43 protein-coding genes, 1 other RNA gene and 2 other annotated features are annotated in these 47,325 nt (G+C 39.3%); of the genes, 9 read left to right on the forward strand and 35 right to left on the reverse strand.

Going from position 1 to position 47,325, the window contains the following annotated elements; all coding sequences use genetic code 11:
* Positions 1-120: 120 nt before the first annotated feature.
* Both COD92_RS23980 and COD92_RS23985 read right to left on the reverse strand, forming a co-directional pair.
* Entirely contained in the window at positions 121-1,206 is a 1,086-nt protein-coding gene (locus COD92_RS23980) for a M42 family metallopeptidase (protein WP_098532733.1), read from the reverse strand.
* Positions 1,207-1,277: 71 nt separating this feature from the next.
* Positions 1,278-1,769 carry a dUTP diphosphatase gene (locus COD92_RS23985; protein ID WP_098532735.1) on the reverse strand — a complete coding sequence of 164 codons (492 nt, stop codon included), beginning with the start codon at positions 1,767-1,769 and terminating at the stop codon, positions 1,278-1,280.
* A 110-nt stretch (positions 1,770-1,879) separates the two neighbouring features.
* Here COD92_RS23985 and COD92_RS23990 point away from each other — a divergent pair, with 110 nt between their 5' ends.
* Complete coding sequence (locus tag COD92_RS23990; protein ID WP_098532737.1) at positions 1,880-2,266, forward strand: sigma-w pathway protein ysdB; 387 nt, start codon at positions 1,880-1,882, stop codon at positions 2,264-2,266.
* Positions 2,267-2,274: 8 nt separating this feature from the next.
* Here the strand turns inward: COD92_RS23990 and COD92_RS23995 are convergent, their stop codons facing one another.
* The 4 genes from COD92_RS23995 to infC are packed head-to-tail and all read right to left on the reverse strand — an operon-like array spanning position 2,275 to position 3,727.
* Positions 2,275-2,535 carry a DUF1294 domain-containing protein gene (locus COD92_RS23995; protein ID WP_098532738.1) on the reverse strand — a complete coding sequence of 87 codons (261 nt, stop codon included), beginning with the start codon at positions 2,533-2,535 and terminating at the stop codon, positions 2,275-2,277.
* Positions 2,536-2,592: 57 nt separating this feature from the next.
* Positions 2,593-2,952 (reverse strand): 50S ribosomal protein L20, encoded by a 360-nt coding sequence (rplT, locus tag COD92_RS24000; protein ID WP_098532740.1) that lies wholly within the window; start codon positions 2,950-2,952, stop codon positions 2,593-2,595.
* 36 nt (positions 2,953-2,988) lie between these two features.
* Positions 2,989-3,189, reverse strand: a complete 201-nt coding sequence (gene rpmI / locus COD92_RS24005) for a 50S ribosomal protein L35 (protein WP_098532742.1) — start codon at positions 3,187-3,189, stop codon at positions 2,989-2,991.
* A 19-nt stretch (positions 3,190-3,208) separates the two neighbouring features.
* Positions 3,209-3,727, reverse strand: coding sequence for a translation initiation factor IF-3 (gene infC / locus COD92_RS24010; RefSeq protein WP_176541431.1), 519 nt, complete (start codon positions 3,725-3,727; stop codon positions 3,209-3,211).
* 126 nt (positions 3,728-3,853) lie between these two features.
* Positions 3,854-3,986, reverse strand: a sequence feature (ribosomal protein L20 leader region).
* 353 nt (positions 3,987-4,339) lie between these two features.
* Here infC and COD92_RS24015 point away from each other — a divergent pair.
* Complete coding sequence (locus tag COD92_RS24015; protein WP_098532746.1) at positions 4,340-6,556, forward strand: glycerophosphodiester phosphodiesterase family protein; 2,217 nt, start codon at positions 4,340-4,342, stop codon at positions 6,554-6,556.
* Positions 6,557-6,633: 77 nt separating this feature from the next.
* On the opposite strand, the gene thrS is transcribed toward COD92_RS24015, so the two are convergent.
* The 13 genes from thrS to COD92_RS24080 all read right to left on the reverse strand — a co-directional run bounded on the left by thrS (position 6,634) and on the right by COD92_RS24080 (position 21,914).
* Positions 6,634-8,568 carry a threonine--tRNA ligase gene (gene thrS, locus COD92_RS24020; RefSeq protein ID WP_098532747.1) on the reverse strand — a complete coding sequence of 645 codons (1,935 nt, stop codon included), beginning with the start codon at positions 8,566-8,568 and terminating at the stop codon, positions 6,634-6,636.
* 83 nt (positions 8,569-8,651) lie between these two features.
* Positions 8,652-8,898: a binding site (T-box leader), on the reverse strand.
* A gap of 88 nt (positions 8,899-8,986) precedes the next feature.
* Positions 8,987-9,868: a putative sporulation protein YtxC gene (gene ytxC / locus COD92_RS24025; RefSeq protein ID WP_098532749.1), complete on the reverse strand. Its 882-nt coding sequence runs from the start codon at positions 9,866-9,868 to the stop codon at positions 8,987-8,989.
* A gap of 142 nt (positions 9,869-10,010) precedes the next feature.
* The gene (gene dnaI / locus COD92_RS24030; RefSeq protein ID WP_098532751.1) at positions 10,011-10,937 is read right to left on the reverse strand and encodes a primosomal protein DnaI; all 927 of its coding nucleotides are present in this window, start codon (positions 10,935-10,937) and stop codon (positions 10,011-10,013) included.
* Positions 10,938-10,947: 10 nt separating this feature from the next.
* Positions 10,948-12,345 (reverse strand): replication initiation and membrane attachment family protein, encoded by a 1,398-nt coding sequence (locus COD92_RS24035; RefSeq protein WP_098532753.1) that lies wholly within the window; start codon positions 12,343-12,345, stop codon positions 10,948-10,950.
* 179 nt (positions 12,346-12,524) lie between these two features.
* Positions 12,525-12,986, reverse strand: coding sequence for a transcriptional regulator NrdR (gene nrdR, locus COD92_RS24040; protein ID WP_026563356.1), 462 nt, complete (start codon positions 12,984-12,986; stop codon positions 12,525-12,527).
* A 167-nt stretch (positions 12,987-13,153) separates the two neighbouring features.
* Positions 13,154-13,543: a hypothetical protein gene (locus tag COD92_RS24045; protein WP_098532754.1), complete on the reverse strand. Its 390-nt coding sequence runs from the start codon at positions 13,541-13,543 to the stop codon at positions 13,154-13,156.
* A gap of 169 nt (positions 13,544-13,712) precedes the next feature.
* Positions 13,713-14,744, reverse strand: coding sequence for a glyceraldehyde-3-phosphate dehydrogenase (locus tag COD92_RS24050; RefSeq protein WP_098532756.1), 1,032 nt, complete (start codon positions 14,742-14,744; stop codon positions 13,713-13,715).
* 177 nt (positions 14,745-14,921) lie between these two features.
* Positions 14,922-15,527, reverse strand: a complete 606-nt coding sequence (gene coaE / locus COD92_RS24055; RefSeq protein WP_098532757.1) for a dephospho-CoA kinase — start codon at positions 15,525-15,527, stop codon at positions 14,922-14,924.
* A 19-nt stretch (positions 15,528-15,546) separates the two neighbouring features.
* Complete coding sequence (ytaF, locus tag COD92_RS24060; protein WP_098532759.1) at positions 15,547-16,182, reverse strand: sporulation membrane protein YtaF; 636 nt, start codon at positions 16,180-16,182, stop codon at positions 15,547-15,549.
* Between the two features lie 100 nt (positions 16,183-16,282).
* Positions 16,283-17,110 carry a DNA-formamidopyrimidine glycosylase gene (gene mutM, locus COD92_RS24065; protein WP_098532760.1) on the reverse strand — a complete coding sequence of 276 codons (828 nt, stop codon included), beginning with the start codon at positions 17,108-17,110 and terminating at the stop codon, positions 16,283-16,285.
* 14 nt (positions 17,111-17,124) lie between these two features.
* On the reverse strand, positions 17,125-19,761 hold the full coding sequence (gene polA, locus COD92_RS24070; protein WP_098532762.1) for a DNA polymerase I: 2,637 nt from the start codon (positions 19,759-19,761) through the stop codon (positions 17,125-17,127).
* Complete coding sequence (gene pnpS / locus COD92_RS24075; protein WP_098532764.1) at positions 19,762-21,198, reverse strand: two-component system histidine kinase PnpS; 1,437 nt, start codon at positions 21,196-21,198, stop codon at positions 19,762-19,764.
* A complete protein-coding gene (locus tag COD92_RS24080; RefSeq protein ID WP_098532766.1) occupies positions 21,195-21,914 on the reverse strand; it encodes a response regulator transcription factor in 720 nt (239 codons plus the stop codon). Before COD92_RS24080 ends, pnpS begins: the two co-directional genes overlap by 4 nt.
* 196 nt (positions 21,915-22,110) lie before the next feature.
* Between COD92_RS24080 and COD92_RS24085 the strand changes: the two genes are divergently transcribed.
* Positions 22,111-23,022, forward strand: coding sequence for a nuclease-related domain-containing protein (locus tag COD92_RS24085; RefSeq protein ID WP_098532768.1), 912 nt, complete (start codon positions 22,111-22,113; stop codon positions 23,020-23,022).
* 564 nt (positions 23,023-23,586) lie between these two features.
* Here COD92_RS24085 and COD92_RS24095 read toward each other — a convergent pair.
* The 5 genes from COD92_RS24095 to COD92_RS24115 all read right to left on the reverse strand — a co-directional run bounded on the left by COD92_RS24095 (position 23,587) and on the right by COD92_RS24115 (position 28,663).
* Positions 23,587-24,063 (reverse strand): MaoC/PaaZ C-terminal domain-containing protein, encoded by a 477-nt coding sequence (locus COD92_RS24095; protein WP_098532772.1) that lies wholly within the window; start codon positions 24,061-24,063, stop codon positions 23,587-23,589.
* Positions 24,064-24,148: 85 nt separating this feature from the next.
* Positions 24,149-25,087 (reverse strand): malate dehydrogenase, encoded by a 939-nt coding sequence (gene mdh / locus COD92_RS24100; protein ID WP_098532774.1) that lies wholly within the window; start codon positions 25,085-25,087, stop codon positions 24,149-24,151.
* Positions 25,088-25,232: 145 nt separating this feature from the next.
* On the reverse strand, positions 25,233-26,501 hold the full coding sequence (gene icd, locus COD92_RS24105; RefSeq protein ID WP_098532776.1) for an NADP-dependent isocitrate dehydrogenase: 1,269 nt from the start codon (positions 26,499-26,501) through the stop codon (positions 25,233-25,235).
* A gap of 144 nt (positions 26,502-26,645) precedes the next feature.
* The gene (gene citZ, locus COD92_RS24110; protein ID WP_098532778.1) at positions 26,646-27,764 is read right to left on the reverse strand and encodes a citrate synthase; all 1,119 of its coding nucleotides are present in this window, start codon (positions 27,762-27,764) and stop codon (positions 26,646-26,648) included.
* A 437-nt stretch (positions 27,765-28,201) separates the two neighbouring features.
* A complete protein-coding gene (locus COD92_RS24115) occupies positions 28,202-28,663 on the reverse strand; it encodes a DUF441 domain-containing protein (RefSeq protein ID WP_098532780.1) in 462 nt (153 codons plus the stop codon).
* 207 nt (positions 28,664-28,870) lie between these two features.
* Here COD92_RS24115 and ytvI point away from each other — a divergent pair, with 207 nt between their 5' ends.
* A complete protein-coding gene (ytvI, locus tag COD92_RS24120) occupies positions 28,871-29,986 on the forward strand; it encodes a sporulation integral membrane protein YtvI (RefSeq protein ID WP_098532782.1) in 1,116 nt (371 codons plus the stop codon).
* A 100-nt stretch (positions 29,987-30,086) separates the two neighbouring features.
* Here the strand turns inward: ytvI and pyk are convergent, their stop codons facing one another.
* The 7 genes from pyk to dnaE all read right to left on the reverse strand — a co-directional run bounded on the left by pyk (position 30,087) and on the right by dnaE (position 40,557).
* Positions 30,087-31,850: a pyruvate kinase gene (pyk, locus tag COD92_RS24125; RefSeq protein ID WP_098532784.1), complete on the reverse strand. Its 1,764-nt coding sequence runs from the start codon at positions 31,848-31,850 to the stop codon at positions 30,087-30,089.
* A gap of 40 nt (positions 31,851-31,890) precedes the next feature.
* The gene (pfkA, locus tag COD92_RS24130) at positions 31,891-32,850 is read right to left on the reverse strand and encodes a 6-phosphofructokinase (RefSeq protein ID WP_098532786.1); all 960 of its coding nucleotides are present in this window, start codon (positions 32,848-32,850) and stop codon (positions 31,891-31,893) included.
* A 304-nt stretch (positions 32,851-33,154) separates the two neighbouring features.
* Positions 33,155-34,132 carry an acetyl-CoA carboxylase carboxyl transferase subunit alpha gene (gene accA / locus COD92_RS24135; RefSeq protein ID WP_098532788.1) on the reverse strand — a complete coding sequence of 326 codons (978 nt, stop codon included), beginning with the start codon at positions 34,130-34,132 and terminating at the stop codon, positions 33,155-33,157.
* The gene (gene accD / locus COD92_RS24140; protein ID WP_098532790.1) at positions 34,126-35,034 is read right to left on the reverse strand and encodes an acetyl-CoA carboxylase, carboxyltransferase subunit beta; all 909 of its coding nucleotides are present in this window, start codon (positions 35,032-35,034) and stop codon (positions 34,126-34,128) included. The genes accA and accD overlap by 7 nt, the downstream gene beginning before the upstream one ends.
* A gap of 164 nt (positions 35,035-35,198) precedes the next feature.
* A complete protein-coding gene (locus COD92_RS24145; RefSeq protein WP_255286835.1) occupies positions 35,199-35,825 on the reverse strand; it encodes a FadR/GntR family transcriptional regulator in 627 nt (208 codons plus the stop codon).
* A gap of 8 nt (positions 35,826-35,833) precedes the next feature.
* Positions 35,834-37,072, reverse strand: a complete 1,239-nt coding sequence (ystJ, locus tag COD92_RS24150) for an NADP-dependent malic enzyme (protein WP_098532792.1) — start codon at positions 37,070-37,072, stop codon at positions 35,834-35,836.
* A gap of 122 nt (positions 37,073-37,194) precedes the next feature.
* The gene (dnaE, locus tag COD92_RS24155) at positions 37,195-40,557 is read right to left on the reverse strand and encodes a DNA polymerase III subunit alpha (protein WP_098532794.1); all 3,363 of its coding nucleotides are present in this window, start codon (positions 40,555-40,557) and stop codon (positions 37,195-37,197) included.
* 188 nt (positions 40,558-40,745) lie between these two features.
* On the opposite strand from dnaE, the gene ytrH reads away from it, so the two are divergent.
* Entirely contained in the window at positions 40,746-41,084 is a 339-nt protein-coding gene (gene ytrH / locus COD92_RS24160) for a sporulation membrane protein YtrH (protein ID WP_098532796.1), read from the forward strand.
* A complete protein-coding gene (gene ytrI / locus COD92_RS24165) occupies positions 41,081-41,581 on the forward strand; it encodes a sporulation membrane protein YtrI (RefSeq protein WP_098532798.1) in 501 nt (166 codons plus the stop codon). The genes ytrH and ytrI overlap by 4 nt, the downstream gene beginning before the upstream one ends.
* A 158-nt stretch (positions 41,582-41,739) precedes the next feature.
* On the opposite strand, the gene COD92_RS24170 is transcribed toward ytrI, so the two are convergent.
* Entirely contained in the window at positions 41,740-42,684 is a 945-nt protein-coding gene (locus COD92_RS24170; RefSeq protein ID WP_098532800.1) for a DHH family phosphoesterase, read from the reverse strand.
* Positions 42,685-42,774: 90 nt separating this feature from the next.
* On the opposite strand from COD92_RS24170, the gene COD92_RS24175 reads away from it, so the two are divergent.
* Entirely contained in the window at positions 42,775-43,086 is a 312-nt protein-coding gene (locus COD92_RS24175) for a YtpI family protein (protein WP_098532802.1), read from the forward strand.
* Between the two features lie 47 nt (positions 43,087-43,133).
* On the opposite strand, the gene COD92_RS24180 is transcribed toward COD92_RS24175, so the two are convergent.
* The 3 genes from COD92_RS24180 to COD92_RS24190 all read right to left on the reverse strand — a co-directional run bounded on the left by COD92_RS24180 (position 43,134) and on the right by COD92_RS24190 (position 45,625).
* Entirely contained in the window at positions 43,134-44,453 is a 1,320-nt protein-coding gene (locus tag COD92_RS24180; RefSeq protein WP_098532804.1) for a CBS domain-containing protein, read from the reverse strand.
* Between the two features lie 175 nt (positions 44,454-44,628).
* Positions 44,629-44,865 carry a hypothetical protein gene (locus COD92_RS24185; protein WP_098532806.1) on the reverse strand — a complete coding sequence of 79 codons (237 nt, stop codon included), beginning with the start codon at positions 44,863-44,865 and terminating at the stop codon, positions 44,629-44,631.
* 79 nt (positions 44,866-44,944) lie between these two features.
* Positions 44,945-45,625 (reverse strand): metal-dependent hydrolase, encoded by a 681-nt coding sequence (locus COD92_RS24190; RefSeq protein ID WP_098532808.1) that lies wholly within the window; start codon positions 45,623-45,625, stop codon positions 44,945-44,947.
* A gap of 181 nt (positions 45,626-45,806) precedes the next feature.
* Between COD92_RS24190 and COD92_RS24195 the strand changes: the two genes are divergently transcribed.
* Both COD92_RS24195 and ssrS read left to right on the forward strand, forming a co-directional pair.
* Positions 45,807-46,904, forward strand: a complete 1,098-nt coding sequence (locus tag COD92_RS24195) for a M24 family metallopeptidase (protein WP_098532810.1) — start codon at positions 45,807-45,809, stop codon at positions 46,902-46,904.
* A 52-nt stretch (positions 46,905-46,956) separates the two neighbouring features.
* A non-coding RNA gene (gene ssrS / locus COD92_RS24200) (6S RNA) lies at positions 46,957-47,152 on the forward strand.
* Positions 47,153-47,325 lie beyond the last annotated feature (173 nt).

Here is a 47,325-nt window from a genome sequence, read left to right on the forward strand (position 1 = left end):
GACACGCTGTTTCATTGACCTTCTGAACGAAAAATTCTCTAGTTTGGGCAATGAAGCAAGGATAAAATGGTGATTTCAAAAAATAAACCCCCGGCTAACCATAAACCGAGGGTCAGTATTTTATTCAAAGGTAATCTTATCAACCGTCTCTCGATCTAGACGCTTAATGACTTCAACAATCAATTTAACCGCATTTTCGTAATCATCACGATGAAGCATGGCTGCATGTGAGTGGATATAACGAGTCGCAATCGTGATGGCAAGTGCTGGTACACCATTATGCGTCAAGTGAATCGAACCGGCATCTGTACCACCGCCAGGGATCGATTCGAATTGATATGGAATATTCAACTCATCCGCAGTATCAGTGACAAAGTCACGCAGGCCTTTATGTGCCACCATAGAAGCATCATAAACCACGACTTGCGGTCCTTTCCCCATTTTGCTCATGGCTTCTCTTTCAGTGATTCCAGGAGTATCACCAGCAATACCAACGTCAACAGCAAAACCGATATCCGGTTGAATTTTATAAGTCGCTGTCTTCGCACCACGCAAACCGACCTCTTCTTGAACAGCGCCGACACCATAGACAACGTTTGGATGATCCACCCCTTGTAATTGCCTTAATACATCAATAGCAATCGCACAGCCAATTCGGTTATCCCATGCTTTTGCCAATAACATTTTTTCGTTATTCATGACGGTAAATTCAAAATATGGGACAACCATGTCGCCAGGACGAACACCCCACTCCTGCGCCTCCTCACGGCTTGAGGCACCAATATCAATAAACATGTCTTTGATCTCAATTGGCTTCTTGCGGGCTTCTGCTGATAAAACATGCGGCGGTTTAGAACCAATAATACCTGTTACCTCACCATTTCTTGTCACAATCGTCACGCGCTGAGCCAGCATAACCTGTCCCCACCAGCCGCCTACTGTTTGAAAACGAAGGAAGCCTTTGTCGTCGATTTGTGTAATCATAAAGCCTACTTCATCCAAATGACCGGCTACCATAATTTTGGGGCCGCCCTCTTTCCCAACTTTTTTGGCGATTAAACTGCCCAGTCCATCAGAAGTGATTTCATCGGCATATGGAGATATGTATTTTTTCATTATTTCGCGCACTTCACGCTCATTGCCGGGAATACCTTTGGCATCTGTTAAGTCCTTTAACATTGTTAATGTTTCGTCTAGTTTCGCCATGTTTAAACCCCCTAATAGGTATGTACAACCTTAATTATACAAAACGAATTCGACCCGCTACAAATTTTCTGCTAGTAATTATTTTGTTGTCTTTGATAATTTACTTCATTTTTTGCAAAATATGCCTTTTCTATATCCTCAATCGTAAATCCTAATAATGATGACAACTTTAGATATGACTCCACTAATTCTACATAATCATCAAAAGCCTTACTTTTTTGAAAATGACTAATGGATTCATAGACATGGAGAAACTGCTCAGTCACAGTTCTTACTGATTCTTGATCCTTTATAGCGATAGACTTTTGATCAAAACCGCACTCAATCCCTAGTGACAAGATAAAGTGAACCCCATCAACAAACTCTTCTAATACCACGTCTTTGGGTGACGAGGGTTTCACACTCCAAAACTTAAAGCATCGGGTCTCATTCGCTAATTCACCAATTTCGACCAATAAAGCAAGCACCTTCCTGTCAAACAAATCCTCATTTTCAAGCTCGTGTTTTTCTTCAATATGGGAATCCAATGCTCTTTGCATTTGAAAAAGTTTCTTTAATTCCATGACCAGCACTCCTTCTTTAGAAAATTATATTAAAACGATAAATAGGTGAAACTTCTTTCTACTCAAATCGTATTACAAGTAAAAATAGGTTAGTTACAGGGGGCAAATCCATGATCTGGTTGCTGCGTTTCATATTGTTGTTCTTACTTTTTTCCATCTTTTACTTGGGTATCAAATCATTATTCAATTCGTCCCGAAAACTTGATTCGGCACGTAGACATAAACGTTTTTTATTTCTTGATGATGAAGATATTAGAAAAAACTTTTTTGTAACCTATAAAGGCGTAGTGTTTGTTGGCGAAAAATATATGGGTGTAAAGGATGATAGCTTTGATGTTATATCAATCTTGATTTGGCCCGATCATACCGCAGCACTAAAAGGGCTTATCAAAGATGACTTCGTTTATCTAACTGAAAAAATACTTGAAAAATATCCGAATGCGGAAATCCATTGGAAAAGCCCTGTGAACGAATTTTTACAGACTAGCCGTGTATGATGCCATTTCTAGATGAGTATTTTTAAGAAGATAATAAACTCTAGGATTGCAAGAATTGGAAAGCCAAGTTTAAAGGTTGTATGTTTTGTTTTATGACGGAAAGCTTGCATTCCTGCTGTTGTCCCAATCGCCCCGCCAAAGATCGCCACAAGCCAGAGTGTCCTCTCGCTAATTCTATACTGATGGTTTTTGGCTCGCTTTTTATCCTCTCCCATAATCAAAAGCCCAACTAAGTTCATGACAATCACCGCAATAAAGAATAGTTTCATTCCATTTTCCCCTTTTATAGAAAAAGCCATCCTCATGATGAGAATGGCTTTTTTATATTACTTGTTATATTGTTGCTTAGCAACGTTTGCTAATTCAGCAAATGCATTTGCATCGCTAATTGCAAGTTCAGAAAGCATTTTGCGGTTTACTTCGATACCAGCAAGCTTTAAGCCATGCATTAAACGGCTGTAAGAAAGACCGTTGATACGAGCTGCTGCATTGATACGAGTAATCCAAAGTTTGCGGAAATCACGCTTAACCTGACGACGGTCACGGAAAGCATATTGTAATGATTTCATAACCTGTTGGTTAGCAACTTTATATAATGTATGTTTTGAACCGTAATAACCTTTAGCTAATTTAAGAACTCTTTTACGACGTTTGCGGGTAACAGTACCGCCTTTTACACGTGGCATGGAATTTCCCTCCTATAATAAATCGATCACTTATAATTATTTTACGTAAGTTAGTAAATGACGAATGCGTTTGAAATCGCCTTTTGAAACAAGACCTGCTTTGCGAAGTTTACGCTTAGCTTTTGTTGATTTGTTAGCGAATAAGTGGCTTGTATAAGCATGGTCACGCTTAAGTTGACCAGAACCAGTTTTCTTGAAACGCTTTGCAGCGCCGCGGTGAGTTTTCATTTTTGGCATTGTAATAGTCCTCCCTATATTACTTATCGTTTTTAGGTGCTAAAACTAGGAACATGCTTCGTCCATCCATCTTAGGATGTGATTCAATCGTTGCAACTTCCTTGCACGCTTCGGAAAAACGGTCTAACACACGTTGACCGATTTCTTTATGGGTAATCGCCCGGCCTTTGAAACGGATTGACGCTTTTACTTTGTCGCCTTTTTCCAAAAACTTAATGGCATTACGAAGCTTTGTATTAAAGTCATGTTCATCAATCGTTGGGCTTAGACGAACTTCTTTAGTAGTAATAATCTTTTGATTCTTACGAGCTTCTTTTTCTTTCTTTTGATTCTCGAATTTGAATTTGCCATAGTCCATAATCCGGGCTACCGGAGGCTTTGCATTTGGTGCAACAAGTACCAAATCAAGATTTACTCTTCCGGCAATTTCCAATGCTTCGAACTTGGTTTTAATCCCCAATTGTTCGCCATTCTGGTCAATTAAACGAACTTCACGAGCACGGATGCCCTCATTTAACAACATATCTTTGCTAATAATTAGCCACCTCCAAGGTTTTATCAAGAATACAACGTCTGGGTACAAGAATAAGATCACCTTATTGTTTGACACCCTAATTTGATTGACAGGCATGAATTACTTTTAAAAGTGCTATTTCTTAAGTAAACAAACAAAAAAGTGCGGATGAATACACCCACACTTTACAGAACATAAGTAATAAACAAAAAGTTCACGTAAAACCTGCCAACTGCTTAACTAGCGTCAATCAGGTGAGAAGCGGGTGCTTCTTCTTTTCCCAAAAATAAGTATTCAATTTTACCTTAGTAACTATATCATAGCTAAGATTCCTTGTCAAACGAACTATTTTTCTTTGACAACGAAATTTATTGTAGCAAGAAACAAAAAATTATTCAATAGTTTTTTTCTAAAAATGCTGTTATAGCCTTTCCAAATGCTCTTGTTCATTCATGATTATCAACCAGCTGATAAACAACAATCTTCCACGAAAGGCTGTCGACAGGCGGGTTTGATAGGTAAAAGGTACTGTTTATGCTCCTTTTACAGAAGATTAATATTCTAGTAATTCCCACTTTACAATTCTCCTATAGTTTTATGTTTGAAATACATAAACTTATAGGAGATGGATATGAAATGAAAAAAGGTTTGATCGCCAGCCTTGCTTGTTTGTCACTTTCGGTAACTTCGGCAGCTCCTTTAGCAGTATTTGCTCACCCAATTGAAAGTACAGCTACTGACAATGGACAAACTACATTACGCCCGATTAATTCTGATGTTGCCGTTATTGCTCATCGCGGGGCATCTGCATACGGTCCTGAACATACACTTGCAGCCTATAAACAGGCAATGACGATGAAGGCGGATTATGTGGAATTCGATTTACAAATGACAAAGGATGGCCAGTTAATCGCTATGCACGATGAAACCTTGGCACGAACAACTAATGCAAAGGACCTCTATCCGGACCGTGCACCATGGAGGGTTAAGGATTTTACACTTGATGAAATCAAACGACTTGATGCGGGCTCATGGTTCAATAAAGCATATCCAGACAAAGCAAAAACAGAGTACATCGGACAAAAGGTCCCAACTCTTGAAGAAGCAATAGAATTTGTCAAACTACACGGAAACGGAAAAGTCGGTCTTTACATGGAAACAAAAGCACCGAACGTTTACCCCGGTATGGAAGAGAAAGTAATCGAAATCTTAAAAAGAACCAATGCCTTGGATGATGAAAAGCTTTTTCTTGAATCATTTAGCGAGGATAGCCTGCGGAAGTTAAAAACCCTCGCTCCTAAAGTAAAGTTGATTCAGCTTTATACCGGCAGCATGCTGGCAGGCAAAGATGTGTACCAAGAGATGCAGAGAATCTCTGATTATGCTACTGGTGTAGGTCCTAGCAAAGAGCTTGTTGTTCCAAAACTCATGGAGGCCGCTCATCAAAACAAGCTTCTCGTCCATCCTTGGACCGTAAATTCTCAGGATGATTTGGTATCCATGCTATCTCTTGGTGTTGATGGAGAATTCACAAATAATCCTGACCTGTTGGACGATTTATTGAAAAAGCCATTTATTTCACACGGAGTGGCAAGTGGTGATATAACCAATTCTTCAGCCATTTTATGGGCTCGTGCAAATGGAGAAGCAGGAGTCCAATTCGAAATTTCAACTGACAGCAATTTTAAAAATGATACAATCGTAAAAACCGGTCATGCTTCTAAAGAGGATGATTTTACGGTAAATTTAGAGGTCAACGGTTTAAAAGCCGATACAAAATATTATTATCGTGGTCATGCACTTTCCAGTAAGTATAAGGTAACCGGATCCTTTAAAACTGCACCGGAGGAAAACAGCTTAAAGCCAATGACAATGGTTTGGGGTGGAGATACTGGCGGCCAGGGAGAGATTCCGCCATATAAATCTTTCAAAGCAATGTCTAATTTAAATCCAGACTTCTTCCTATTCAGCGGGGACACCATTTATGCAGATAATAAAACACCTGCTGTCCCTAACCCTCCTTCTAAAACAGTTCAGGATTTCTGGGCTAAATATAAAGAAAACCGTACAGATGCTGGTTTGCGCAGTCTTTTGCAAAAAACAGGGACGTTCTCGATTTGGGATGATCATGAAGTGACCAATGACTTTTCAGGTCCTTCTCAGGAGCTTACTCCAACCGGATTAAGAGCGTTTAAGGACTATTGGCCGATTTCAAGTGAGCGCAGTTCAGCGGACAAGCTTTATCATAAATACTCTTGGGGTAATACAATGGATATGATTATCCTGAACAACCGCGGTTACCGCTCACCTAACACACAGGCTGACGGACCGGATAAACAGATGCTAGGTGATGAACAGTTAAAATGGCTGGAGCAGCAGCTTCTCGAGTCTGATGCAAAAGTGAAACTGGTAGCGACTTCCGTGCCAATCTCCGTACCAACCGGAAAAGCAATGGCTAGGGATGGATGGGCAAATGGGGACAATGTAAACCCAAATGATCCAACAGGCTATGAGAACGAGTTCAAAAAAATCTCAGATTTCATTATCGAAAAAGGAATTAAAAACGTCTTTTTCGTTACCACCGATGTCCATTTTGCAGAAATCATCAAATATGATGCCAATCGAGATGGAAAAACAGACTATAATGAGCTGATCAGTGGTCCAATCGGCGCTGTAAAAATTAACCCTGGCACCTTGGACACAACCTTTGGCCCTGAAAGATTATACGCAGAAGGTAATTTCTTCAACTTCGGTGTATTTAAGGTGGACCCTGCAAATAAGCAGGCTACTGTTGAAATCCAAGATGAAAACGGGAAGACTCATTTTACTCATACGTTCCAGCTAGAGGACTAAACTAGCGAGTTCCAAATGAATATTTTCAAAATAAAAACCACAGCCCAAAAAGGCTGTGGTTTTTTTTCAAACTAAGCTTAGCCGCGTTTTACTTCTGCTAGAAGTCCTGCAAGGAAATCAACAAATGGCTTCGTTTCTGATTTTTGTTCTCCATATTTCCGGACGTTGACAGCATTATCTTCCACTTCTTTGTCACCAACAACGAGCATATATGGTATTTTCAGCATTTGCGCTTCACGGATTTTATAACCGATCTTTTCATCACGGCCATCTAATTCTACACGGAAGCCTTCATTTTGCAGCTGTTCCTGAACCTGTTTCGCATATTCATAATGAGCGTCAGGAGAAACTGGAATCACTTGAACCTGTACTGGAGCAAGCCATGTAGGGAATGCACCTTTGTATTCTTCAATCAAGTAAGCAACAAACCGTTCCATTGTCGATACAACGCCGCGGTGAATAACAACAGGACGATGCTGCTTGCCATCTTCCCCGACATAATTCAAGTCAAATCGTTCAGGCAGTAAGAAGTCTAATTGAACAGTTGATAATGTTTCATCTTTACCAAGTGCAGTTCTTACTTGCACATCGAGCTTAGGACCATAGAAGGCTGCTTCTCCTTCAGCTTCGAAATAATCAAGACCAAGATCATCCATTGCTTCCTTCAACATGCTTTGTGCTTTTTCCCACATCGCATCATCATCAAAATACTTTTCAGTATCTTGCGGATCACGGTAAGAAAGACGGAACGAGTAATCGTTAATATTAAAGTCTTTATATACTTCTAGAATTAAATTCACAACACGTTTGAATTCATCTTTAATTTGATCAGGACGGACGAAAATATGAGCATCATTTAATGTCATCCCACGGACACGCTGCAATCCTGCTAATGCCCCTGACATTTCGTAACGATGCATTAGTCCAAGCTCCGCAATCCGAATTGGAAGCTCACGATAGCTGTGCATGCTGTTTTTGTACACCATCATATGGTGCGGGCAGTTCATTGGGCGGAGCACTAATTGCTCGTTATCCATTTCCATAATCGGGAACATGTCTTCATGATAATGATCCCAGTGACCTGAAGTTTTGTATAAATCAACGCTTCCCATAATTGGAGTGTACACGTGGTCATAACCAAGACGCTGTTCTTTATCAACGATGTAACGTTCAATCACACGGCGGATGGTTGCCCCTTTAGGAAGCCATAACGGCAAGCCTTGACCAACTAATTGGTTACTTGTAAAAAGACTTAATTCTTTCCCAATTTTACGATGATCACGCTCTTTCGCTTCTTCTAATAAACGAAGATGCTCTTTTAAGTCCTCCTTCTTGAAGAAGGCAGTACCGTAAACGCGCTGCAGCATTTTATTATCGCTGTTGCCGCGCCAATAAGCACCTGCAATACTTAATAGCTTAAATTCTTTGATTTTTCCAGTAGATGGGACATGAACACCACGGCAAAGATCGAAAAATTCACCTTGCTCATAGATTGTTACTGTTTCTTCATCCGGAATCGCTTCAATTAGTTCAAGCTTGTAAGGATCTCCAGCTTCTTTAAAAAGCTGCACCGCTTCAGCACGGCTGACTTCCTTCCGAACGATTTCAAGATTTTCATTGACGATTTTCGCCATTTCCTTTTCAATCTTTGGCAAATCCTCTGGTGTTAACGATACATCAAGGTCCATGTCATAATAGAAGCCGCCTTCAATAACCGGGCCGACACCTAAATTGACATCTGGATATAGTCTTCTCACCGCTTGTGCCATTAGATGTGCTGTACTATGGCGCAATACTTCTAATGCCTCATTTGATTCTGGTACAACAATTTCTATAGAACCGTCTTCTAGAATAGGACGGCGAAGATCAACCATTTGACCGTTCCATTTGCCGGCAATTGCCTTTTTCTTGAGGCCCGGGCTGATGGAAGCGGCAATATCTTCTGTTGTTGTCCCTTTAGGGAACTCCTTTACTGCCCCATCAGGAAACGAAATCTTAACAACATCTGACATATTAACTCCTCCTTTAATTGTTTGCGCCCTGGACTTTATGCCCTTGTAGGCTGCTTTAAAAAATAAAAAAACCCGTCCCTAGGAATAGGGACGAGTTTTGATTAACACGTGGTTCCACCCAATTTTTCATTTTTAATAAATACAATTAAAAATGACTTTGGTCAGGTAACGGCTGTAGACCGTCAACAATTACTAATTTCTAAAAAAGAAACATTCACTGTCGAAGTTTAAAGGTGGTAAGTATTTAGTCCGTGTTAGAAGACTTTCAGCCGGTGGTCTTCCTCTCTAAAAACCGTAAAGAAATACTATTGTCCTTATCATTACTTTTACTTCAATATTTGCTATGTACGTTATTATAATCATTTACTTTTGAAAAAGCAAGGTACATAAAACTAAATATTGACATTATTTTATAACTTTATGCATGATTTTCTGATGACCCTGGTTCCGCTGTCCATTTTTTCAAACTTCTTAGGGCGGTATAATTTTTAATCACCACCCGTTCTTCAAAAATATTTTTGATTGTTCTTACCAGCGGCTCATCGGGGTTATTCGTATAAAGATAAATAGACGTAGGAGCAATTGATAAGAGTGGTGCGATTGAAACAGAATCAACATAAACTGGATGATTGACTAATAATTTCCGGTCAATCATTCTCGTTAATTCCGCCCGTTTAATTTCTGCCAGCTCCTCATTATAAAACGTAATTTCCTCGTCAAATAATACATGCAGAGTCGCCATTTTCGGCTCCCGCTTTACCAAAAAGTCGCGGAGCATTTGGATAAACATTTGATATTCCTGCTCCATTTTGTATTCATCAATGGCGAGTTCTACATATTCTTCGAGCATCTGCAGGTATGGCCGCAAGCGAAATTTTAGCAAGGAATCGAAGGAGAAAGAAACATTTCCATGAAACATTTGATCAACTGCATCCTCAATAAAAGACGTCTCTTTATTGGTTTCCTTTAAGAAAATGACAAGGTCCTCTCTTTGACCTTCCAGGATGGAATAAATAATTTCGATAATCTGATGTTGTTCTTCCTCATTGTGAAAAAAATAGTGATTCTTAATAATATCTCGAAACCAGTCATTACGTTTCACGGTGGTAATAAAATCATAAAAGGCTGTTTTCACCTTATGAAACATCTCATTAGAAAAGCTGCCATCTAAAACTTGTACTATATGTCGATCTTCTATTAGAAGAATAGTTTTTTCATCAGAAATGCATGGTAAATACGTTAGCAAGTGGTTATAAAACCGCTTCGCATCCTTCTTGCTTTGGAAGATAATTTCCGCCAACCAAATCCCCCCTTTTTAGAAAAATCTCTGTTTAATATATATGGGGGACTTGGCCAAAATAGAAGTACGCTAGGCCTCAGAAATATTATTTAAATAAAAAAAGGATCGCCATCGTATAGGCAATCCTTTAATAATAATATTATTATCTTCTATTGGGCCCATCTACTAAAACAGGCTGGCTCAAGGTACGGATTCTTTCCATAATTCTGCGGGCTTTCATTTTCTCTTCCTCGCCACGCTGGCTATAGGTTAAATGGTGCTCGAGCCCTTTTAAATCAAAATTTGAAGTAAAAAAGGTAGGAAGGCTTTCCAGCATCCGGAACTGCAGGATAGGACCAAGAACCTCGTCCCTTGTCCAGCTTGACATAGCCTCCGCCCCGATATCATCCAGCATTAAAATCGGTTCTTTTTTCAGGGCCTCAATTTTTTCGTTTAAGGTGGAATCGGCTATTGAACTTTTCATTTCTCGCAATAATTCCGGGACATAAACGATCATCGAGGAAATTTGTTTTTTGGCCAGCTTGTTAGCAATTGCACCCAGTAAATATGATTTCCCTACTCCAAATTCTCCATATAAAAATAATCCCTTTGCCGGCTTCCCTTGTTCATAGTTTAAAATAAATGAAAGTGATTTTTGAATCGCATCGATTCGATTATCATCATGTTCTAAATCCTCAAACGTAGCATTCAAAATATCTTTAGGAACATATAAACTTTTAATTAACTTTTCATTTTTTCGTTTTTCATCATCCATTATTTTTCTTGGGCATCTTTCATAACGGACATCAATTGTATTTCTTACTAATACTAACTCCGGATGGTATCCTTTCATCATATTGATACAGCCATCAAGACTCTCACACTTATTACATTCTTTACTTTGATTAATGTACTCATATAGCTTATTTAAGCCCTTTTCGATTGAATCCTTGGTCAGTTCATCTTGATGTTCCAATATAAACGACTTAACAGCTGGGTTCGAAAGCGTTTCTTGTCGCATTTTTTCGTATCGTTTTTGAAAGTTTTCACTTGAGGCTATCCGTTTTAGTGTTCGGTTTATCTTTTCCATATGTCACCTCTTAATCTTCGATTGCTTTTAACATTTCTTCGATTTCACGTTTTTTAGCCTCTAAATCAGGGATTTTTTCTTCTGGACCTTCTGCAGGTTCTTTCTTTGGTTCTTTATCAAACCAATCAGGCAAAAGCTCTGTCCTAATAGGCTTTTTATTAGATGCTTTTCTGTTTTTCCTTTCTTTATCCCAAGAAAGGTACTTACTATGTTCACTTCTTGCTAATTCCATTGCCTCTTTTACAGTTTTAACTTCCTTGCGCGCCCAATGGCTGGCAATCTGCTCAACATAATTCTTAGTGAATTTCGAATCTGCTTTTAACAGGACATATTGGATGAGAACATTGACAACACCAGGAAGCAATTTCTTCTTGAACATCACATCTTCAATAATTTTCAATTCGGTATCAGATGGTTCAATTCCGTGTGAAGCATCTCTAAACACCTTAACGGGAGAGGTAGTTTCTAACGAACGGACCAACATTTCTTCCTTCGTCTTTGGTTCGTCCAATTGGACTCGGTACCTTGGCGGCTGCGTACGTTCTACTAAGCTTGGATACTGCTCATTATTTTCAAATTGATACCAGTTCCGTGCTGCTTTTCGTAATTCTTCGAGATCGATTTCATTATTTGGATTAATAGCATCGAGAATTAAATTTTTCATTTCAATCGGATTAATATTATAGAGGAATGAAAGATTACTAATGACTTCTTTCACTTTTTTCGTTAATGCCTTTTTAGGTACAAGCGATTCATTTAATCCGGCCATTAGCAGACCAAAATCAAAAGTTTCGATATCCATTTGAATCCCTTTTTGCTCCTGACGGCCAATAAATTGTTCATCCTCTTCTGCTTGTAATTCCCCTGAAACATCTTGGATATATTGCATGCTCCCAAGCGTGGCCGAGGCGAACACATCCTGGAATGCCTTTGTTACATCTTGAAATTCATTTTCCTTTGGTTTTAGTTTATCGGTAAAAAACCGTTTCAGCCGGGCAAAATGATTCTTCCCAATTTTTCGGAACAAATAGATATTTAACATTCCATCTAAAAAGAATTGCTCCGGATTTAAAGGCGGCTGAAGCTCATAAATGAAGGAACGCTCTTCATCAACCGTCTTGACATAGGTCTTGATTAATCCGATTCCCTCTAACTTTAACCGTGCTTCATAAATTTCCTTTAAATTCATCCCCATCAGATTCATTAATAGATGGTGTGTAGATGATTCTGACCAAAGACGATTTTCCTCAAGCTCTGCCCAAAGTGTCATATACAAACTTAAGCAAGTTGACCCAATCAGAGGCTGATATAAAAACGTCAGCACTTTCCGATCATATTCATGCAGCAGCCCTCCGGCAGCTACCATATAACGGTCGATAGGAAGAATTTCCTGCCAATGCTGCGCCATATCAATTCAACCCTTCCCCTGAAAAATAAAATTAAAGTCCAGCTACAGCGCCTAGGGGCTCGAGGTCATAAGTCAATCCGGCAAGAAGGTTAAAAAGCANNGGCTCGTCTTATGCTTGTCGCCCCTGTTCAAGGCGCTTTCGCCTTCTAAACAAAAAGAGCCAAAATTTTTAGCTCCTTTTACGATTTTTCCTTTTTTATTAATTCCTTTAGTTCGTCTATAAATACATTGATATCTTTAAATTGGCGGTAAACGGAAGCAAATCGTACGTAGGCGACTTCATCTACATGCGCAAGCCTGTCCATAACCATCTCGCCAATCGCCTCACTTTTGATTTCCGAAATACCCTGGCTGCGAAGGTCTTTCTCTACACCATGCGTAATATCCTCTAACTCCTTTAAAGCGACAGGGCGTTTCTCACACGCCTTAATCAGGCCCCTTAGGATTTTATCACGGCTGAATTCTTCTCTTGTTCCTTCCTTTTTCACTACAATCAGGGGAATCTCTTCAATCTTCTCAAAAGTAGTAAACCGATAACCGCATTCCTCGCATTCTCTTCTTCTCCGTGTTGCACGTCCTTCATCAACAGGCCGGGAATCAAGCACACGTGTACCGTAATTTTGACATGAAGGGCACTTCATTGTTAATCAACTCCAAATCTGAATAAAGAACTTGCCACTGGTTTTCCCCAAAGGGGCGAAGACAAAGGCGTGATACGTTTCATATTTTTCTAAAAACATGCCTATAATCCCGAACAAAATCCTTAAGTTTATCTTATAAAAAAGCGGACTTTTACACAAGTAGGGGATTACGAGTTTTTTCTTATTTCGACAAGGTTATGTAGTTTATTAATCTTTTCATAATAGGATTCAATCCTCTTTTTCAACTGAGGGTACATGCCTAGGATGGAAAAACTCTCGGAAGAAATATTAAAATCTACTGCCGTTTCCAATGGTTTGACAGAAACAATTGTTACAACAAGAAAGCAAGGGATCGGTTTATTAATTTCAACAGCAATCTCCCCGTGATCTTTAGATACTGTTGTTACCCGGCAATCCGCATCATCATGAAATAACTTTTCTACAGACTGAAACAATTGATTAAAAGTTGCCTTATAATAGTGCGTTTTTAAAGAGTCTTCCGTATTTCGATCAGAAGTTTCGATTTGTTTTTTAAAACGTGTAAAAATATTCACCATAGTAGCTCTACCCTCCAGGATTCTTCCTTTTTTTATCTATTTTACAACATTCTGATAAAAATATAAAAAGAGGTGTACGATTTGGTACACCTCTTGTTGCTTTTTATTTTAAACCACTAAAAAAATGCTGTCAAACGACAGCATTTTCATAAATGATTGTGAGAAATAATTAGCTGACTTTCACCTTCGACATTTTGGCGATTCCCTCTGCCACATAAAGGGCAAGATCGACCACTCTGGATGAATAGCCCCATTCATTATCATACCAAGCTAATACTTTCACTTTTCTCGTTCCCATTACCATCGTCGAAAGGCCGTCAATAATAGCAGAATGGGAGTTTGTATTAAAGTCTACAGATACTAAAGGTTCCATTGTAAAATCCAAGATTCCTTTTAATGATCCATTGGCTTCTTCTAAGAATGCCTGGTTAATATCGTCTAGTGTGACATCACATTTTAAATCCACCACTAGGTCCACTAACGAAACATTTGGCGTAGGCACACGCAATGCCATCCCATGGAGTTTTCCTTTTAATTGTGGCAGTACCAATGAAATAGCCTTGGCCGCCCCTGTTGTTGTTGGAATGATAGATTGTCCACATGAACGGGCTCTCCGTAAGTCTTTATGTGGATTGTCAATATTTTTTTGGTCATTTGTGTAAGAGTGGATGGTTGTCATTAAACCACACTCAATACCGAATTTTTCATCTAACACCTTTGCAACTGGAGCAAGACAGTTTGTTGTACAAGAGGCATTGGAGATAATATCATGCTGAGTGAGATCAAGCCTATCTTCATTTACTCCCATTACAATGGTAACGTCCTCATTTTTGCCTGGTGCTGTTAAAATAACCTTTTTGGCGCCTGCTTCAAGATGTAGTGCTGCTAGTTCACGAGAATTAAATTTTCCCGTTGCCTCAATAACAATATCAATCCCAAGTTCTCTCCATGGTAATTCCTCAGGCACTCGATTATTTATAAGTTTAACTCTTTTACCATTGACAATTAATTCTTTATCTAAAGGGATGACATCCCCCTGAAATGGCCCATGATTTGTATCATATTTAATTAGATGAGCTAATGTTTCTGCCGGATAGCTCGCATTTATTGCTACAACCTCAAGATTACTTTCATGGATTGCTTTTCTAAAAACCATCCTCCCAATTCTCCCAAATCCATTAATGGCAATTCTCGCTTTCATTTTACGGCCCCTTTCGTATTAGTGTTATACTATTAACTAGTATTGTTGCAATTAGTATAACATATTTAGGTTTGATTGTGATCATTAAATAGCGGAATTTTATTAATTATTTTAAATAGGTGCAGATACACCATTTTCCAAACAAAAAAAAAGAAGGCTAGAGCCTTCTCAAATCAATTATTTTTGCTTTAAGCCCCATTTATCTAATACCGTAAGAAGCTGTTGCTTTGTGTCTTCAAGTGTTCCATTATTATTAATTACAGCATCTGCAAGCTTGATTTTTTCTGATAAGGGCATTTGAGAGCTGATTCTTGCTTGTGCATCTGCAATGGTTAGGTTATTTCTTTCCACTAATCTTTGCAATTGGATGTCACTGTCCACATAAACCAGTAACGTTTTTTCAACCATTGCGGTTAGTTTACTTTCAAATAATAAGGGGATATCCAAGACCACAACCTCTTCATTATTCCTTTTGGCAGTCTCCACTTGTTCAAGCATTCTTCGTCTTACTTCCGGATGGGTTATTTCATTTAAACGCTTCCGTTTGTCAGCTTGATGAAAGATAATCGCGCCAAGTTTTTGCCGGTCGATTTCTCCATTTTCTAAAAGAATACCCTCGCCAAATTCATAAATTATTTGATTATAAGCAGGTTCACCTTCCATTACTGCTAAGCGGGCTTCTACATCTGCATCGATAACTGTGATTGACATTTCTTTCAACATGTTTGAAACTGTACTTTTTCCACTGGCAATTCCGCCTGTTAGCCCTATAACTAGTGACATGCTTTATTCCTTTCTAAAGTTATAGCTTCATAACTCCGATTATTATTAGTAAGATGCCTGGTAAGAAGGTAAACTTTTGAATCCATTCAAATCTATGAAAAAATGTTCCACTTTTTATTCCCAACATCACAAAAAGGGAACTCATGATGGCTACAGTAAAGGCTAATGAAAAGGGGGAGTACCCAAGCATTGCTGCTCCAATCCCTGCTCCAAAAGCATCTAGAGATAATGCAAATCCAAGCATCAAGGCTTCAATTCCTGTAATCGTACCCGATTGGTCAAAATCGGCAGACATCGGTTTTTTTAGGATATTTATTGCTATTCCTAAAGAGCGTATTTCAAAATTTACTATGGTTTTTTCATGCTTTAGCAATTCTTTTTCTTTCTCAGGCCGGAAAAATTGATACAATACCCAGGCACCAAGGACGATTAAGATGATCCCTCCAAGGCTTGCCGTTAGTTTCGGTGATAGTATCTTTTCCAGACCATGTCCGATTGACACGGCTATCATTAATGAAACCGCCGAGCAGGTAGCTATAATTAAAACGGATTTAAGCGGCATAACCATTTGCCTCAACCCGTAGGTGAAGCCAACGCTAAAGCTGTCAAGGCTGAGAGCGAAAGCTAATATAAGAAGTGAGAATAACTGAACCATGATGTATAGGGCTCCTTCCTCCGAAATCACTACGATAGTATATGGCAGGAGCCCATCCAATGTGTTTTGTTATTCTCTTCTCAAAAACGCTGCGTCTGTTCTAAATTCTCTGGCAGTTCGGACAATAGTGTGTTCCCCGACCGCCAACAGTGGTTTTCTCTAGGGGTGTTCCGCATTTTTTACACGCTTCCCCTTTTCGTCCATATGCGTATAAGTCCAGTTGAAACATACCAATTTGGCCTTGAGAGTTTACATATGAACGAATCGTACTGCCGCCTTTTGTAACCGCCTCACTTAAGGTCGCAACAATCTCATCATGTAATACTGATATTTCCTCTTCATTGAGTGTGCTTGCAATCCGCTCAGGATGAATACCTGAACGAAATAGAGCCTCATCAACATAGATATTTCCAAGACCAACAAACAATTTTTGGTCTAATAAGGCTGTTTTAATTCTGCGATTAGTCTTTTTTAATTTTTCAGCTAAGTATTCCTTTGTAAACTCCTCCGAAAATGGTTCAGGACCAAGTTCCAACAATGGAGGCTGTACGAATTCTTCGCCCTTTTTATAGAGATGCATCGTCCCAAATTTGCGCACATCGCGATATCTTAGCTCGGTATCATCAGTAAAATGAAAAATCACATGTGTGTGCTTATCAAAAGGCTCTTCTTTTGGATAGAGACCATATTTGCCCTCCATTCGTAAATGAGACACCAACGCAAATTGATCTGTATAAATAATTAAAAATTTCCCTCTTCGGCCTACATCCACGATTGTTTCTCCTTTTAAGGCATCAATAAATTGCTCCACCTCAACAGGATTTTTAATGATTTTAGGCCAATAGACAGTAATGTTGGCAATTTCCTTATGAAGGACAAGTTGTTTTAATGTTTTTCTAACGGTTTCTACTTCAGGAAGCTCCGGCAATTTAGGTCCTCCTTTTATTTAGCATCAAACCAGGTTGGACCATAGGCATAGTCAACCTTCAAAGGCACTTTTAATTCAAGCGCATTTTCCATGACATCAGGAACTAATTTCTTCAAGGTTTCAATCTCCTCCTCAGGAGCTTCAAAGATTAATTCATCATGGACCTGGAGTAAAAGCCGTGTTTGAAGGCCTTTATCCTTTAAGGCCTCATCCATATCGATCATCGCTTTTTTGATAATGTCAGCGGCGGTTCCTTGGATTGGAGTGTTCATCGCTGTTCTTTCGGCAAAGCTTCGTAAATTAAAATTCCGGGCAGTAATTTCAGGAAGGTACCTTCTTCTTTGCATTAAAGTGGTCACATACCCTTTTTGTCGGGCAGAGTGAATAATATCATCCATATATTCCTTAACACCTGGATACGTATGAAGATAACGGTCAATAAACTGTCCTGCTTCTTTCCTTGTGATCCCTAAGGATTGCGAAAGTCCATAATCACTGATTCCATAGACAATTCCAAAGTTTACAGCCTTTGCCTGTCTTCTCATATTAGAGGTTACCTCATCTTCTTCAACATGAAATACCTCCATCGCTGTTTTCGTATGGATATCCATATCGTGCTTAAAAGCATCAATTAGCTTTTCATCACCGGCTATATGGGCAAGCACTCGTAATTCAATCTGCGAATAGTCTGCTGCAAAAATAACCCAGCCCTTTTCGGAAGGAACAAATGCTTGACGAATTTTCCGCCCTTCCTCAAGACGAATCGGGATATTTTGCAGGTTCGGATCGATCGAGCTTAAACGGCCTGTTGCTGTTAACGTTTGCTGGTATCTTGTATGGACCTTTTCCGTTTTTGGGTTAATCACTTTGAGCAGTCCCTCAATATAAGTGGATTGAAGCTTCCCGAGCTGGCGATATAAAAGGATATACTGTATGATTTCATGATCCTCTGCTAATTTCTCTAACACATCGGCTGATGTTGAGTGACCGGTCTTTGTTTTCTTATAGGAATACAAGCCTAATTTTTCAAAAAGGATCACACCCAATTGTTTAGGGGAATTAATATTAAACTTTTCACCAGCTAACTCACATATCTTCTCCTCAATTTCAATGAGCCTCTCTGTGAGCTCTTTCCCCATCATCTGCAGCCGGTCCTGCTCTACCCTAATCCCGCAAGATTCCATGTCCGCTAAAATTAACGATAAAGGCATTTCTAATTCCTCGAATAATTCGTATTGTTCATTTTCCCTTAATTCATCTTCGAGTTTGTCTCTTAGATCTGACATGGCGAGGCTTTTTCGAACAAGATGTTCGGCAAGTTTTGCAGTTTCAGGAACCTTCCGTTTCGCCCCTTTTCCATAAAAAGATTCGTCTGATTGAATATTAAGGATTTGATACCTTTTGGCAATCGCGGCTAAATCTTCAATATTTTCCGATGGGTTAACCAAATATGCTGCCATAAGAATATCAAAATCAGTTCCTTTTAAATGGATGTCATATCTTCGCAAAGAAACCTCAGAGCGCTTGGCATCATAAACAATTTTCTTTTTCTGTTCATCCTCCGCCCACTTTTTAAAGACGTCTGATTTTAACGCCAGATCTGTCGGCAAGTAATAATACCCTGTTTCATTCACAATTGAAAAACCAATAATATCGGCATAATGATAATTATCATCAAGCATTTCAACATAGAAATAATTGTGATCAGTAAAGAGATCTTCCGTAATATCTTCTGGAATCACGTAGTCGATATCTTCGAGCACATGTTCCACTGTTTCGATTGGTTCATCCCCGAGCTTTTCAAGTAAAGAGTTGAAGCCTAATTCTTTAAATAAGCTGATTAGTTTTTCTCTTGTATAGCCTTCATAAGCAATCGTATCTAAATCCACTTCTACCGGCGCTTGCCGTTCAATAGTCGCAAGTTCTTTGCTCATTATAGCTTGTTCCTTAAATTCAGCTAATTTTTCCTTCAGCTTGTTCCCACTTACCTGGTCAATGGAATCTAATAAGTTCTCCAAGGTAGAAAATTCTTTAAGAAGCTTAATGGCGGTCTTTTCACCTACTCCCGGAACTCCAGGGATATTATCAGATGCATCTCCCATCAAGCCTTTCATATCAATTATTTGCTCCGGAATCAGGCCGTATTTATCTGCGACATGCTCAGGTGTGTATTCCTCAATATCTGTTATTCCTTTTCTGGTAATGCCGACAGTGGTAATTGGCGAGGATAACTGTGTTAAGTCTTTATCACCGGAGATGACTTTTACCTCAAAGCCATCCTTTTCAGCGGTCAACGAAAGCGTACCTATAATATCATCTGCTTCATAATTTTCGAGCTCATACCTTGAAATACCGTAGGCATCCAAAAGCTCACGAATGAACGGGAACTGCTCTGACAGCTCAGGCGGTGTTTTTTGCCGGCCGCCTTTGTACTCGCCAAAGGTTTTATGCCGAAACGTCGTTTTACCTGCATCGAAGGCAACCAGCATATGAGTCGGCTTTTCATCCTCCAATATTTTCATCAACATCATTGTAAAACCATAAACCGCATTTGTATGTATTCCTTTATCATTATTAAGTAATGGGAGCGCAAAAAAGGCGCGATAAGCAATACTATTCCCATCAATCAGCACAAGCTTTTTCTTATCCATTTAACCTTCACCATCCTTCAAAATCACTTCTTTTGGCAGTTCAATGATAAATTCACTGCCTTCACCCAATTTACTCTTCACACTTATGCTCCCGTGATGGGCTTCCATTAAATGTTTCACAATAGCTAAGCCGAGGCCTGTACCACCAGAGTTTCGACTTCTCGCTCGGTCGACCCGGTAAAATCGTTCAAAAATTCGGGGAATATCTTCTTTACTAATGCCCACTCCAGTATCTTTTACAGAAATACGCACCTTTCCATCACTGTCAAGCAGGTTTATACTAACCACCCCATCAGCCGGTGTATACGTAATCGCATTATTGATTAGATTGATAAACACCTGCTTTAAGCGATCTAAATCCCCTTTTATTCGGACTTGGTTCAGTTTACAGTGAAACTCGAACTGAATATTTTTCGTATTAGCTTTCCCCTCCAAAAGTTTTAGGACATCTTTAAGGAGCGAATATAAATCAATCGACTGAATATTTAACTGAAAGCCTTGCTGCTCAATTTTTGAAAGCTCCAAAAGGTCTTGAATCAGTGACTGCAGCCGGTCGCTTTCTTTTAATATAATTGAGAGGAACGATTGAAGCGTTTCTTTGTTATTCATCGCACCATCTAGGAGGGTTTCGGTAAAACCCTTTATCGAGGTGACTGGAGTTTTTAATTCGTGAGAAACATTGGCAACAAAATCCTTACGCATTTGTTCCAGTTTTTTGATTTCGGATATATCGTGAAATACGAGCAATACACCCTTCCAGACATTGTTAGCACCGATGATTGGAACACCATAAACGATAAAATATTTTCTTTCTATCTGCATAGGTAAATGTAATTGCTTACTTACCTTTTGTTCCGTACGAAATACCTCCGCAATAAGCTGACAAATCTCTTCATATTCAACAACTTCATAATATTGTTTATTTAGATACTCACTCGGATTGATATGAAAAATATCAATATAGCCCTTGTTGATTAAATTAATATACCCTCTGCTGTCAATTAGGATTAAACCAGCTCCCATATTTTCAATTAGAGCGCTCAAGCGGTCCTGCTGTATATCTCGAACTTTGGTGAGTTCCTGTAGATTTTCTGCCAGCATGTTAATTGAAGAACCTAACATTCCGGTATCATTTAACCTATTCACTGTTGTACGGGCACGATAATTACCATGCGCAAGTTCAATTGCCACTTCGGTTGCCGCTTTAATCGGCTTTGTGTACCTTGTGGTAATCCTGATTCCAAGAATCACAGTGACAATTATTGCAGTCCCGAAACCAGCCGATAAAAGCCACCAGATTTCTACTTTTATTTTATCATTCAGCGTATCTAAAAAATTATATTTAAAAAATTGCCCAAGCAATATACCTAATCCAATTAAAACAACCACAAGTAAACTAATTAATGCAATGAAAGTCCTTGAGCGGAACTTGATCATTCTCCCTTAGGTCCCTCCAGTTTATAGCCCAAGCCGCGAATCGTTTTGATGTAGGCAGGCTTTTTTGTATCTTCTTCAATTTTTTCCCGAAGGTGTGAAATATGAACATCGACAATTCTAGTATCGCCTGCAAAGTCATAATTCCAAACAGCACTTAGCAATTGATCCCTGGTCAATACACGTCCTTTATTTTGTCCAAGATAAAGGAGCAATTCAAATTCCTTCAAGGTTAATTCCAATTGATTTTCTTGGAAAAAGGCTTCATATTTTCCTGGGTAGATCGTTAATTTTCCAATCTGAATCTGCTCTTCTGTTTGATCATTGTCTACGGCTGCTGTTTCTGTTTGGATTTGTGTTCTTCTTAAAATGGCTTTGACGCGGGCGATGACCTCCCGCGGACTAAAAGGCTTGACCATATAATCATCAGCACCAAGCTCGAGTCCTATAATTTTATCAAGCTCATCGTCTTTTGCAGTTAACATGAGGATTGGGGTCATAATATTTTGTTGACGCAGTTGTTTACAAACATCCATTCCATCTATGTTTGGCAGCATCAAGTCTAAGATAATAATATCAGGTGACTCCGATTCGGCTAATCGTTTTCCATCTGCCCCATCCATAGCTGTAACAACCTCAAACCCAGCCTGTTCTAAATTATATTGAAGTAAGGTCACGATTGATTGTTCATCATCGACAACTAGTACTTTATTTTTCATCAAATAACCCCCATTTTACTAGATACCCTCATTATATCTATAAGGAATGTCGATTATCTAGTTTTATGGGCCAAGATCAATATTTGTTAAATAAGACCGTTTTCATGTAAAAAAGTTTACAAAGAATTCACAATTCTCGCTGGTTTCGCCATTTTTGTTATTTACAATAGTATTTGTAAAAGAAAGGTTGTGTAATATGGCATATAAACCACGTTCGGTACCCGAAGATTTAAAGGCTCTTAGAATCTTAAATAATCGAATGGATTTAACATCGGAACAGCAAAAGTATTATCTATATAAAGAGAAAGGTTTTGAAGGGGAGGTCCAGTTTGATTTATTAACAGAGCAACTGCAAAGTGATTGCTTAATTTTAAATGATTTGAATCTTGAAATTAATAACACATCGTTTCAGCTTGATACTTCAATTATTTTTCAAGAAACTTTTTATTTCTTTGAGGTTAAAAATTATGAAGGCGATTATTGTTATCGGGAGGAACGATTCGAAACGAATTTTGGAAAGATTATTAAAAACCCTCTTGACCAGATAAAAAGGAGCAACTCCTTACTCCTCCAATTATTCCAAAACCTTGGCTTTTCCCAATCTATTGATGCCTGTGTTGTATTTGTAAACCCAGAGTTTTTCTTGTATCAAGCTCCAATGGATAAGCCCATTTTCTATCCACCACAGTTAAAACAGCTTATGAGAAAACTAGATAATGAGCCATCTAAATTAACGTATCGGCATAAAAAGATTGCTGATAAACTCATTTCATTGCATCAAGTTAAATCCCCTTATTCCAATTTGAATATCCCAGCTTATAATTACAATCAATTACGTAGAGATATAACATGTTCTGTTTGTCATTCATTTTCGTGTTCTGTTTCTAGTGGAATTGTTGTTTGTGATGATTGCGGGCATGTAGAGAGTGTGGAATCTGCTGTTTTACGGTGTGTAGAGGAGATTCGGTTATTATTTCCGAGTATGAGGATTACTACAAATGGTGTATTTGAGTGGTGTGGAATAATTGATTCAAGAAAGAGCATTCGACGGATACTTAAAAAGAACTTTAAATCAATAGGGGACAGAAATTTACGATATTTTGAGTAAAGATCTTAGAGCAACATAAATGAGGTTACTAGCGCATTGATCTTAGAGGCTACATACCTTCCTTGTTGAGCAATTAGAATACATTCATTTACCCTACAGGCCCTTATTCTGAAAAGAAGGTCAATGATATTTTTTTCATTGACCTTTTTATCCTTTTTACCTATCTGTCGGTCAATGAAACCCTTCTTCTTTTCCCCTTTGGGCCTCTTTTTCTCCTTGACGGTCAATGAACCCCTCTTTCTTTTCCCCTAGAGGCCCCTTTTTCTTCCTGTCGGTCAATGAAACCCTCTTTCTTTTCCCCTATAGGCCTCTTTTTCTCCTCGGCGGTCAATGAAACCCTCTTTCTTTTCCCCCATCGCCCTCTTTTTCTTCCTGTCGGTCAATGAAACCCTTCTTCTTTTCCCCTTTGGCCTCTTTTTCTCCCTGACGGTCAATGAAACCCTCTTTCTTTTCCCTTAGAGGCCTCTTTTTCTCCTCGGCGGTCAATGGAACCTTCTTTCTTTGATCGCAATTACCTCTTTTCTTTTAAGACCGTCCATGAAGAAATTTGTCCATAACTCAAATTCAAAAATTATCCAAAGCCTTCCCATGGATATCCTCTAGCCGATGCGGCGGGCACACCTTTAACATCCCATCAATCACCGTTACATTTGCTTCATTTACACCAACGACACGAATATCCACTACATGCTCTGATCGTTTCACCGCAACCACCTCAAATAGAAACTCAACAGTCCCATAATGATAAACAGGCTTAAGAAACTCGATTTCCTGCTTTAAAATATAGCTGCCTGGTCCTGGCAGATATTTTGATACGGCGGAAGTAATAATACCTGTTAGCATGATACTTGGGACGATCGGCTTTTCAAAAGGAGTTTGGGTAGCATAATCATGCTGTATATAAAGTGGATTTGCATCATCAGTCAGTCCAAGGAATAATAGGAGATCCTTGTCTTCAATTTTTTCCGTTAATGACAACTTTTCACCAACACTAATCTCTTCAATTCTTCGGCCTAGCTTTCTTTTTTTTCCTAATAACATCAAAATACGCCCCTTTGTGCAAACGGTTACATTAGTGATAGAAAAAATTCGGAGACCGCTTGTGATCCCCGAATCTAAAATATAATTAGACTAATACTTGCATTACATTTCGGACAGATTCGGCTGATTTGTCTAATGCGGCCTTCTCATCAGCAGTTAAATCTAGCTCGATTACCTTTTCAATCCCATTTGCACCAAGGATTGTTGGTACACCAAGATAAATCCCCTCATAGCCAAACTCGCCTTCTAGGTATGCAATGGATGGTAATACACGGCGTTGATCTTTAAGAATAGCTTCACACATTTCGACTAAAGAAGCAGCCGGTGCGTAGTAAGCACTTCCGTTACCTAAAAGATTTACGATTTCGCCGCCACCCTTTCTAGTACGTTCAACAATCGCATCTAAACGATCTTTAGAAATTAACGTTTCTAATGGAATACCGCCCGCATAGGAGTAGCGTACAAGCGGAACCATATCGTCGCCATGGCCGCCAAGAACGAAGCCTGTAACATCTTTAACAGAAACATTTAATTCTTGAGCAACAAATGTCCGGAAACGAGCTGTATCAAGAACGCCAGATTGGCCGATTACACGATTTTTAGGGAAACCAGATTCCTTGAATACAGTGTAAGTCATCGCGTCCACTGGGTTAGTTAAAACAACAATCGTACAGTTTGGAGAGTATTTTACGATCTCTTGTGTAACACTTTTCATCACTTTTTGGTTTGTTTGCACTAAATCATCACGGCTCATGCCTGGCTTACGTGCAATACCGGCTGTAATCACAACGATATCAGAATCACGTGTGTCCTCATAGTTAGATGTACCAGTGATGCTGGCATCAAAACCTTGTACAGGACTAGCTTCAAGCATATCTAATGCTTTACCTTTTGTAGGGTTTTCCATTGGAGCGATATCAACTAAAACAACATCTCCAAGTTCCTTTTGAGCTAGTAAAAAAGCAGTTGTCGCACCAGTAAAACCGCCGCCGATAACAGAAATCTTTTTACGTTTTAATGACATTTTAAGCTCTCCCCTTAAACGTATTAGTTTTTTTAAAACATATACATGCAGGCAGGGGCTGTTAATAACAGCCCCTGTTCCTGATAAAGCATTTAGAGAACAAAGGTCCTTTTAGACACTCATGTGCTTTGTGCAAGCAAGATGATTATTCCATGTTCTTAATAAGCTCATCACCAAACTCCGAAGTTTTTACTTCGGTTGCACCTTCCATTAAACGAGCAAAGTCATATGTTACCACTTTAGATGCAATTGTTTTTTCTACTGATTTAATTACCATAGTTGCCGCTTCATTCCAGCCTAAGTGCTCAAGCAGTAACACTCCTGATAAAATAACGGAGGATGGATTTACTTTATCTAGACCAGCATATTTAGGTGCAGTACCGTGTGTTGCTTCAAAGATTGCATGCCCTGTTTCATAGTTGATGTTAGCTCCTGGAGCAATTCCAATACCACCAACTTGAGCTGCTAGGGCATCAGAAATATAGTCACCATTTAAGTTTAATGTTGCAACAACATCGAACTCGCGTGGACGTGTAAGGATTTGTTGTAAGAAAATATCAGCGATCGCATCTTTCACGATGATTTTACCAGCAGCTTCAGCATCAGCTTGTGCTTTGTTCGCAGCGTCTGTGCCTTGTTCTGCTTTAATACGGTCATATTGTGACCAAGTGAACACTTTATCGCCGAATTCTTTTTCTGCAAGAGCATAGCCCCAGTTTTTAAATGCGCCTTCAGTGAATTTCATGATATTCCCTTTATGCACAAGTGTAACAGACTTACGTCCTTCTTTAATGGCATAGTTAATTGCCGCACGAACTAGACGATTTGTTCCTTCTTCAGAAACTGGCTTAATGCCAATACCTGAAGTTTCAGGGAATCTAATTTTGTTAACACCCATTTCATTTTGTAAGAAGTCGATTACCTTCTTTGCTGCTTCTGATCCTTTTTCATATTCAATACCAGCATAGATATCTTCAGTATTTTCACGGAAAATGACCATATCAGTATCTTCTGGACGCTTAACTGGTGAAGGAACGCCTTCAAACCATCTTACTGGACGTAAGCATACAAATAAATCTAACTCTTGACGTAGAGCAACGTTTAAAGAACGAATTCCTCCGCCAACAGGAGTAGTTAATGGACCTTTGATTGCAATTAAATATTCATTGATTACATCAAGTGTTTCTTTAGGAAGCCACTCACCGGTTTGGTTAAAAGCCTTTTCGCCAGCTAGAACTTCCTTCCAGATTAATTTACGCTCACCTTTATAGGCTTTTTCTACAGCTGCATTTAGAACTCTCTCGGAAGCAGCCCAAATATCAGGACCAATACCGTCCCCTTCGATAAATGGAATAATAGGATTGTTTGGTACATTTAATACGCCGTTTGTAACTGTAATTTTTTCGCCTTGCATTTGTAAGTCTCCCTCCTGGTATGTAAAAAACCTTAAACTTTGTTCGTGATGTATCAAAAGACTGAATCAAAGGTTAGAGAGATTAACCTCTAACCTTTATTAATTCAATACTATTGAATCAATTTTTTGAAAAAAAGTAAAATATTAACCTCTTTGCTCAATTGGCACATATTTTTGCATGCCTGGGCCTGTATATTCCGCACGTGGACGGATCAAACGGTTATTTTCATATTGTTCTAGGATATGAGCTAACCAGCCTGATACACGGCTTACAGCAAAGATTGGTGTCATTAAATCATGATCGATTCCTAAGCTATGGTATACAGAAGCTGAATAAAAATCAACGTTTGGCGGTAATTTCTTTTCACCTGTAACAATGGCTTCAATCTGAACAGACATATCATACCAGTGCGGTGCACCAGTTAGCTCTGTTAATTTTTTAGACATTTCTTTCAAGTGCTTGGCACGAGGATCACCTTTACGATATACCCTGTGGCCAAAGCCCATGATTTTTTCTTTGTTGGCAAGCTTGCCTCGAACGTATGGTTCTACGTTTTCGAGTGTGCTAATTTCAGTTAACATTTTCATTACCGCTTCGTTTGCACCGCCATGAAGAGGCCCTTTTAAAGCCCCAATAGCTGATGTGACACCTGAATAAACATCAGATAATGTCGCAACACATACGCGGGCAGTGAAGGTAGATGCATTCAATTCATGATCCGCGTGTAACACCAATGCCTTATTCATCGCTTCTACCGCAATTGGTTCAGGTTCTTTGCCGGTTAACATATATAAGAAGTTGGCTGCAAAGCTTAGATCTTTTCTTGGCGCCACTGGTTCAAGCCCTTTTCTAACACGTGCGAACGTAGTAACAATTGCCGGCATTTTCGCTTGGAGGCGAACTGCTTTGCGATAGTTGGCTTCATCGTCCATTAAGTCCGCTTCGTCATCATATAAACCTAATAATGAAACTGCTGAACGAAGGGCTGCCATTGGATGTACCTTCTCAATCGGATACATCTTAAAGTGCTGGATGACTTCATCTGGCAGTGCTGAGTTTTCAGCTAGCTGTGTTTTTAACTCTGCTAATTCTTCTGCATTTGGTAATCTTCGATGCCATAATAAATAAATGACCTCTTCAAAGCTGGCATTTACGGCTAAGTCATCAATGTCATAGCCAACATATGTCAGTGTGTCATCAATAATAGAGCTTATGGAAGATGTTGTAGCCACTACCCCTTCAAGACCGCGTGTTACTGTCATAGAAAAATCTCTCCTCACATTCTAAATTTCCCCATCTTTCTAAAAAAACCAAACTGCTGACATTTACTAATAGTCAGCTCATCATTACACTTATGCCTGATAAGACAGTTATATTTTCCTTAAGGCAAAAATACTTATTACAACTGAAAGCAATTATCAGTTTCAGCCTGAGTTAAAAGCTTGATATATAGTATTTGACTTAGTCAAGTGACGCCTATCTTTTTCTTTCTTTTTATGGACTGAGCGATTGCTCGGAATCAATCCAAGAAAGGTTTCTTTTTAAAAATCATTTAAAAAAAGACTTTAAAAGTAATTCACCATTTATATATAGTTTATGTAAATAAGGATACGCTTACAAGCCTATTATAAACAATTATCAGATTTTTGTGAATGGAAAGACACCGAAAAAAGCAAAAAAATATTATTTTACAAAAAATCTAGGTAAAAAAACCAAAAATTTTCATGGCGGTATAGGCGATCCCAGCACCAATCAGAGGCCCTACTGCTACACCCTTAAATATAGAAACAGACAGAATCGTACCTAGTACTAATGCGGTAGTGATCTGCGGGTCATCTGCCAACAGTTTGACGCCCCCCTTTGCAAGTAGTGCCACCAGCATCCCCGAAATAAGCGCAATCCAAGCATATGGTGACTTAAAGGATGAGGTTAAGTCTTTAAAGCCGATATCCCCGCTGGCAATTGGGGCCAGTACAGCAATAGTAATCAGCGTTACCCCCCAGTTAATTCCCTTAGACTGAATAAAGGAAAAGGATTTAGCCTCTAACCCCCCAGCCTTCAATAATAGCAAGACAACAATAGCAATCATCAAGGAACTATTTTTCGCAATTAATCCGATGACGAGTAAAAGCAAGAGGAATAATAATGACTCGCTTAGCATTGTTCACCAATCCTTTCCAAATTATCTTACCATACTATTTTTTCACAGCCTGGAATAGCCATCTGCCTTTTTTCTTTTTTATGATCTAGTGAAACTTTTTCTAAGTTGGTTCGTAATATTTTCAGAGAATAAATTTTCTGGAAAATTATGCAGTTTTGAACATAAAATGTTAAACTGAAGTTATTAATTACTATAGGAGGGCTGTTTTTGGAGCTTAAATATATATACCGGACCATACGATTATTACTCGTAGTTGGCGGTGTGTGTTTGGCGTTGTATCTGTTTTATTTTTTATCAAAAGTCACGTATCCATTTTTAATAGGTCTTATCATAGCCTTTCTGATTAATCCTTTAGTCGATCTGCTTGAGAAAAAGGCAAAAATGCCGCGCGTTCTTGCTGTCCTAATCTCATTAATCGTGATATTTGCTTTTTGTGCTGGTTTAATTACGCTTTTAGTCGCAGAGATTGTCTCTGGTGCTGCCTACTTGGCTACAGTGGTTCCAGAACATCTTGATACACTGATTAATTATTTAGAGGATTATTTTACAGCCCAAATTATCCCCTTATACAACCAATTAACAAGTGTATTCAATAAACTGGAAGCAGGCCAACAGGACACGATTATTGGTAATATTCAAAATGTAGGGGCAAAAATCGGCTCAACGGTTGGGACCTTTATTAAAAATCTATTCGGAAATATCCCTAATATCCTTTCTTGGTTTCCCAACGCTGCAACTGTCCTCATTTTCTCTTTATTAGCAACCTTCTTTATCAGCAAGGATTGGTATCATTTGTCTGCAATGGGCGGCAGGATACTTCCACAAAAAGCGAAAACAAGTGGTAAGACGGTTTTCGCCGACTTAAAAAAGGCGTTATTCGGTTTTATTAAAGCACAGCTTACTCTTATATCGATCACAACTGTCATTATTCTAATAGGTTTGCTCATCCTTAGAGTAGATTATGCTATTACCATAGCATTAGCAACAGGGATTGTTGATATTATTCCCTACTTGGGAACAGGGGCAGTCTTTGTACCATGGATTATTTATGCTTCCATTAACGGTGATATGGGGCTTGCCATTGGTTTAGGTGTTCTTTATATTATTGTCCTTGTACAGCGTCAGATCATGGAGCCAAAGATCCTATCATCGAGTATCGGCCTAGATCCGTTAGCAACTCTTATCGCCTTATTTGTTGGCTTTAAATTAATAGGATTTTTAGGATTAATTGTTGGACCAGTTACCCTTGTGATTATCAGCACACTTTATCGTGCAAATGTTTTCCATGATATCTGGGCGTTTATTAAAGGTCGTGAAATATGATATACCTAAGAGATCCAAGAAGATTATTAAAAAACGTCAGCACCAAATTAAATGGATGCTGACGTTTTTTTATTTGCTCAGTTAAAAAGTGCTTAAACGTTTATAGTACACTTGCATGACCGTTGTAGACGATTCCTCTTGTTGCATCAACGGTAATTTCCTGACCATCTTTAAATAACTCAAGGGCACGGTCCACTCCAACGATGACTGGAATGCTCAAGTTAAGGCCAACCACAGCAGCATGGCTGGTTAATCCACCTTCTTGAGTAATAAGTGCTGCACACTTTTCAATTGCAGGCATCATATCACGATCGGTTCCGATTGTAACAAGGATCGTTCCTGGCTTTACTTTATCCAATGCTTCCTTTGCATCATGTGCCACGACTACTTTACCAAAAGCAGAACGGCGTCCAATGCCTTGAGCCTTTGTAATGATGTCCCCAACCACATGAATCTTCATTAAGTTCGTTGTGCCTGCTTCTCCAACAGGTACGCCAGCAGTAATGACAACTAATTCACCATGTTTAACAAGACCGCTTTCTAGGCTTGATTCAACAGCAGTATCCAGCATTTCATCCGTAGTTGTTGAGGTTCTGCCTAGCTGTGAATAAACACCCCAAACCAATTGTAAACGACGAACTGTATGCTCATTAGCTGTCACCGCAACAATAGCTGCTTTTGGACGATATTTAGAAATCATTTTAGCCGTGTGACCGCTCTCTGTTGGTGTAATAATCGACTTAACCTCAAGATTTAAAGCGGTATGGGCTACAGATTGTCCAATTGCATCGGTAAGATTGTGCTCTGTGTCCTTACTGCGGCTTGATAAGATTTCTCTATGATCCAAAGCTTGTTCCGCTCTTGACGCAATGTTATGCATGGTTTGTACGGCTTCTACAGGGTATTGTCCTGCAGCTGTTTCACCAGATAACATAATGGCATCGGTACCATCAAAAATGGCATTTGCAACGTCACTCGCTTCTGCACGAGTTGGTCTAGGGTTACGCTGCATAGAATCAAGCATTTGCGTAGCTGTAATTACAGGTTTTCCTAGAGCATTACACTTCTTAATGAGCATTTTTTGCACTAGTGGTACTTCTTCAGCAGGAATTTCTACGCCAAGGTCTCCACGCGCAACCATTAAACCATCAGAAATTTCAAGAATTTCATCGATGTTATCTACGCCTTCTTGATTTTCAATTTTAGGGATGATATGAATGTTTGTTCCATTATTTTCTTCTAAAAGCTGACGAATTTCTAATACATCTTTAGCGCGGCGAACAAATGATGCTGCGATGAAATCAACACCCTGCTCAATCCCAAATAAAATATCTTGGGTGTCTTTTTCTGTTATCCCTGGTAAATTAACCGATACTCCAGGAACGTTTACACCTTTTTTATTCTTTAAGGTACCGCTATTTAAAATTTTAGTATAAATTTCTTTTTCAGCTTGATTGATTTCGATTACTTCAAGACCGATTAATCCATCGTCTAAAAGAATTCTTGAGCCTACATGTACATCTTCAATTAGTCCAGGGTATGTAACAGAAAATTTCTCAGTTGTACCTTCTACCTCTGTCATGGAAATAATGATATTCTTACCTGCTTCAAGCTCAATCGCTCCGTTTTGCATATTATTGGTACGGATTTCCGGCCCCTTTGTATCGAGCAGGATGGCTACGGTCTTTCCAGTTTGCTTTGAGGCTTCCCGGATATTTTTGATTCTTGCCCCATGTTCTTCAAAATCTCCATGAGAAAAATTTAATCGGGCAACATTCATACCCGAATTAATTAATTGAGTTAATTTTTCCACTGTTTCGCTTGCAGGTCCAATCGTACAAACGATTTTTGTTTTTCGTAGCATGCTTTTTTCCTCCTATTTTAGAAAAGACAACTTCAAATTCCTATATTGATAATTCCTTAGATAATCTAAATAAGTCAAGATCGAGCGTGTGTTTTTTCTCTAAGGCCTCAATAATATCGTAGTCAACAAGCTTATTATTTTCAATTCCTACGGCACGTCCGCCTTTTCCTTCAATTAGCAGTTCAACCGCGCGTGCGCCAAGCCTGCTGGCAAGCACCCTATCTGCTACGGTTGGTGAACCGCCGCGCTGGATATGACCTAGAACCGAGACTCTTGTATCAAATTCAGTGGTTTCTTTAAGCTGGCGGGCAAATTCGTAGCCACTGCATACGCCTTCTGCCACGACAATAATACTATGCTTTTTGCCGCGTTCATGTCCACTGCGCAGCCTTTCAGCCACTTCTCTCATATCATAATTTTCTTCGGGAATTAAAATGGTTTCCGCGCCGCCTGCAAGTCCAGCCCATAAAGCTATGTCACCGGCATTACGTCCCATTACTTCAATAACAAATGTTCTTTCATGGGATGTTGCTGTATCACGAATTTTATCAATCGCATCAATAACTGTATTAAGGGCCGTATCAAAGCCGATAGTTAATTCTGTTCCTGGGATATCATTATCTATCGTTCCAGGTACACCAACACATGGATATCCTTGCTCAGTTAAGGCTTTTGCGCCGCGGTAGGAACCGTCACCACCGATTACAACAAGTCCCTCAATCCCGTGAGCAAGAAGCTGCTCAATTCCTTTTTTTTGTACTTCTTTATTTGCAAATTCCGGTAGACGGGCAGACTGAAGCATTGTGCCTCCGCGGTGAATGATATCTCCTACAGAACCAAGCTCAAGTTTTTTTATATTCCCACTAACTAATCCTGCATAGCCGCCATAAATACCATAAACATCTACATTATGAAAAATTGCTTTACGGACAACAGCACGTATGGCTGGATTCATCCCCGGGGAATCTCCCCCACTTGTAAGTACGCCTATTTTTTTCATGTTTATCACCTCAGAAATAAATTTGAACCGTATGTACACTTTGTTAGTAAAAGAATTAATTAAGCCTACACTTCTTAGTACTTTATTATTATTAACATAAAATCCTCGAATATTTATAAAATAACATGAAGAAAACGCGTTAACAACCGATTCATATTAGTAATTATAATAGACGGAATAATTAGTAAACTGGTAGCGCTTTATATCCATTTGTAATCGTTATCTTTAACAATTTAAGGGATTTTTCGTGAAAAATCTGTGAACAACAAAATTAAAAAAACGTGCCCATGGAGAGCACGATTTTTTAATTTACACTAATGTAATCTTTCGCTACTGTGTATTCGCCAATCGTTCTAAACCGGTTATACCGGTCCGCTATTAATTCTTCTTCTGATAGTTTTAATAAGTCTGTTAGTGAAGCTTTCAGCATCTTTTCAATTTCCTCTGCCTGCTGTTTTACGTCCTTTTGAGCGCCACCTTTAATTTCTGGAATAATATCATCAATAATGCCCAGATCTTTTAGGTCAGGAGCGGTAATTCGCATTGTTTCAGCTGCATTTTTTGCAAGAGACGCATCCTTCCACAAAATAGCAGCTGCTCCTTCAGGAGAAATAACGGAGTAAGTTGAATTTTCGAGCATATAAATACGGTTGCCAACGCCAAGCGCTAAGGCACCGCCGCTGCCGCCCTCACCAATCACAACACAAATTACCGGGACCCGAAGACCCGCCATTTCAAACAGATTCCGAGCAATGGCTTCGCTTTGACCTCGTTCTTCAGCCGCTTTTCCTGGATAAGCTCCTTTTGTGTCAATAAAGCAAATAATCGGGCGATTAAATTTATCAGCCTGCTTCATTAATCGCAATGCTTTTCGGTAGCCTTCAGGATGAGGCATTCCAAAATTTCTGCGAATATTTTCTTTCGTATCTTTCCCGCGCTGATGACCAATCACTGTAACAGGTAATCCTTTAAACTTGGCAACACCGCCAACTATGGCCTCATCATCGGCAAAGGTCCGGTCACCATGGCACTCAAAAAAGCCGTCAAAGAGATACGAAATATAATCAAGTGTTGTTGGCCTGCTGGCTAGACGGGCTATTTGAACCCTGTCCCAAGGTTTAATATTTTCATATATATCCTGCTCAAGTTTTTCAAGCCGGGCCTCTAACTTTTTGATTTCCGTGCTTAAATCAACATCTGCTGTTTTAGTGAACTCTTTTATTTCAGCAATTTTCTTTCTTAACTCCACAATAGGGCGTTCGAATTCTAATTCTCCTACCAATCGAGTTCACCTCCAGATTGATGAATTTCTAATATGTTGGTAATTTGTTCTACCATTTCCAAACGAGGAATAATCGCATCTAACTGTCCATGCTTTAAGAGAAACTCAGCCGTCTGGAAGTCCTCAGGCAATTCCTCACGAATAGATTGTTCAATAACTCTTCGGCCTGCAAAGGCAATTAATGCTCCTGGTTCGGCAAAGTTATAATCCCCCAAGGAGGCAAAACTTGCAGAAACCCCCCCTGTTGTCGGGTGAGTCATAATTGAGATAATAAGGCCGCCATTATTACTAAATCTCTTTAAGGCAACACTTGTCTTGGCCATTTGCATCAAACTCAAAGCACCTTCTTGCATTCTCGCCCCGCCTGATGCTGTAAAGATAATAAATGGAAGTGACAGTTCATCTGCTTTTTCAATCGCTCGGGTTATTTTTTCACCAACGACTGAACCCATACTCCCCATTCGGAAAGAGGCATCCATAATAGCCAAGACAATTTTATTGCCGTTAACAGACCCCATGCCGGTTACAACCGCTTCATTTAGATTGCTTTTTTGCCGGTCTTTTTCAAGCTTTTCCAGATAGTCCGGAAAATTAAGTGGATTCTTTGAAATCATTTCCTCGTTTAATTCCACAAAACTTTCTTCGTCAATAAAACTATCGATCCGCTCTTTTGCTGTCATCTGAAAATGATAGCCGCAATGCAGGCATACCTTTGCGTTTTTGACTAATTCTTTTGTATACATAATTTTTTTACATGAAGGACACTTAGACATAATTCCTTCCGGCACGTCAATCTTAGCCGTTTCTGGAATAGTTGCATATTTTTTCTTTTTTGGTTGATTTTTTGTAAAAAGATCTTTAAGCGCCAAATTAAAACCTCCCTTGTGTAACGCGACTGCCATTGGCAAGATTCTCCAAATTACTGCTATTATAGAAGTCTTTCTATCCTGCCTTCACTTCATACCTATTGGATTCAAACGTGGTCAGACCAGTATTAGACTAAAAAATAGCCCTCCTAACAGGCTTGTATAACTTTCACTATAAAATAAACATAGTTCAAAATCTGTTAGTATTTGTCGGTAGAGTTTGACAAATTTCGAAGTTTTTTATACGCAGATAGTGTTTTTTCAAGATCCTTTTCGGCTAAAGCGATTGTTAATTTAAGATAATATTCCCGCTTAAAGGTCAGATGACTTTCTTCAAGTGAATGATAATACTCATTCAGGATAGACCACAATCGCAAGAATAAGTGGTTATCGGACAGTTCCATTATTCTCTGAAAAAATTCATCATCAGAGAAGTGTTCCGTTTTTTCAACCCAATCCTTAATCTTGTTTATTTCCTGATTATCCGCTTTTTGGAGTACTAAATGCAAGCAATCCATTTCAATATAGTTTTTGGTTTCAAACACATCACGTATAGCTTTTTGGTCCTGCAAAATAAAAGTGCTAAGGAGTTGAACCAGCTGATGACCGCGAAAATCTCTGATAAACGTTCCCTCGCCTCTTCTTGTCTCAATTAAACCAAGAAGCTCTAACGCTCTTAATGCTTCGCGAACGGAAGAGCGCCCGAAATTCAGGCGCTCCGACAATTCACGTTCAGATGGAATTTTATCACCGGTCTTGAGACCGTCAATCGTAATCATTTCTCTTAATTGCTTCACAATCTCTAAATAAACTTTGGAATTCGTCACTTACGAAATCACTCACTTTTACCAATGATTGCGAGCCTTTGTGTTCTTTCCTTTACGTCTTCCGGATCAACTTTAAGACGGGCTACACCTGTTTCCATAGCTGCCTTGGCCACTGCAGCAGCAACATTTGGTGCTACTCTTGGGTCAAAAGGTGCTGGGATGACATAGTCTGCATGTAGTTCATCTTCGTTAATTAGACCGGCAATAGCCTCTACTGCTGCTACCTTCATTTTTTCATTAATATGTGTCGCCCGAACATCAAGGGCTCCACGGAAAATCCCAGGGAATGCTAGGACATTGTTTACTTGGTTCGGAAAGTCAGAGCGACCTGTTCCGACAACTTTCGCCCCTGCTGCTTTAGCTTCTTCCGGCATAATCTCTGGATCAGGATTCGCCATGGCAAAAATAATTGAGTCTTGGTTCATCGAAGCAACCATTTCCTTGGTCAGTGCTCCGGCAACCGATACACCAATAAAGACATCTGCACCTTTAATGACATCGGCGAGACTTCCTTGTTGATTATCTCGGTTGGTAAATTTCGCTACTTCTGCTTTGACTGAGTTCATCCCATGCGGACGGCCTTCATAAATCGCGCCTTTTGTATCACACATGATGATGTCTCTAACTCCGTAGCTATATAACAACTTGATAATTGCAATTCCAGCAGCTCCTGCCCCACTTGCAACTACCTTAATTTCAGTTATTTTCTTTCCAATAAGTTTAAGGGCATTGACTAGTCCTGCTACCGTAACAATCGCTGTACCATGCTGGTCATCATGAAAAATAGGAATATTGGCTTCCCTTTTCAATCTTTCCTCGATCACAAAACAGTTTGGAGCTGCAATATCTTCGAGATTCACTCCTCCGAAGGTTGGTTCCAACAACTTAACGGTTTCAACAATTTTATCCACATCTGTTGTGTTTAAACAGATTGGAAAAGCATCCACACCGGCAAAGCTTTTGAAAAGAACGGCTTTGCCCTCCATAACTGGAAGAGCAGCTTCAGGTCCAATATTGCCAAGTCCTAAAACAGCAGTACCGTCGGAAACTACGGCAACCATATTTCCTTTCATGGTATAATCATAGACAGTTTCAGGTTTTTCATAGATGTCCTTACATGGCTCCGCCACACCAGGTGAATAGGCTAAACTTAAATCATGAGCATTTCGAACTGGAACCTTTGATTTTGACTCTAATTTCCCCTTATGAATTCGATGCATATGTAATGCTTCTTCACGTAAAGTCAAGAACTGTCACCCCTAAAATATATATATAAAATATCAATACCCAATAATTAATTGCCTGCTGTAGTGGTCAGACCACACTCGTCTCTTTATCACTATAACATATCTAGGAAAGTTGTAAAGAATTATTCCTTTAGGACCACATTTTTTGAACCTAGAATGTTTCTTAGTTTCTCCATGAAATACGGTTCGGGTTTTACCCTGTATTCGTCACCTAACCTTATCGTTTTTCGTCTTTCTTCATAGTGAAGAACAACAGGGATGTTTCCTTTATTTTCTCTTAAAAGCTGATTTATTTTTTGCAGTGATGCTTCCTCACTTATGCCAGCCGAAATTTTTAAATATAAAACTGGTTGTTGCTTAAAATTGGTTGTTAGCCACTGTTCCATATCAAATACCTGCTGGATGATAAATTGGAGCATGTTCTCTCTTTCTTCAATTCTCCCCTCGAGAATGACAAAGCTGCCTTGTTTCAGTAATCCCTGAAACCTTTTAAAGACATTTGGAAACGCTACAGCCTCCATTTCACCGCTCGAATCACTTATTGTTAAAAAGGACATCGAATCTCCCTTTTTTGTACGAATCGATTTCATGGCCGAAATATAAACACCTGAAAAAGCCCTTTTCATTTCCGGGTTTAATTGAAATAACAGCGAGGCTCCGCTAGCTTTCAGCTTTTTTTCATAAATGGAAATGGGATGGTCAGAAAGGTAAAAACCAAGTGCTTCTTTCTCAAAAGTCAATTTATTCTCGAGACTAATGGGATCCACATGAACGTATTTCGGCTTCGGAATCATGTCATCATCAAATAAGGCAAATTGATCAGCGTCATCCGGTTTAAAGATTTGAGCATGTTCAATAGCAACGTCCAAGCTGGCTAAAAGAACAGCACGATCTTCGCCAAATTCATCAAAAGCACCGGAATGTACTAGAAATTCAAGTGTTTTTCGGTTAACTGCTTTAGAAGAAACTCTGATACAAAAATCAAATAAATCATCAAATCTCTTCCGCTTCCTGGCTTGAAATATCTCCTTTAAGGCAGCACCGCCGACATTTTTAATTGCCGCCAAACTATAGCGGATTCCACCTCTTTCAACCTGAAAGGAGTATTTGCTTTGATTAATCGATGGAGGGAGGACCTGGATCTCCTTTTGCCTCGTTTCCATGATATATTGAGCAATTTTTGTATCATTTCCAATGGCTGAGGTAAGGAGCCCAGCCATAAAATGTGCAGGAAAATTTGCTTTTAAAAATGCCAGCTGATAGGCAATCATACTATAGGCGACCGCATGGCTCCTATTAAACCCATAATTTGCAAATCGGACAATTAAATCATATATTTCATTCGCCAGTTCTTCCGTATATCCTTTTTTTATTGCTCCTTGAACAAAGTGATAGCGCTCCTTGTCCAACACTTCTTTTTGTTTTTTTCCAACCGCTCTCCTCAAAAGATCCGCCTCACCGAGTGAAAAACCGGCCATTTTAGAAGCAATCTGCATGATTTGCTCTTGGTATACAATAACCCCATATGTATTCTCTAAGATGGGCTCCAAATCAGGGTGGGGATAATCAACAGCCGCCCTACCATGTTTTCGGTCAATATAGAGAGGAATGTTTTCCATTGGCCCCGGGCGATACAAGGCATTTACTGCCACGATATCTTCAAATCGTGACGGCTTTAACCTCGTCAATACCTTCCTCATACCCTCCGATTCAAGCTGAAAGATCCCGGTGGTTTCACCTCGTGCAAGTAATTCAAAGGTGTTTGTGTCTACTAGCGGCACTTGCTTAATGTCAACCTTCTTTCCCGAATCTCGATAAATAGAAGATAAAATGGTTTCAATCAGTGAAAGATTTCGGAGACCGAGAAAGTCCATTTTTAGTAAGCCAATCTCCTCAAGGTGTTCCATTGAATATTGGGTTAAGTATACATTTCCCGATCCTCGTTGAATCGGGATTAACTCCACTAGCTGCTTCTCACTAAGGACTACACCGGCAGCATGTGTGGAAGTATGGCGAGGCAGCCCTTCAAGCTTGAGAGCTGTCTCAAAAAGCCTTTGATTTAGCGGCGTATCCTTCACAAACCTTCTTAATGATTCTGATTCTTTAAATGCGGCTTTTAAATCTATTCCTAAGCGAGCCGGAACCAATCTTGATAAATACTCCAACTCTTTTGTATTTAAGCCAAACGCTCTGCCGACATCCCTTAAAGCCGCTTTTGCAGCGAGTGTTCCAAACGTAACGATTTGGGCCACATGCATGTCCCCATATTTTTTTGCAACGTAATCGATAACCTCGTCACGGCGGTGATCAGGAAAGTCAATATCAATATCAGGCATTGATACCCGTTCTGGATTTAGAAAACGTTCAAATAATAGATTATGCTCAATGGGATCTACATCTGTGATATACAGTACATAAGCAACTAGCGAACCTGCCGCCGAGCCCCGTCCAGGTCCAGTTAAAATATTATGATCGCGGGCATATCTCATAAAATCCCAAACAATTAAAAAATAGTTGCTAAACTTCATTCGTTTAATTACGGCAAGTTCAAATTGCAATCGATCTAAATATTCCTCGCCCGGGTTGGGAAAGCGTTCATACAATCCTTTTTGGCACAGTTGATCAAGAAATTCCTCAGCAGGAACTCCATTATCGTTTGGAAATGTTGGTAAATATGTTTTCTTAAGTTCAATATTTACCGTACAACGTTCTGCAATTTTCAAGGAATTTTCCAAGACTTCTGGATGTTCTGAAAAGCTATCGACCATTTCCTTGGCACTCTTCAAATAAAACTGGTCGCTATCTAGTTTTACTCTATGCTCATCCTGGAGTTTATCACCATTTTTAATGGCTAATAAACATTCGTGCGCGAAAGTATCTTCTTTCTCTAAATAATGAACTCTGTTTGTGGCTACAAGCGGAATGTTTTCTTCCTTAGAAATGTCAAGAAACTGTTTGAATATCCTGATTTCACCTTCCAACTGATGCTGTTGAACCGATAAGAAAAAGCTGCCATTCCCGAATATGTAGTCGAGCTTACGGATTAACCTTCTTGCATAATCCTGATTTCCGCTCAAAAGTGATTGTTCAATTTCCCCTTCTAAACCTGGAGAAATCGCGATAAGCCCCTGTGCATAAGACTTCAGCCATTTAAACGGGATTCCATTTTTGGACTTTGTTTGAACAGCACTTGATATTTTTAATAGGTTTTTAAATCCTTCTTCTGTTTCGGCGAGTAAAACAAGTGGATAAGCAGCATTTTCCGACCTTTCACTTTCCACATCTACGGTTAAACCAATGATCGGTTTAAGGTTGTTTTTCTTACAAAGTTTATAAAATTCAATCGTCCCGTACATAACATTCCGATCGGTTAAGGCAAGGGCGCTAAATCCCTTACTTTTAGCATTTTCAATTAAATTTGGTATAGAGGCTGTACTTGTTAACAAGCTATAAGCACTATACACTTGGAGGTGAATAAAAGACATAATGTCACACCGTTTCTTAAAAAAATTTCATTAATTTAATTATAGAGCTTAATACGAAAAAAAGAAAATATGTTCTTATTTTTAGAAAAGCGGAAGCGCCTTGAAAAGGTCTTATTTTTTTGCTAACTCATATTCCCAGACTCTTGTCCATATAAATGAATATAACAATATGTAAGGGCGGTTTGCTCATGAAAGAAATTGGTTTTTTTCCTGCTTTTATTGAGGGCTACTTTATAGCGCTAGGAGTCGTGCTTGGCGGTTCCTTAATTGGTGGAATTGCTTCATTCTTAACCGGGCAGCCCCCACTTACGACCGTCTACCGGTTATCCTCCGCACTCAGGATTTGGGCAATCGTTTCAGCGATTGGCGGAACATTTGATGCGGTATACACCTTTGAAAGAGGCTTATTCAATGCGGATACAAAAGATCTTTTCAAACAACTATTACTCATCCTTTCTGCCCTAGGCGGTGCACAGACAGGAGCTCTCATCATTAATTGGTTAACCCAGGAGCATATATCGTCATGAGGGTCCCGCAATTATACAAGAGACCCGGCTGGCAGCGTTTTTTTGCTGGAACAGCGGTTGGAGGAGCGATTAGCTGGTGTATCTTTCTATATATTTACGGTGTTTGGCAGGAAGAAAACACGGAGTTAATTCAAAAACAGCAGCAGGAGATTGTTGACTTAAATAATGAGAAAAAGATATGGCAGGATGAGTATAAGGAAATTAATCGACGTAAGATTGAACAGCTAACGGTTCAGAAAATTTATATTAAAATTACAAACGCCGAAAAATATAAGCTAGACTCGTTGAGTGTGCTTGAAACTGAAGATTCTGTTCATGATGACATCAGTATGATGCTTGCAAAAGATATTGACACGGTTTATAAAAGTAAAGACTTGATTAAAAAAATTATTGAAAATAAACAAGTAAAAATCAATGATAAACGATATAAATTAAAAGTGAAAGAAATGGTGATTTATACAAACTTAACTATCCAACTAGAAATTGATTTTGAATAAGAAAAGCGGAAGCGCCTTGATCAGGGGCGACAGGCATAAGACGAGCCGGCGAGAAGGCTGCTTTTTAGCCTTCTTGACGGATTGGCTTAGACCTAAGAGCCCCTAGGCGCTGCAGCTAGACAAACGGCCCTGAAAGCGGGCCGTTTTAGTTTAGCAGTCTATTTTGTATAGGCCTCGCAAACTTTCCCTAATTCATTAACGACTTGTTCCACTTCGTCCCATGAATAAATCGTTGCACCCGAAGCAAGTGGATGTCCTCCGCCGTTAAATTTCCTTGCGACCACATTAATAACAGGTCCCTTAGAACGGAGTCTTACTCGGATTTGTTTCTCTTCCTCTATGAAAAAGACCCACGCTTTGATGCCTTTTACATCCCCAAGTGTACCTACAAGCAAGGATGCTTCTGCAGGTCTTGCGTCATACTCTGTAAGTAATTCTTTCGTAATCATAACAGAAGCAACACCGTTTGGCTGTAGTTCAAAGTTTTGCAGGATATAACCTTGTAATTTAATGATCTTAGGATCTAATTCGTACATTCTGTCAAAAAGTTCAGTACGGGAAAAATTGTAATGAATTAATTCACCTGCATAAGCAAATGTTTTTTCAGTCGAGCTTGGAAATAAAAATCTTCCCGTGTCGCCAACAATTCCCGCAAACAATAGTCTTGCCGCTTCGTCATTCATTTTCAAGCCCAATTGTTTACCTTTTAGATAAAATTCATAAATCATTTCACTGCAGGAACTTGCGTTTGTATCGACCCATAGCAAGTCACCATAGGGCTCCATGTTTGGGTGATGATCAATTTTAATTAATTTATCGCCTAAATTGTAGCGGCGGTCATCAATTCTTTCCTGATTAGCTGTATCACAAACAATCACCAATGCCCCTTTATAAACCTCATCCTCAATCACATCAAGCCGGCGCAGGAAATTTAGAGTTGGCTCCTCCTGACCTACGGCAAAGATTTTTTTCTCCGGAAAGGATTCCTTTAAAATAGCTGTTAATCCGCCTTGTGAACCGTATGCATCGGGGTCTGGACGGACATGACGATGAACAATAATTGTTTCATATTGCTTAATCGCGTTTAAAATTTCTTCAATCATGAACACTGCTCCTTATGTACCAATTATGGCTTTTTTTTTCAATCCACGCTAAAATAATAGATGACTTCTAGAAATTTGGGGGATTGAATAATGTTTGTACTCGTTGTATTGATTGTCGTTTTATTTGCTTTCTACTTATTTTATAAAACAAAATACTTTAGAAGCAACCGTCAAGTTGAAAAGAAATGGCTTTCCGCAAAATCAAATATTGCTCTAGGCCTTTTTGTCTGCTTATTTGGCATTAATCATCTTTTCTTTATATCTGAGACTACCACATCATACATTATTGCATCCATCTTTACTATTTATGGTGCTTACTTCAGCTGGATTGGCTTCAAAAAATATAAGCACTATCTGCCCTTTGCTATCGAAGAGGCTAATAGTCTTGAAGCCCAAAAATAAGTTGAGCCGCTTCTTTTTTGAGAGAAGCGGCTTTCTTGTAAATAGTTTTAATTTCGATCAATTAACTGACACATCATCATCGCTTTGCCAACCAACACTCCATCATTAAAAACCTCGACATCCACTTTTCCAAATTTACGGCCCACTTCAAGTATTTTAGGGAAAATTTCCAAAGTACTCTCCATTTGAACCGGTTTTAGAAAGTAAATCGTCATATTTTCTACTACCAAATCACCTTTTTTATAGCTGCGCAAGACCCGATTTGCCGCGTCAGATACAATTGTGGTGAATACTCCGTAAGAAATGGTCCCAAGATGATTGGTCATCTGGGGAGTTACTACACAGGAGTAGACTTCTTCTCCTTTAGCTTTCCCTTGGACTAAGACCATTTGGTTAGTAATGATATCGTCTATTGTTTCACCAACCTGCGGCTGACGCTGATTCATTTGCAGTGCCTTTAATACATCTTGACGACTAATAATACCCTCAAGACGATTCGAATCATCGGTAACTGGCAGGACCTCAATCCCTTCCCAAACCATAGTATGAGCTGTTGAGGCGACACTTGTTTTTCCGTTCACCGTCATCGGATTTTTTGTCATGATTTTTTCAATCGGAGTATCTAATTCTTGGCCTAGTATATCTTTACTTGTGGCCATTCCTTGGATTTTCATGTTTTGATCGACAACAGGGTAGCGGCTATGAGTCGTTTTTTGATTTAACTCATGCCACTTGGACACTTTATCTGTTGTTTTGAGATAATAGGTTTCCTCAAGATGTGTTAAAATGTCTTCTACCAGGATGATTTCTTTTTTGATTAATTGGTCATAAATGGCCCGGTTTATCATCGTTGCTACCGTGAAGGTATCATAACTAGTTGAAATGACCGGCAATTCCAGTTTATCAGCAAGCTTTTTCACATGGTCTTCAGAATCAAATCCACCGGTAATTAAAACAGCCGCTCCCGCTTTTAAAGCAAGCTCATGTGCCTGTGTCCGGTTACCAACAATGAGAAGGTTGCCAGCTTCCGTGTAGCGCATCATGGCTTCTAGTTTCATGGCACCAATCACGAACTTATTAAGTGTTTTATGTAAACCGGTTCTTCCGCCCAACACCTGGCCGTCAACAATATTTACAACTTCTGCAAATGTCAGCTTTTCAATATTTTCTTTCTTTTTTCGCTCAATCCGAATCGTGCCGACCCGTTCGATCGTGCTGACATATCCTTTATTTTCAGCTTCTTTTATCGCTCTATAGGCTGTTCCTTCACTTACGGTCATCGCCTTGGCGATTTGCCGCACTGATATTTTTTCCCCTATCGGAAGTCCATCAATGTATTGCAAAATTTGTTCATGCTTAGTAGCCAAGACCTTCACCCTTTATTGTTTGAATTCCAATTCATCCAGTCTTAAACCGGAATTATGCCTATTTTTCATTATAAAGTGTTGAATGCCTTGATTCAATGCGGTTTCTCACAATTTATAAATAGGAAAGCGCCTTCTTTACAGGCGCTTTACGGATCTAATGCTAAATTTTAAAAAATTAATAGTAAGAACGGGACTTTTTCTTTAATCGTCCTGACTGCATTTTTCGGACTGTTTTCTTTGGACTATAGAGAAGTCCAGTTAGATTCCCTGCAATAACGATTAAAGCAAATGCCAGCCATGTTAAGGAAAATATCCCTGGTGCCCCGTCAAGGTTCACGGACAATCTGGGTACAGCAAAATAGAGCATAACCCCCGCAAGTAATAAGCAAAGTAAATATCGGTTCTTTTTCATATACATTTCCTCCTAAAAGACTGCTTGTTTCATTTTATGCTAGCGGAAGGAAAAAAAGTATGTGAAAACCTCTAAACAATCAAATTTCTATTGCCTCACCCGGTGCTAATACCAGCCCATTTTTATTGGAAAGCATTTCAATAAATTGATTAGGGTCTTGTTTAATTGGCGGGAAGGTATTGTAATGGATTGGAACCACTGTTTTAGCTCTTAACAGTTCGGCCGCATAGGCAGCATCCTCCGGACCCATTGTATAGTTATCACCTATTGGCAGGAAGGCAAGGTCGATTGGGTGACGCTCGCCAATTAATTTCATATCTGAGAAAAGAGCTGTATCCCCTGCGTGGTAGATGGTTTTCCCTTCACTCATAAAGAGTATTCCCGCCGGCATTCCGCAATAAATTATTTGATTATCATTTGTTGCATAGCTTGAACCATGGAAAGCCTGAGTCAGCTTTATTCTTCCAAACTCAAATTGATAGGATCCACCAATATGCATCCCATGAGTTTTTACTCCCTGCCAGCTTAAGAAGGTAGACAGCTCGTCCGTTGCCACCACAAGTGCATCATTCCTTTTGGCGAGCTCCACTGTATCCCCGACATGGTCATTATGGCCATGCGATAAAATGATTACATCGACTTTTACGTCTTCCGCCCTTAAATCGGTTAATGTGTTACCTGTAATAAACGGGTCAATAATAATATTTTTTCCTTGCGTGTTAATTTGAACAACTGAATGCCCATGATAAGATACTTTCATTCTTAACAACTCCTTTTTATAGTTCTTTTTATGTCTTCCATAAGAATTTAAGAATTCCTTCTTACTTTATACCCATAACCCTCTCTTTTTAGAGCATGATAAGTTTGGATAGTTTACATTTATCATTAATATTGTTACGCTCAGATTGGTTTTGATTTTAAGGTAAGGGGGTCCCCTAGTCATGAAACAACGATTAGTTAAGCTTCAAACTTGGATGAAGGAAAATGAAATTGAAGTCAGCTTTCTGACATCTTCAGAAAATGTCTTTTATTTAAGCGGCTATTATACCGATCCTCATGAGAGACTGTTGGCACTTGCTGTATTCCAGGAAGAGGAACCATTCTTGGTTTGCCCTTCAATGGAGGTGCACGATGCAAAACGTTCTGGCTGGGAGCATGATATCATCGGCTACAGCGACATTGAAAATCCGTGGGAAATGATTCTAAACTCGATTAATAAAAGAATCCAACATGTTTCGCAGGCTGCGATTGAAAAAGAACATATGAACGTTGAGCGCTACGAACGACTTTTAAACTTGTTTCCGCATGCTTCGTTCGTATCTGCAGAAGAAAAATTACGTATGCTTCGCATGATTAAAGATGCACAGGAATTAAAAATCATTGAAGAAGCTTGTACACTGGCTGATTACGCTGTTCAGTTCGGTGTTAGTGAAATAAAGGAAGGCAAAACAGAACTCGATGTGCTTAATGCATTGGAGTACGCCCTTAAACAAAAGGGTGTGACTGAAATGTCGTTTTCGACCATGGTTCTAACTGGGGCTAACGCAGCTTCTCCTCATGGTACACCAGGAGAAACAAAAATTAAGAAAGGCGATCTTGTCTTGTTTGATTTAGGGGTTGTGGTTGACCGTTATTGCTCTGATATTACGAGAACCGTTGCTTATGGAGAGATTAACGATAAGCAAAAGGAAATCTATGATACGGTCTTAAAAGCCCAACTCGCTGCGATAGACGCTAGTAAGCCTGGTGTCAGCGCTGCAGAAGTGGACCTTACTGCCCGGCGAATTATTTCAAATGCCGGATATGGAGAATTTTTCCCACATCGCTTAGGCCATGGTCTTGGGATTAGTGTCCATGAGTATCCTTCATTAACGGAGACAAACCCTTTAGTAATTGAAGAGGGAATGGTTTACACCATCGAACCGGGTATCTATGTACCAGAGGTTGCTGGCGTCCGAATTGAGGATGATGTGTTTATCACTGCGAATGGAGCAAAAATACTAACTAAGTTCCCAAAAGAACTGCAAATTATTAATTAAATTTGGGGCTTTTTTACATTGAACTTCACCAAGATTTAATGTATTATAACAATACAAGCTGCGTTGTACGTAATCATAATAAAGTTTTAACCTTTAAGCTGTAAAAGGGAGTTTAACTATCGAAGCCGAAATGACATGCCTCTGTCTATAAGACCTGGAGGACACGCAGGTACGCTTCTGAGAACACCCACTTTGAGGAGTGGTGGTTTAAAACTTTCTTATATCTCTACGGCAAATGCGGCTACATAATTTCTTTAAAAAACCAGCTTTCTTGTGAAGCTGGTTTTCCTATTTAGAAAAGCGCAAGCGCCTTGGTCAGCCCCGACAAGCACAAGACGAGCCGGCCGAAAGGTTTGCTTTTTAACCTTTTGGACGGATTGGCTGTAGACCATCGAGGGGCTAGGCGCTGGAGCTAGACAAT

This window comes from Bacillus sp. AFS037270, assembly GCF_002585305.1.

Coding starts and splice junctions, on each gene's coding strand:
- COD92_RS23980 (WP_098532733.1), bottom strand. CDS start 1,206: ATGGCGAAACTAGACGAAACATTAACAATGTTAAAGGACTTAACAGAT.
- COD92_RS23985 (WP_098532735.1), bottom strand. CDS start 1,769: ATGGAATTAAAGAAACTTTTTCAAATGCAAAGAGCATTGGATTCCCAT.
- COD92_RS23990 (WP_098532737.1), top strand. CDS start 1,880: ATGATCTGGTTGCTGCGTTTCATATTGTTGTTCTTACTTTTTTCCATC.
- COD92_RS23995 (WP_098532738.1), bottom strand. CDS start 2,535: ATGAAACTATTCTTTATTGCGGTGATTGTCATGAACTTAGTTGGGCTT.
- rplT (WP_098532740.1), bottom strand. CDS start 2,952: ATGCCACGTGTAAAAGGCGGTACTGTTACCCGCAAACGTCGTAAAAGA.
- rpmI (WP_098532742.1), bottom strand. CDS start 3,189: ATGCCAAAAATGAAAACTCACCGCGGCGCTGCAAAGCGTTTCAAGAAA.
- COD92_RS24015 (WP_098532746.1), top strand. CDS start 4,340: ATGAAAAAAGGTTTGATCGCCAGCCTTGCTTGTTTGTCACTTTCGGTA.
- thrS (WP_098532747.1), bottom strand. CDS start 8,568: ATGTCAGATGTTGTTAAGATTTCGTTTCCTGATGGGGCAGTAAAGGAG.
- dnaI (WP_098532751.1), bottom strand. CDS start 10,937: ATGGAAAAGATAAACCGAACACTAAAACGGATAGCCTCAAGTGAAAAC.
- COD92_RS24035 (WP_098532753.1), bottom strand. CDS start 12,345: ATGGCGCAGCATTGGCAGGAAATTCTTCCTATCGACCGTTATATGGTA.
- nrdR (WP_026563356.1), bottom strand. CDS start 12,986: ATGAAGTGCCCTTCATGTCAAAATTACGGTACACGTGTGCTTGATTCC.
- COD92_RS24045 (WP_098532754.1), bottom strand. CDS start 13,543: ATGGTGAATATTTTTACACGTTTTAAAAAACAAATCGAAACTTCTGAT.
- COD92_RS24050 (WP_098532756.1), bottom strand. CDS start 14,744: ATGAAAGCGAGAATTGCCATTAATGGATTTGGGAGAATTGGGAGGATG.
- coaE (WP_098532757.1), bottom strand. CDS start 15,527: ATGTCACTAGTTATAGGGCTAACAGGCGGAATTGCCAGTGGAAAAAGT.
- ytaF (WP_098532759.1), bottom strand. CDS start 16,182: ATGGTTCAGTTATTCTCACTTCTTATATTAGCTTTCGCTCTCAGCCTT.
- polA (WP_098532762.1), bottom strand. CDS start 19,761: ATGGATAAGAAAAAGCTTGTGCTGATTGATGGGAATAGTATTGCTTAT.
- pnpS (WP_098532764.1), bottom strand. CDS start 21,198: ATGATCAAGTTCCGCTCAAGGACTTTCATTGCATTAATTAGTTTACTT.
- COD92_RS24080 (WP_098532766.1), bottom strand. CDS start 21,914: ATGAAAAATAAAGTACTAGTTGTCGATGATGAACAATCAATCGTGACC.
- COD92_RS24085 (WP_098532768.1), top strand. CDS start 22,111: ATGGCATATAAACCACGTTCGGTACCCGAAGATTTAAAGGCTCTTAGA.
- COD92_RS24095 (WP_098532772.1), bottom strand. CDS start 24,063: ATGTTATTAGGAAAAAAAAGAAAGCTAGGCCGAAGAATTGAAGAGATT.
- mdh (WP_098532774.1), bottom strand. CDS start 25,087: ATGTCATTAAAACGTAAAAAGATTTCTGTTATCGGCGGCGGTTTTACT.
- icd (WP_098532776.1), bottom strand. CDS start 26,501: ATGCAAGGCGAAAAAATTACAGTTACAAACGGCGTATTAAATGTACCA.
- citZ (WP_098532778.1), bottom strand. CDS start 27,764: ATGACAGTAACACGCGGTCTTGAAGGGGTAGTGGCTACAACATCTTCC.
- COD92_RS24115 (WP_098532780.1), bottom strand. CDS start 28,663: ATGCTAAGCGAGTCATTATTATTCCTCTTGCTTTTACTCGTCATCGGA.
- pyk (WP_098532784.1), bottom strand. CDS start 31,850: ATGCTACGAAAAACAAAAATCGTTTGTACGATTGGACCTGCAAGCGAA.
- pfkA (WP_098532786.1), bottom strand. CDS start 32,850: ATGAAAAAAATAGGCGTACTTACAAGTGGGGGAGATTCCCCGGGGATG.
- accD (WP_098532790.1), bottom strand. CDS start 35,034: ATGGCAGTCGCGTTACACAAGGGAGGTTTTAATTTGGCGCTTAAAGAT.
- dnaE (WP_098532794.1), bottom strand. CDS start 40,557: ATGTCTTTTATTCACCTCCAAGTGTATAGTGCTTATAGCTTGTTAACA.
- ytrH (WP_098532796.1), top strand. CDS start 40,746: ATGAAAGAAATTGGTTTTTTTCCTGCTTTTATTGAGGGCTACTTTATA.
- ytrI (WP_098532798.1), top strand. CDS start 41,081: ATGAGGGTCCCGCAATTATACAAGAGACCCGGCTGGCAGCGTTTTTTT.
- COD92_RS24170 (WP_098532800.1), bottom strand. CDS start 42,684: ATGATTGAAGAAATTTTAAACGCGATTAAGCAATATGAAACAATTATT.
- COD92_RS24175 (WP_098532802.1), top strand. CDS start 42,775: ATGTTTGTACTCGTTGTATTGATTGTCGTTTTATTTGCTTTCTACTTA.
- COD92_RS24185 (WP_098532806.1), bottom strand. CDS start 44,865: ATGAAAAAGAACCGATATTTACTTTGCTTATTACTTGCGGGGGTTATG.
- COD92_RS24190 (WP_098532808.1), bottom strand. CDS start 45,625: ATGAAAGTATCTTATCATGGGCATTCAGTTGTTCAAATTAACACGCAA.
- COD92_RS24195 (WP_098532810.1), top strand. CDS start 45,807: ATGAAACAACGATTAGTTAAGCTTCAAACTTGGATGAAGGAAAATGAA.